At 62.1% G+C, this 56423-nt stretch carries 58 protein-coding genes, 1 tRNA gene and 1 pseudogene (2 of these 60 only partly in view); 37 read left to right on the plus strand and 23 right to left on the minus strand.

Annotated features, from left to right (window positions below):
- Window positions 1-110, plus strand: the end of a protein-coding gene (locus X735_RS152985; RefSeq protein WP_023810957.1) for a DUF1013 domain-containing protein. It extends 586 nt beyond the left edge of the window; 110 of the gene's 696 nt are visible here — the last part of the coding sequence; the start codon falls outside the window, past its left edge; the stop codon is at window positions 108-110.
- Window positions 111-169: 59 nt separating this feature from the next.
- Here the strand turns inward: X735_RS152985 and X735_RS152980 are convergent, their stop codons facing one another.
- From X735_RS152980 to X735_RS1000000167465, 4 genes are all read right to left on the minus strand, one after another.
- Window positions 170-889 (minus strand): YafY family protein, encoded by a 720-nt coding sequence (locus X735_RS152980; RefSeq protein WP_013529238.1) that lies wholly within the window; start codon window positions 887-889, stop codon window positions 170-172.
- Between the two features lie 125 nt (window positions 890-1014).
- Window positions 1015-1422 (minus strand): hypothetical protein, encoded by a 408-nt coding sequence (locus X735_RS152975; protein WP_023810958.1) that lies wholly within the window; start codon window positions 1420-1422, stop codon window positions 1015-1017.
- A 72-nt stretch (window positions 1423-1494) separates the two neighbouring features.
- Entirely contained in the window at window positions 1495-2085 is a 591-nt protein-coding gene (locus X735_RS152970) for a DJ-1/PfpI family protein (RefSeq protein ID WP_023810959.1), read from the minus strand.
- A gap of 88 nt (window positions 2086-2173) precedes the next feature.
- Window positions 2174-2341 carry a hypothetical protein gene (locus X735_RS1000000167465; protein ID WP_023810960.1) on the minus strand — a complete coding sequence of 56 codons (168 nt, stop codon included), beginning with the start codon at window positions 2339-2341 and terminating at the stop codon, window positions 2174-2176.
- Window positions 2342-2654: 313 nt separating this feature from the next.
- Between X735_RS1000000167465 and X735_RS01000000165795 the strand changes: the two are divergent.
- Both X735_RS01000000165795 and X735_RS17315 read left to right on the plus strand, forming a co-directional pair.
- Window positions 2655-3601 (plus strand): annotated as a pseudogene (locus tag X735_RS01000000165795) (ring-cleaving dioxygenase).
- Between the two features lie 117 nt (window positions 3602-3718).
- Window positions 3719-3880, plus strand: coding sequence for a hypothetical protein (locus X735_RS17315; RefSeq protein WP_023810961.1), 162 nt, complete (start codon window positions 3719-3721; stop codon window positions 3878-3880).
- Here the strand turns inward: X735_RS17315 and X735_RS152965 are convergent.
- From X735_RS152965 to tkt, 7 genes are all read right to left on the minus strand, one after another.
- The gene (locus X735_RS152965) at window positions 3848-4615 is read right to left on the minus strand and encodes an SGNH/GDSL hydrolase family protein (RefSeq protein WP_023810962.1); all 768 of its coding nucleotides are present in this window, start codon (window positions 4613-4615) and stop codon (window positions 3848-3850) included. The genes X735_RS17315 and X735_RS152965 overlap by 33 nt on opposite strands.
- A 62-nt stretch (window positions 4616-4677) precedes the next feature.
- Window positions 4678-5421, minus strand: a complete 744-nt coding sequence (locus X735_RS152960) for a thioredoxin family protein (protein WP_023810963.1) — start codon at window positions 5419-5421, stop codon at window positions 4678-4680.
- Between the two features lie 165 nt (window positions 5422-5586).
- Window positions 5587-6612: a class I fructose-bisphosphate aldolase gene (locus tag X735_RS152955; protein ID WP_023810964.1), complete on the minus strand. Its 1026-nt coding sequence runs from the start codon at window positions 6610-6612 to the stop codon at window positions 5587-5589.
- 134 nt (window positions 6613-6746) lie between these two features.
- Window positions 6747-7943 carry a phosphoglycerate kinase gene (locus tag X735_RS152950; RefSeq protein ID WP_023810965.1) on the minus strand — a complete coding sequence of 399 codons (1197 nt, stop codon included), beginning with the start codon at window positions 7941-7943 and terminating at the stop codon, window positions 6747-6749.
- A 146-nt stretch (window positions 7944-8089) separates the two neighbouring features.
- Complete coding sequence (locus X735_RS152945; RefSeq protein WP_023810966.1) at window positions 8090-9979, minus strand: potassium/proton antiporter; 1890 nt, start codon at window positions 9977-9979, stop codon at window positions 8090-8092.
- Window positions 9980-10197: 218 nt separating this feature from the next.
- Complete coding sequence (gene gap / locus X735_RS152940) at window positions 10198-11208, minus strand: type I glyceraldehyde-3-phosphate dehydrogenase (protein ID WP_023810967.1); 1011 nt, start codon at window positions 11206-11208, stop codon at window positions 10198-10200.
- A 153-nt stretch (window positions 11209-11361) separates the two neighbouring features.
- Window positions 11362-13353 carry a transketolase gene (gene tkt, locus X735_RS152935; protein WP_023810968.1) on the minus strand — a complete coding sequence of 664 codons (1992 nt, stop codon included), beginning with the start codon at window positions 13351-13353 and terminating at the stop codon, window positions 11362-11364.
- A 263-nt stretch (window positions 13354-13616) separates the two neighbouring features.
- On the opposite strand from tkt, the gene X735_RS152930 reads away from it, so the two are divergent.
- From X735_RS152930 to X735_RS152915, 4 genes are all read left to right on the plus strand, one after another.
- Window positions 13617-13889, plus strand: a complete 273-nt coding sequence (locus X735_RS152930) for a DUF4164 domain-containing protein (RefSeq protein WP_013529251.1) — start codon at window positions 13617-13619, stop codon at window positions 13887-13889.
- An 11-nt stretch (window positions 13890-13900) separates the two neighbouring features.
- Window positions 13901-14266 carry a cell division protein ZapA gene (locus X735_RS152925; RefSeq protein WP_023810969.1) on the plus strand — a complete coding sequence of 122 codons (366 nt, stop codon included), beginning with the start codon at window positions 13901-13903 and terminating at the stop codon, window positions 14264-14266.
- Window positions 14267-14487: 221 nt separating this feature from the next.
- Window positions 14488-15147, plus strand: a complete 660-nt coding sequence (locus X735_RS152920; RefSeq protein ID WP_023810970.1) for a peroxiredoxin — start codon at window positions 14488-14490, stop codon at window positions 15145-15147.
- A 147-nt stretch (window positions 15148-15294) separates the two neighbouring features.
- The gene (locus tag X735_RS152915; RefSeq protein WP_031213173.1) at window positions 15295-16167 is read left to right on the plus strand and encodes an MBL fold metallo-hydrolase; all 873 of its coding nucleotides are present in this window, start codon (window positions 15295-15297) and stop codon (window positions 16165-16167) included.
- 301 nt (window positions 16168-16468) lie between these two features.
- Here the strand turns inward: X735_RS152915 and rpoH are convergent, their stop codons facing one another.
- Both rpoH and X735_RS152905 read right to left on the minus strand, forming a co-directional pair.
- Window positions 16469-17380 carry an RNA polymerase sigma factor RpoH gene (gene rpoH / locus X735_RS152910; protein WP_013529255.1) on the minus strand — a complete coding sequence of 304 codons (912 nt, stop codon included), beginning with the start codon at window positions 17378-17380 and terminating at the stop codon, window positions 16469-16471.
- Window positions 17381-17570: 190 nt separating this feature from the next.
- Entirely contained in the window at window positions 17571-18620 is a 1050-nt protein-coding gene (locus tag X735_RS152905; protein ID WP_023810972.1) for an RluA family pseudouridine synthase, read from the minus strand.
- A gap of 26 nt (window positions 18621-18646) precedes the next feature.
- On the opposite strand from X735_RS152905, the gene X735_RS152900 reads away from it, so the two are divergent.
- The 8 genes from X735_RS152900 (at window position 18647) to X735_RS1000000170405 (ending at window position 22561) form a co-directional block, all read left to right on the plus strand.
- Window positions 18647-19030: a fimbrial protein gene (locus X735_RS152900; protein ID WP_023810973.1), complete on the plus strand. Its 384-nt coding sequence runs from the start codon at window positions 18647-18649 to the stop codon at window positions 19028-19030.
- 48 nt (window positions 19031-19078) lie between these two features.
- Entirely contained in the window at window positions 19079-19486 is a 408-nt protein-coding gene (locus tag X735_RS152895; protein ID WP_023810974.1) for a VOC family protein, read from the plus strand.
- Window positions 19487-19576: 90 nt separating this feature from the next.
- Window positions 19577-19651: transfer RNA gene (locus tag X735_RS152890), tRNA-Glu, on the plus strand.
- Between the two features lie 247 nt (window positions 19652-19898).
- Window positions 19899-20075 carry a Flp family type IVb pilin gene (locus X735_RS152885; RefSeq protein ID WP_023810975.1) on the plus strand — a complete coding sequence of 59 codons (177 nt, stop codon included), beginning with the start codon at window positions 19899-19901 and terminating at the stop codon, window positions 20073-20075.
- A gap of 272 nt (window positions 20076-20347) precedes the next feature.
- Window positions 20348-20929: a VOC family protein gene (locus X735_RS152880; RefSeq protein ID WP_023810976.1), complete on the plus strand. Its 582-nt coding sequence runs from the start codon at window positions 20348-20350 to the stop codon at window positions 20927-20929.
- 22 nt (window positions 20930-20951) lie between these two features.
- Window positions 20952-21809 carry a glutathione S-transferase family protein gene (locus tag X735_RS152875; protein ID WP_023810977.1) on the plus strand — a complete coding sequence of 286 codons (858 nt, stop codon included), beginning with the start codon at window positions 20952-20954 and terminating at the stop codon, window positions 21807-21809.
- A 390-nt stretch (window positions 21810-22199) separates the two neighbouring features.
- Complete coding sequence (locus X735_RS1000000170400; protein ID WP_348625582.1) at window positions 22200-22355, plus strand: hypothetical protein; 156 nt, start codon at window positions 22200-22202, stop codon at window positions 22353-22355.
- Window positions 22352-22561 (plus strand): hypothetical protein, encoded by a 210-nt coding sequence (locus X735_RS1000000170405; RefSeq protein ID WP_348625583.1) that lies wholly within the window; start codon window positions 22352-22354, stop codon window positions 22559-22561. The genes X735_RS1000000170400 and X735_RS1000000170405 overlap by 4 nt, the downstream gene beginning before the upstream one ends.
- A 10-nt stretch (window positions 22562-22571) precedes the next feature.
- Here X735_RS1000000170405 and X735_RS152870 read toward each other — a convergent pair whose 3' ends face one another.
- Window positions 22572-22784 (minus strand): hypothetical protein, encoded by a 213-nt coding sequence (locus X735_RS152870; protein WP_023810978.1) that lies wholly within the window; start codon window positions 22782-22784, stop codon window positions 22572-22574.
- Window positions 22785-23102: 318 nt separating this feature from the next.
- On the opposite strand from X735_RS152870, the gene X735_RS152865 reads away from it, so the two are divergent.
- Both X735_RS152865 and X735_RS152860 read left to right on the plus strand, forming a co-directional pair.
- Window positions 23103-24017, plus strand: a complete 915-nt coding sequence (locus X735_RS152865; RefSeq protein ID WP_023810979.1) for a DUF2865 domain-containing protein — start codon at window positions 23103-23105, stop codon at window positions 24015-24017.
- Window positions 24018-24141: 124 nt separating this feature from the next.
- A complete protein-coding gene (locus X735_RS152860) occupies window positions 24142-24378 on the plus strand; it encodes a hypothetical protein (protein ID WP_013529265.1) in 237 nt (78 codons plus the stop codon).
- A 73-nt stretch (window positions 24379-24451) separates the two neighbouring features.
- On the opposite strand, the gene X735_RS152855 is transcribed toward X735_RS152860, so the two are convergent.
- The gene (locus X735_RS152855; RefSeq protein WP_023810980.1) at window positions 24452-24802 is read right to left on the minus strand and encodes a hypothetical protein; all 351 of its coding nucleotides are present in this window, start codon (window positions 24800-24802) and stop codon (window positions 24452-24454) included.
- Between the two features lie 190 nt (window positions 24803-24992).
- On the opposite strand from X735_RS152855, the gene X735_RS152850 reads away from it, so the two are divergent.
- The 10 genes from X735_RS152850 to X735_RS152805 all read left to right on the plus strand — a co-directional run bounded on the left by X735_RS152850 (window position 24993) and on the right by X735_RS152805 (window position 41325).
- Window positions 24993-29552, plus strand: a complete 4560-nt coding sequence (locus X735_RS152850) for a PAS domain-containing protein (protein ID WP_023810981.1) — start codon at window positions 24993-24995, stop codon at window positions 29550-29552.
- A gap of 509 nt (window positions 29553-30061) precedes the next feature.
- A complete protein-coding gene (locus X735_RS152845; protein ID WP_023810982.1) occupies window positions 30062-31090 on the plus strand; it encodes a substrate-binding domain-containing protein in 1029 nt (342 codons plus the stop codon).
- Window positions 31091-31185: 95 nt separating this feature from the next.
- The gene (gene pstC, locus X735_RS152840; RefSeq protein ID WP_023810983.1) at window positions 31186-32652 is read left to right on the plus strand and encodes a phosphate ABC transporter permease subunit PstC; all 1467 of its coding nucleotides are present in this window, start codon (window positions 31186-31188) and stop codon (window positions 32650-32652) included.
- Complete coding sequence (gene pstA, locus X735_RS152835) at window positions 32649-33965, plus strand: phosphate ABC transporter permease PstA (protein ID WP_023810984.1); 1317 nt, start codon at window positions 32649-32651, stop codon at window positions 33963-33965. The genes pstC and pstA overlap by 4 nt, the downstream gene beginning before the upstream one ends.
- A gap of 17 nt (window positions 33966-33982) precedes the next feature.
- Window positions 33983-34801, plus strand: coding sequence for a phosphate ABC transporter ATP-binding protein PstB (gene pstB, locus X735_RS152830; protein ID WP_013529271.1), 819 nt, complete (start codon window positions 33983-33985; stop codon window positions 34799-34801).
- A gap of 26 nt (window positions 34802-34827) precedes the next feature.
- Complete coding sequence (phoU, locus tag X735_RS152825; protein WP_023810985.1) at window positions 34828-35535, plus strand: phosphate signaling complex protein PhoU; 708 nt, start codon at window positions 34828-34830, stop codon at window positions 35533-35535.
- A gap of 16 nt (window positions 35536-35551) precedes the next feature.
- Window positions 35552-36241, plus strand: coding sequence for a phosphate regulon transcriptional regulator PhoB (phoB, locus tag X735_RS152820; RefSeq protein WP_010911896.1), 690 nt, complete (start codon window positions 35552-35554; stop codon window positions 36239-36241).
- Between the two features lie 534 nt (window positions 36242-36775).
- Entirely contained in the window at window positions 36776-38200 is a 1425-nt protein-coding gene (locus X735_RS152815; RefSeq protein ID WP_023810986.1) for a family 16 glycosylhydrolase, read from the plus strand.
- A 74-nt stretch (window positions 38201-38274) separates the two neighbouring features.
- A complete protein-coding gene (locus X735_RS152810) occupies window positions 38275-40002 on the plus strand; it encodes a type I secretion system permease/ATPase (RefSeq protein WP_245273207.1) in 1728 nt (575 codons plus the stop codon).
- 3 nt (window positions 40003-40005) lie between these two features.
- A complete protein-coding gene (locus X735_RS152805; protein ID WP_023810988.1) occupies window positions 40006-41325 on the plus strand; it encodes an HlyD family type I secretion periplasmic adaptor subunit in 1320 nt (439 codons plus the stop codon).
- 33 nt (window positions 41326-41358) lie between these two features.
- On the opposite strand, the gene X735_RS152800 is transcribed toward X735_RS152805, so the two are convergent.
- The gene (locus X735_RS152800; RefSeq protein ID WP_023810989.1) at window positions 41359-42603 is read right to left on the minus strand and encodes an ROK family protein; all 1245 of its coding nucleotides are present in this window, start codon (window positions 42601-42603) and stop codon (window positions 41359-41361) included.
- A gap of 269 nt (window positions 42604-42872) precedes the next feature.
- On the opposite strand from X735_RS152800, the gene xylF reads away from it, so the two are divergent.
- From xylF to X735_RS152780, 4 genes are all read left to right on the plus strand, one after another.
- The gene (gene xylF / locus X735_RS152795) at window positions 42873-43913 is read left to right on the plus strand and encodes a D-xylose ABC transporter substrate-binding protein (protein ID WP_023810990.1); all 1041 of its coding nucleotides are present in this window, start codon (window positions 42873-42875) and stop codon (window positions 43911-43913) included.
- Window positions 43914-44058: 145 nt separating this feature from the next.
- Window positions 44059-45411 carry a sugar ABC transporter permease gene (locus X735_RS152790; protein WP_023810991.1) on the plus strand — a complete coding sequence of 451 codons (1353 nt, stop codon included), beginning with the start codon at window positions 44059-44061 and terminating at the stop codon, window positions 45409-45411.
- Window positions 45412-45422: 11 nt separating this feature from the next.
- Window positions 45423-46223, plus strand: a complete 801-nt coding sequence (locus X735_RS152785) for an ATP-binding cassette domain-containing protein (protein WP_023810992.1) — start codon at window positions 45423-45425, stop codon at window positions 46221-46223.
- 127 nt (window positions 46224-46350) lie between these two features.
- A complete protein-coding gene (locus tag X735_RS152780) occupies window positions 46351-47979 on the plus strand; it encodes a CHASE domain-containing protein (RefSeq protein ID WP_023810993.1) in 1629 nt (542 codons plus the stop codon).
- A 96-nt stretch (window positions 47980-48075) separates the two neighbouring features.
- Here the strand turns inward: X735_RS152780 and X735_RS152775 are convergent, their stop codons facing one another.
- The 5 genes from X735_RS152775 to X735_RS152755 all read right to left on the minus strand — a co-directional run bounded on the left by X735_RS152775 (window position 48076) and on the right by X735_RS152755 (window position 51497).
- The gene (locus X735_RS152775) at window positions 48076-48321 is read right to left on the minus strand and encodes a membrane lipoprotein lipid attachment site-containing protein (RefSeq protein WP_023810994.1); all 246 of its coding nucleotides are present in this window, start codon (window positions 48319-48321) and stop codon (window positions 48076-48078) included.
- Between the two features lie 83 nt (window positions 48322-48404).
- Complete coding sequence (locus X735_RS152770) at window positions 48405-48731, minus strand: hypothetical protein (RefSeq protein WP_023810995.1); 327 nt, start codon at window positions 48729-48731, stop codon at window positions 48405-48407.
- 424 nt (window positions 48732-49155) lie between these two features.
- The gene (locus X735_RS152765; protein ID WP_023810996.1) at window positions 49156-50187 is read right to left on the minus strand and encodes a sensor histidine kinase; all 1032 of its coding nucleotides are present in this window, start codon (window positions 50185-50187) and stop codon (window positions 49156-49158) included.
- Window positions 50188-50363: 176 nt separating this feature from the next.
- Window positions 50364-50531: a DUF1328 domain-containing protein gene (locus X735_RS1000000167475; RefSeq protein ID WP_013529282.1), complete on the minus strand. Its 168-nt coding sequence runs from the start codon at window positions 50529-50531 to the stop codon at window positions 50364-50366.
- Between the two features lie 171 nt (window positions 50532-50702).
- The gene (locus X735_RS152755; protein WP_023810997.1) at window positions 50703-51497 is read right to left on the minus strand and encodes a response regulator; all 795 of its coding nucleotides are present in this window, start codon (window positions 51495-51497) and stop codon (window positions 50703-50705) included.
- A gap of 213 nt (window positions 51498-51710) precedes the next feature.
- Here X735_RS152755 and X735_RS152750 point away from each other — a divergent pair, with 213 nt between their 5' ends.
- Both X735_RS152750 and X735_RS152745 read left to right on the plus strand, forming a co-directional pair.
- Window positions 51711-51914, plus strand: coding sequence for a NepR family anti-sigma factor (locus X735_RS152750; protein WP_023810998.1), 204 nt, complete (start codon window positions 51711-51713; stop codon window positions 51912-51914).
- A 3-nt stretch (window positions 51915-51917) separates the two neighbouring features.
- On the plus strand, window positions 51918-52469 hold the full coding sequence (locus X735_RS152745; RefSeq protein ID WP_013529285.1) for an RNA polymerase sigma factor: 552 nt from the start codon (window positions 51918-51920) through the stop codon (window positions 52467-52469).
- A 13-nt stretch (window positions 52470-52482) separates the two neighbouring features.
- Here the strand turns inward: X735_RS152745 and X735_RS152740 are convergent, their stop codons facing one another.
- Window positions 52483-52854: a response regulator gene (locus X735_RS152740; RefSeq protein ID WP_023810999.1), complete on the minus strand. Its 372-nt coding sequence runs from the start codon at window positions 52852-52854 to the stop codon at window positions 52483-52485.
- 145 nt (window positions 52855-52999) lie between these two features.
- Between X735_RS152740 and X735_RS152735 the strand changes: the two genes are divergently transcribed.
- From X735_RS152735 to X735_RS152725, 3 genes are all read left to right on the plus strand, one after another.
- Window positions 53000-53746, plus strand: coding sequence for a Crp/Fnr family transcriptional regulator (locus X735_RS152735; RefSeq protein WP_023811000.1), 747 nt, complete (start codon window positions 53000-53002; stop codon window positions 53744-53746).
- Between the two features lie 126 nt (window positions 53747-53872).
- Window positions 53873-54199 carry a DUF883 family protein gene (locus tag X735_RS152730; protein WP_023811001.1) on the plus strand — a complete coding sequence of 109 codons (327 nt, stop codon included), beginning with the start codon at window positions 53873-53875 and terminating at the stop codon, window positions 54197-54199.
- Between the two features lie 9 nt (window positions 54200-54208).
- A complete protein-coding gene (locus X735_RS152725) occupies window positions 54209-54667 on the plus strand; it encodes a hypothetical protein (protein ID WP_023811002.1) in 459 nt (152 codons plus the stop codon).
- Window positions 54668-54680: 13 nt separating this feature from the next.
- Here X735_RS152725 and X735_RS152720 read toward each other — a convergent pair whose 3' ends face one another.
- Entirely contained in the window at window positions 54681-56213 is a 1533-nt protein-coding gene (locus X735_RS152720; RefSeq protein ID WP_023811003.1) for an HWE histidine kinase domain-containing protein, read from the minus strand.
- Window positions 56214-56362: 149 nt separating this feature from the next.
- On the opposite strand from X735_RS152720, the gene X735_RS152715 reads away from it, so the two are divergent.
- Window positions 56363-56423 carry the beginning of a hypothetical protein gene (locus X735_RS152715; protein ID WP_023811004.1) on the plus strand. It continues 143 nt past the right edge of the window, so the window shows 61 of its 204 coding nt (coding positions 1-61); it begins with the start codon at window positions 56363-56365; the stop codon falls past the right edge of the window.

A 56423-nucleotide genomic window follows, 5' to 3' on the forward strand; every position in this document is an offset into this window, starting at 1 on the left:
CGGCTCCCGAGAAGCCCAAGGACGAGGATGCCGAACTCGACGCCAACGCCGTGTTCGCCAAGCTTTCGGCCTTGAAGTCGAAGAACACGGACAATGACGACGACGAGTGAGGTTGTCTGACATTCTAATAAAAGCCCGCTTCGAGCGGGCTTTTTATTGGGTCAACAACTCAGCTGCGCGCCGCGCGATCCGGCGCCATGCCATAATCTTCGCTGCGCTCCACCGCGCGGTAGAAGTCGGCAAGCTGCTTGCCGCGCTCGGGCTTGAAGATGCGGCCAGCGATGACCACGGAGGCGATGCGATCGATGCGGAAGGCGCGAAAATCGTCGCGCATCTCGCACCAGGCGACCAGCGTCCACACCTTGCCCCAAAACCACAGGCCGAGCGGGCGGATATCGCGGGCGGTGCCGCGGCCGGCCTCGTCGGAATAGTCGATGGTCAGCACCTGCCGTTTTTCGACCGCGCGCTCGATCAGGTCAATCGCCTCGCGAGCAGCGTCGCTGACCACCCACATCGGTGTGTGGATCTCAGTGCGGGCGATGCGGTCTTTCTCGGCATCGGGCAATACGGCGCCGATCTTGACCAGCGCCTCGTCGGCGGCCCTCGCCATGGCGGCACCGCCAAAGGCGCGCACCATGCGGGCGCCGGCGACCAGCGCGACGATCTCGTCACGCGTGAACATCAGCGGCGGAAGGTCGAAACCCTCCCTCATCATATAGCCAACGCCGGCCTCGCCGTCGATCGGCACTCCGGTCGACTGCAAATCGGCAATGTCGCGATAGATGGTTCGCTCGGAAACTTCGAGCCACGTGCCGAGCTTCTGGGCAGTGACCAGTCGGCCACCGCGCAGATGCTGCACGATCTGGAAGAGCCTGTCGGCGCGGCGCATCGTATGGTCCCTCGGCGTTGTCTCTATGCATGTCGCCCGAAACCGGTCCACCTCTGGGTGGCATGCATCGTGTTTTCGCGCATGCCGCTATCCCAAAACCGCAGAACACTTTTGGGCGGCATGTATCATGGCTTCAGCCCTTCGCGCTTGCGCTGCGCGGCGACGAACTCCGCGCCGAAGGACAGTTTCTTCGTCGTCGGTGTTTTCGCATCGAGCACGCGCCAGAATGGTGCCACGCCACTCAGCGTCATACCGCGCTGGAGGTCCTCGTTGGCGGCTTCGGCAACAGTGCGCAGATGATAGCCTATGGTGACCGGGCATGTCACTTCGGCGCCATGCTCTATGGCAAGTGCTGTACGCAGCGCACGCATATCCATCTCGACGCCTTCGGGAATCGAGCGGATGAAATCATCGACCTGGCGCGCCGTCGGCACCAGCATAGGCTGGCCTTCGACGACATCGGCCATCGTGCGCGGCGTCGGCCTCACGCCGTTGATGCCTGGTGTGCTCAGTCTGTCGTTCCAACTCTTCATCGATCGTCCTTTAACGCCAATGCGCAGTGTCCGAAGCTGGCACCATTGCACGCCCCTCCTGACAGCATACTGTCAGGAGGCTTCAGCGTACTCCTTGGCGAACAGCGTCCGCATCTGTGCGAGATCGCTGCCTCTTTCGGGGTAGAGCGCCTTCAGAAAGGCGAGTGCGAAGGTGCCTGGTGCCGAGCCCGGTGCGGAAACGATGTTGCCGTCGGCTACGGCATGCGGCACATCCTCGTAGTTCTCGGCACCGGCATAACCGGCTTCATGACCCTTGATCCACTCGCGGCCATTGCTGGTATGCCTGGCCTTCTCGAAAAGGCCGGCTCGGGCCAGCGCCAGCGTGCCGGCGCAGATGCCGCCGACCACGCCGCCGCGCGATGCAATGGCGGCAAGCAGGTCGCCTACATCAGGCGGTGCCTTGCCCGTCCACCGGTCGGAACCAATGACGGCAATGGCATAGAGATCGGCATTCTCGCCGGCGCCTGTTGCGCGATCGGGGATCAGCCGAAAGCCGCTAATGCCCGTCACCTGCTTGCCATCAGGCGTCAGCGACACGGCACGGGCGCCGAACCATTCGACCGCCGAGGCCGCCAGCAGCCCATACTCCCAGTCAGCGAAGCCTTCGATGAAAAGGAAACCGATTGTCTTTTGTTCGGGCATAAGCGCGCTCCGCGTGTCGACCTGTTACCCTGCTTGTTATCTGGGCGTTGACGCGCCCACATCCAATCGCCGGGTCGAAAAATTGGCTTCAATTGCCGCGAGAGCCACGGTCGGCGTACATGTCGGGCCAGCCGATATCCTTGCGAATGTCCGCCGGCAGCGAGTTCATGAACCGCTGGGTGCGGATCTCGTTGCGCATCGTCCGGATCTTGCCGACATAGTGCTGCATGCCGCGCAGAATGGTGTAACCGTTCATGGCTAAGTCTCCTCTCTCTGTGTAGAGGCACTATCGCATACCCCTCCTGACAGCAGTCTGTCAGGAGGATGTCAGGGCGCGAGACAATAGTTGCGGCCGGTGCGCGCGCCGCAGGCAAGGCATCGCTTCTCGCCGCATCGAGCGGTGCCTCAAGGCAGGTTTGCGACGTCCGATTGTTCATGGCGACGACGTTGTTTTCGGCGCCGCTGTTCAGCGTCCGGCGACGGACTGTCGGAATACGAGGCCTTCAGCGAGGTGACCGCAGGTCTGATATGAAGGGAGAAAATTCTTCCCCAACAGCAGGGAGACGACGATGAGCTTGCAACTGACAGGTATCCACCATCTGACCGCCATCACCGCCAATGCGCCTGGCAATCTTCATTTCTACACCAAGGTGCTGGGTCTGCGGCTGGTCAAGAAGACCGTAAACCAGGACGACACCTCGGCCTACCACCTCTTCTATGCCGACGGCGAAGCGACGCCGGGCACCGACCTTACCTTCTTCGACTGGCCGGTCGGCCGCGAGCGGCGCGGCACGCACAGCATCGTGCGGACCAGCCTCAGGGTCGGCAGCCGGGAGAGCCTTGCCTGGTGGAAGCAAACTTGACCGATGAAGGCCTGGCAACAGGAGAGGTCGCCGACATCGGCGGTTATGCGTCGTTGGACTTCGAAGATCCCGAGGGCCAGCGTCTGCGCCTGGTCCGCGATGGCGGCAAGGGCGGCAGCCATCCCTGGGCGCAAAGCCCGGTACCGGTCGAGCACCAGATACGCGGGCTCGGGCCGATCGTCATCAGCGTTCCCGACATCACCAACACCGAAGCGGTGGTGACCAAAGTGATGAACATGCGCAAGGCGCGCGACTATGTCTCGCCGGAGGGGCAGGTTCACGTCTTCGAAATGGGAGAGGGCGGGCCGGCGGCGGAGTTGCATGTCCTGGTGCAGCCGGGACTGGCGCCGGCGCGGCAAGGCGCGGGTGCGGTTCACCATGTCGCCTTCAGGGCGCCGGACCAGGAGACGCTGCATCAATGGACGGCGCGGCTGGCCGAGTTCCGGCTGCCGTCGAGCGGCGAGGTCGAGCGCTATTATTTCCGTTCGCTCTACTTCCGCGAGCCGAATGGCATCCTGTTCGAGATCGCAACCGACGGGCCGGGGTTCACCGCCGACGAGCCGCTGGAAACACTGGGGGAAAGCCTCGCCTTGCCGCCATTCCTCGAACCGAAGCGGGCTTCGATCGAGGCTGGCCTCAAGCCGCTGAAGTAGATCGTTTTCCCAGTCGCAGACGGGCGCCGCGTTCCGACCTAGGATCGCGGCGTCGTTCTTTCTCAGGCAATGAACGACGTGCTTTGACAGCCGGGCGCGTTGCTGGTCAAAGGCGGCATGACGAAATTCCTCGCCCTTGTCATCGTCGGTTTCATGGTCATTCAACTGATCAAGCCGCTCGGCTGGCCAGGCCTCAAGCGACGCGGCGATTTCTGGAAGCTGGCACTGCTCGCCATGGCCGCGATTTCACTGGCGGCCGTGCTCGGGCATTTGACGTAGGACGGCACTTGTCGTCGGTGCCCAATTGCCAAGCACCGGGCCAACCAGATGCTCGGCCCAAGCCCGGTAGCCTGCTTCCGAGGCGTGAAAGCCGTCCGAGGCAAAGCCGGCTTCCGGATTGGTGATCGGCAGGCGCGGCGCCGGCACCGCGCCGCGCTCCAGGCAAAGGCGTTCGCCCATCCGGTTCATGTCGGTGGCGCGAATCTCAAGAATTTTTCCGAGCAGCGGCGGCATGGCCGGCGCCCGCGTGAACTCCAGCACCGGCGACCACACCACGCGTGCTTCCGGCCACTTGGCACGCATCGCGTAGAGCAGGCCGCCGAACTCCTTCTTGAAGCGCGGCACGGAGTGAAAATTCTTGGTGTCGTTGGTGCCGATGGCCAGCACGATATGCGTCCATGGATCGGCCGACAGATTGGGCAGGACATGGTCACGGATCTGGCCAGACGTTGCCGAATTGAAGCCGGCAGCGCGCCAGCGCACGGCGCGGCCTGTACTCTGTGAAATCAGCACGGCGAGTTGCGCGGCAAGCCCGTCTTCCGAATTGCCGATGCCGACCGACGCGGCGGAGGAATCGCCCAGCACCAGAAGCGAGATATCAGGCGCCTTGCCTGGTATTTCGTGCATGACCGGCCCTTGCGCCGGCAGCATGCGCGTGGTGCGGCGTCGCACGCCGAGGCCTTGCCAAATATAGACCGGGAAGGCGAGCCAGGTGAGTAAGGCCGGGAAGCGCATAGCAGTACCGTTAAACGATCAGCGGCAGCCTTAGCGCATGTTTTGGTCGACGGGAACGCTCTTCAATCGCAGCAACTCGCCTGCCCCGCTTGCTTGCCCTGATGATATTCATCGTGCAGCCGCACCCAATCCATCAGTCCGTGATAGGGGCCGTTCTCGTTGCGGCCCTTCGGCGTCATGTCGAGATAGTCGTAGGCGCCGATCTGCGCCTCGCCGCCGCGGGCGCGCGACATGAAGGTGAGCAAGATGTCGCCGGTCTCGTCCCGGTAGAAAACGCTGGTGCCGGGAAGCTCCTTCGATGTCCGTGGACGGGTCTCGAAATTGTAGGTGGTGTCGCCGGCGGCGATCTGCTTGTCGGTGAAGGAGACCTGCATGTCGAAGTTGAAATCCGAGGCATAGGACGACACCCAGTCGAACTTCCAGCCCATGCGCTGCTTGTAAGGCAGAAGTTCCGCCAGTGGGGCGCGCGAAACCACGACCAGCGACACGTCGTGATGCCGCAGATGCTGATTGGCGCCGTCGATATGGTCGGCAAGGAATGAGCAGCCCTCGCAATGATTGACGCAGCCCGGCCCGAACATGAAGTGATAGACGATCAGCTGGCTGTTGCCGGCAAGCAGGTCGGCCAGTCTCTTCGGCCCTTGCCCGGTCTCGAAGACATCGTCCTTCCGGATCTTCAGCCAGGGCAATTCACGCCGCTCAGCCGCGATCCGCTCGCGGAGCCGCGTCAGTTCCTTCTCGCGCGCCAGATGCGCCTTGTGCGCCTGGAACCGGTCTTCGCGCGAAACGACCTTGTTGCGATGCATGAACCTCTCCCTGAAGTGTCATTCCAAGGACGTTCGGGATGAGCACAACCCGACATCGCCCGAGAGGAAATAAGGACGGAGAGGCTCCGCCCCAAGCCCGGCAAGTCACAAACAAAAAACCCGGGCGCATCGGCCCGGGTTCGAAGGAGGAAGAAAGGACTGTGGTCAGGCGGCCTGTTCCAGGCTCGCCTTCCATTTTCCGAGCGCTGCCAGATGGTTCATGTGGGCGCGATGGGTGAAGGCAGCCTGACCGGCGGCGACGTTCGAGGCCTTGCCGCTCCAGGCTTTCTGTGGCGCGGCCTGCAGCGCGCGACCATAGGAGAAGGTCAGCTTCCACGGGTGCGGCCCGATGGCGTTGATGGCGTTGAGGTTGGCGGTCGCTTCCTCGTCCTCCTGGCCGCCGGACAGGAAGGCGATGCCCGGCACGGCTGCCGGTACGGTTTCGCGGAACAGCTTTATAGTCTTTTCCGCGACTTCTTCAGGGCCACTCACCTTGCCTGATTTCCTGCCGGCCAGCACCATGTTCGGTTTCAGGATAGTACCTTCCAGCACGACGCGCGCCGCGTAGAGTTCGCTATAGAGCTTGAGCAAAATCACCTTGCTGATCTCGTAGCATGTGTCGATGTCGTGGGCGCCATCCATCAGCACCTCCGGTTCGACGATCGGCACGATGCCGGCTTCCTGGCAAAGAGCGGCATAGCGGGCGAGCGCATGGGCGTTGGAGCCGATCGAGGTCCCCGAAGGCACGCCTTTGGCGACATCGATGTCGATCACCGCGCGCCATTTGGCGAAGCGGGCGCCGAGCTTGTAGTAGTCGGCAAGGCGCTCGCGCAGGCCATCGAGGCCTTCGGTGATGGTGTCGCCGGGAAACCTGGCCAGCGGCTTGGCGCCTGCATCGACCTTGATGCCGGGGATGGCGCCGGCCGCCTTGATGATGTCGACCAGCGGCGTGCCGTCGGCGGCCTTCTGGCGGATCGTCTCGTCATAGAGGATGACGCCGGAGATGTAGCGGGTCATTGCCTCCCTGGTGCGGAACATCATCTCGCGGTAATCGCGGCGGCTGTCGGCTGTCGATTCGACGCCAATGACGTCGAAGCGCTTCTTGATGGTGCCCGAACTTTCGTCGGCGGCCAGCAGGCCCTTGCCATCGGCGACGATCGCAGCGGCAATGTCTTCGAGACGTTCGCTCATTGTGGCTTCTCCTGAAACGGTTGTTCCGCGCTTAACGGAAGTCTACCGCCAAAGGAATGGCATCGGAAAGCTCGAATCGATTGAAAGCCTCGGGCGGCCTTGTTCGCTCTCCGAGTGTTGATCGCCTCGGAGCCTCAGCGCTTCAAGACGTCGACGCCGGGCAGCGGCTTGCCTTCCATCCATTCCAGGAAAGCGCCGCCGGCGGTCGAGACATAGGTGAAGTCGTCGGCGACGCCGGCATGGTTGAGCGCCGCCACCGTATCGCCACCGCCGGCGACCGAGACCAGCTTGCCGGCCTTGGTGCGCGACGCCGCGTGCTTGGCAGCTGCCACCGTCGCATGATCGAAGGGCGCGATCTCGAAGGCGCCGAGCGGGCCGTTCCAGACCAGTGTCGCGGCGCGGTCGATCCATTCGCCGATGGCCGTCACGGTTTTGGCGCCGACATCGAGGATCATGCCGTCGGCCGGCACATCCGATATAGCGACGGTCCCGCAGGCCGCGCCCGCCTTGAACTCCCTGGCGACGACGCCGTCGACCGGCAGGATGATGGCGCAGCCGGCCTCGGCCGCCTCGATCATGATCTGCTTGGCGGTCGCGGCGAGATCATGCTCGCACAGCGATTTGCCGACATTGGTGCCACGCGCGGCAAGAAAGGTGTTGGCCATCCCGCCACCGATGACGAGGGCATCAACCTTCTTCACCAGGTTCATCAACAGATCGATCTTGGTCGAGACCTTGGCGCCGCCGACAATGGCGACGACCGGACGAACCGGTTTTCCCAAGCCCTTCTCCAGCGCCTCAAGCTCGGCTTGCATGGTGCGGCCGGCAAAAGCCGGCAACAGATGCGCCAGCCCCTCGGTCGACGAATGGGCGCGGTGCGCGGCGGAAAAGGCGTCGTTGACGAAGATGTCGCCATTGGCGGCAAGCTTTTCGGTGAAGGCCGGATCGTTCTTTTCCTCGGCCTTGTAGAAGCGGGTGTTTTCAAGCAGCAGCACATCGCCCTTGTTCATGGCGGCGACGGCGCTTCCGGCCGTGTCGCCGACGCAATCCGAGGCGAAACCGACGGGACGGCCGAGCACGTCGGCTGTCGCCCTGGCGATAGGCTCCAGCGAGAATTCGGGCGAGGGGCCATCCTTGGGCCGGCCGAAATGGGCGAGCAGGATGACCTTGGCGCCCTTGGCCGATAGCTCGGCGATAGTCGGTGCGATGCGTTCGATGCGGGTGGCATCGGTGACTTTGCCCTCAGTGACAGGCACGTTGAGGTCGACGCGCACCAGCACGCGCTTGCCGCTGATGTTGCCGATATCGTCGAGTGTCTTGAAGGCGGCCATGCGGGTTCCTTTCGCGAAAAACCGGGGGACCATACCCCGCATCGGTGACGATGCAAGGCTTAGGGCGCGCTCGAACCGAAATTTTGAACTGGGTACGATCTTGCGCCGGCAGGGCGGATGAATGGCAGCGCTCAATAGCGGTTTTGTCAGCTTTCGGTTGCTGCCTTTTCCGGCGCCGGCTCCGGGGCCGGCTTTTCGTCCGCCCGCGCCTCGGTCTCCTGCGTCTCGGTCGGCTTGCGCCAGTTGCGGATGAAGGCGGAAAGACGGTCGCCGATTTCGCCGGCGCTGAGGAAGACCGGCACCCGCGCCACCGGCGCGGTCGGCTCGAAAGACAGACCGAGGCCTATGATCTTGCCCTTGTCGTCGACGTCGCGGACGATCAGTTCTATCGGGCCGAGCAGGACGCGGTCGGCATATTCGGCATGGCCGCCGAGCCGCGCCGTGACCAGCGCGCCAACGGTGAGCTTTTGCTCCGCTTCGGTCAGGCCTGGCGTATAGGCCGCTTCCAGTTCAGCGGCGGAGCGCGCGGGGTCGACCGCGAAGGCACCGAAGAAATCGGCATCCTCGGGATCGACCACGGCACGGCTCGCGAACAGCTTGTCGAGCAGGCGCGGATAGCGGTCCGGCACGAAAATATAGACCTGGTCGCCGGCGGCGAGCCGGCCCATGTCCTGGAAGCGCATCGAGCGGCCGTCGCGCAGCACCAGCGAGGGCCGCGCCCAGCGTGGGATCCGCTCGCCGCGCGCCACCGGGCTGCCGTGTGCAACGCGATAGGCAAGAAGCTCGTGATGGGCCGAGCCCGGCAATTCAAGCTCGACCTTGTCCAGCGGTCCGAGCCGTGCCGGCACGATCAGACCGAGGCGGCGCGCCAGCGGTCCGACCGTCCAGCCCTGGATGACCAGCGACACGAGCACGATGATGAAGGCGGTGTTGAAGATGACACGGCCGTTTTCCAGGCCGCCGAGCAGCGGGGTGATGGCGAGCAGGATCGACACCGCGCCGCGCAGGCCGACCCACGAGATGAAGGCGACTTCGGGGCGCGGCAGACGGAACGGGATCAGGCAGAGCCAGACGGCGACTGGCCGCGCCACGAACATCAGGAATAGGCCGAGCAGCACCGCCGGCACCATGATCGCCGGAAACTGCGACGGCGTCGCGAACAGGCCGAGGATGAGGAACATGATGATCTGCGCCAGCCACGACATGCCGTCCTGGAAACGCTTGAGGATGGTGACGGCTCGGATGTCGGAATTGCCGGCGATAAGGCCGGCGATATACACCGCCAGGAAGCCTGAGCCGCCAATGGCGCCGGCTGCTGCAAACACCATCAGCGACAAGGTCAGCACGAAGATCGGCAGCAGGCCGTGGTCGAGATTGAGCCGGTCGACGAGGCGCACGATGGCGAGACCGCCCAGCACGCCTACGATTGCACCGAGGCCCATGTTGAGGAGGAAGCCGAGAAACAGGCTGGTGACCAGAACATTGGTCTCGGGGTTGGCGTGGGCGGCGATGATCTCTACCAGCGTGATGGTCAGGAAGATGGCGATCGGGTCGTTGGTGCCGGATTCCACCTCCAGCGTCGAGCGCACGCGTTCGCGCAGATTGATCTCGCCGGCTCGCAACAGGAAGAACACGGCCGCCGCATCTGTGGAGGCGACGGCAGCCCCGAGCAGGAAGGATTCCAGCCAGGTGAGATCGAGCAGATAATGGGCGGCGACGCCGAACAGGCCGGTGGTGACAAGCACGCCGAAGGTCGCCAGCGACAAAGCCGGGCCTGCAGCCTGCCGCAAGGCGTTGAGCGGCGTGCCGAAACCGGAATCGAACAGGATGACCGCCAGCGCCAGTGAGCCGGCAAAATAAGCGATGCGGGCGTTGTCGAACTGGATGCCGAGACCATCAGTGCCGGTGGCGAGGCCAATGCAGAGAAACAGGAGCAGAAGAGGGGCGCCGAAGCGGAAGGCGATCAGGCTCGAAAACGCGGCGGCGACGACAAGCGCTGTGCCGACCAGCGTGACGAGATAGATCGCATGCTCCATCCTGAAATCAGCCCCTCAAATTCGTCTGTCTCCTGCTTTGCGAGAGAGTGGGGCGAAGACGTGACCAGTGCAAGGCGGCAGGGTGGCTTTTTGGCCTATGCCGCTGATTTTTGGATGTTTTGGCGTCCAGGACACAATTTGGAAAGGCGCAAGCTGCGCTCATGAAAAACGCCCGGGCAAAGCCGGGCGTTCCAAGTCTCGAAAAGAGAGTTTTGTGATCAGGCGATGGTCTTGCCGAAGGCGACCGATGTGTCGCCCATGCGGTTGGAGAAACCCCATTCATTGTCGTACCAGGACAGCACCGACACGAAGTTGCCGTCCATCACCTTGGTCTGGTCGAGCGCCATGATCGAGGAGCGCGGATCGTGGTTGAAGTCGATCGACACGTTCGGGTGATGGGTGACGCCGAGAATGCCCTTGAGCTTGCCGTTGGAGGCGGCGATCACCGCGTCGTTGATCTCCTGCACCGTGGTCGACCGCTTGGCGATGAACTTGAAATCGACGACCGAGACGTTCGGGGTCGGCACGCGGATCGAGATGCCGTCGAGCTTGCCCTTGAGGTCGGGCAGCACCAGTCCGATCGCCTTGGCGGCACCGGTCGAGGTCGGGATCTGCGACAGGGCAGCGGCGCGGGCGCGGTAGAGATCCTTGTGCATGGTGTCCAGCGTCGGCTGGTCGCCGGTGTAGGAATGGATCGTCGTCATCATGCCCTTTTCGATGCCGACCGTCTCGTGCAGCACGGCTGCCAGCGGCGCCAGGCAGTTGGTGGTGCAAGAGGCATTCGAGATGACGATATGGTCCTTGGTCAACTGGTCGTGGTTGATGCCGTAGACCACGGTGAGGTCGGCGCCTTCGGCCGGGGCCGAAACGATGACGCGCTTGGCGCCGGCGGTCAGGTGTGCCGCTGCCTTGTCACGGGCGGTGAAGATGCCGGTGCATTCGAGCGCGATGTCGATGCCGAGTTCCTTCCACGGCAGCTGGGTCGGATCCTTGATCGCGGTGACCTTGAACGTTTCCTTGCCGACGGTGATCTGGTCGCCGGAAACTGAAACTTCATGCGGGAAGCGGCCATGCACGCTGTCATAGCGCAACAGGTGCGCATTGGTCTCGACCGGGCCGAGGTCGTTGACGGCGACGACGTCGATGTCCTTGCGGCCGGATTCATGGATGGCGCGCAGGATGTTGCGGCCGATGCGGCCGAATCCGTTGATGGCAACTCTGACGGTCATAATTCTCTCCCTGGGAGTTGGAGGGCGGATGAGGGTCCGCAGTTTCATAGCTGTGGAAGCAGAAAGAATCCAGCCGCAGTGGCGTGGATTTAAATCGATTAAGTTGGGCCGGCCCGGCGAGACCGCCTTACGCGATTTCGCCGAACCTTGAACCTATTTGGTAAGCAGGCGGGCTTCCGCCGCCTTGGCCGCGGCTTCGGCGGTAATGCCGAAATGCGGATAGAGTTGCTCGATCGTGCCCGAGGCGCCGAAGCCTGTCATGCCGACGAAGATGCCGTCGGAGCCGATCAGATGATCCCAGCCCTGGCGTATGCCGGCTTCGATCGCCATCTTGATTGGCGCGTTGCCGATCGTTTTCTTGCGGTAGTCGTCGCTCTGCTGGTCGAACAGTTCGAAGCAGGGCACCGAGACGACGCGGGTGGGATGGCCGTGCTTTTCCAGCAGGTCGCGGGCGCCGAGTGCGATCTCGACCTCGGAGCCGGTGGCGAAGATCGTCACCGTTGCCTCGCCGCTGGCGGCAGCCAGCTCATAGGCACCCTGGCTGCTCAAGTTGTTGGCAACGAATTCGTTGCGTACCGTCGGCAGGTTCTGGCGGGTAAGCGCCAACGTCGACGGCGTCTTTTCCGACTCCAGGGCGATCTGCCAGCATTCAGCGGTTTCCACGGCGTCGGCCGGGCGGAAGACATTGTGATTGGGAATGGCGCGCAATGCGGCCAGATGCTCGACCGGCTGGTGGGTCGGGCCGTCTTCGCCCAGACCGATGGAATCATGGGTCATGACGAAGATCGAGCGGATGCCCATCAGCGAGGCGAGCCGCATCGACGGACGGGCATAGTCGGAGAAGCACATGAAGGTGCCGCCATAGGCGATGAGGCCGCCATGCAGCGTCAGGCCGTTGATCGCGGCGGCCATGCCGTGCTCGCGGATGCCGTAGTGGACATAGCGCTGGCCATAGTCGTCCGACGTGATGTTCTTGGTCTGGCTGGTCTTGGTGTTGTTGGAGCCGGTCAGGTCGGCGGAGCCGCCGATGCTCTCGGGCACGGCGCCGTTGATGACCTCCAGCGCCATCTCGGAAGACTTGCGGGTGGCGACCTTCGGCTTGTCGGCCGACAGCTTCTTCTTGTAGTCGGCGATGACGGCGTCGAAATTGGACGGCAGCTTGCCGCTGATGCGGCGCTCGAACTCGGCCTTCAGCTTGGCGTCGGCCTTGGCCAGGCGGCCTTCCCAGTCTGTACGCGCCTTGACGCCGGCCTTGCCGGCGGTGCGCCAGGCGTCGAGAATGTCGGCTGGAATCTCGAAGGGCGGCGAATCCCAGTTGAAGAACTTGCGCGCGCCGGCGATTTCGTCGGCGCCCAGAGGGGAGCCGTGCGCCTTGTTGGTGCCGGCCTTGGTTGGTGCGCCGAAGCCGATGGTCGTCTTGCAGGCGATCATCGTCGGCTTGTCGGAATGGCGGGCAGCTTCGATGGCATAAGCGATGGCTTCCGGATCGGTGCCGTCGATGTGGATGGCATTCCAGCCGGAGGCCTGGAAGCGGGCGACCTGATCGGTGTTGTCGGACAGCGAGACCGGGCCGTCGATCGAGATGTCGTTGTTGTCCCAGAAGACGATCAGCTTGTTGAGCTTGAGATGGCCGGCAAGCGCGATGGCTTCCTGGGAAACACCTTCCATCAGGCAGCCGTCGCCGGCCAGCACATAGGTGTAATGATCGACGAGATCGTTGCCGAAGGCGGCGTTCATGATGCGCTCGCCGAGCGCGAAGCCGACCGAATTGGCGAGACCCTGGCCGAGCGGGCCCGTCGTCGTCTCTATGCCGGTGGCATGGCCATATTCGGGATGGCCGGCGGTCTTCGAGCCCAACTGACGGAAGTGCTTGATCTGGTCGAGGGTCATGTCTTCGTAGCCGGTCAGATGCAGCAGCGAATAGAGCAGCATTGAGCCATGGCCGGCCGACAGGATGAAACGGTCGCGATCGGCCCAGTGCGGGGCCTTGGGATCATATTTCAGGAAGCGCGTGAACAGCACCGTGGCGATATCGGCGCAGCCCATGGGCAGGCCTGGATGGCCGGAATTTGCCTTCTCGACGGCGTCCATGGAGAGAAAGCGGATCGCATTGGCCATCCGGTCATGTTGTTCACGCGACGTCATGGTTCCTCCAGAAGTGGGGGTTTGGGGGCTTGGGAGAGCCCTTGAAAAGGGTGCGCGACACATAGCAGGCGCGGGCTTTTAGTCAACAAATCGGGTGCACATTTGCCGGTCTTGTGATGCCGGCGGCGGGTCTACATTAGCGTTAGCAGGGGACAGTCGCGAGAGCTTTATTGACGTTGCCTTCACCCGGTGCCTAATGTTTCAGGGATAACGCGTTCTGAACGTGAACGATTCGGTGATGGGCAGGGCACAGGACGAAGGCCATGACCGGGGAAGCCACACTCAAGGAAGTCATCGCGAGGCTGGGCAAGGCCATCGAGGGGCTGGAAAACGCCGTCGCGGCCAAGCTTGAGCATGAACGCGACTACTCCGAAGCCGAGGCCGAGGTGCAGCGGATGAATGCCGACCGCTCGCGGCTGGCGCAGGAACTCGATAATTCCGAAGCGCGCGCCGAACGGCTGGAAGATGCCAACAAGGAAGTCTCGCGACGTTTGGTGACTGCCATGGAAACCATCCGCGCCGTGTTGGACAGATAGGAGCTGGCCCGATGGCACAGGTCACGGTTTCAATCGACGGCAAGCAGTATCGCATGGCCTGCGACGAGGGCCAGGAAGAGCATCTGATCGACCTTGCCGAACGCTTCGACCGCTATGTTTCACACCTGAAGGACTCGTTCGGCGAGATCGGCGATCAGCGGCTGACCGTGATGGCCGGCATCATGGTGATGGATGAACTCTCGGAGTTGCAGAAACGCGTCAAGGGCATGGAAAGCGAAGTGCTGACCCTGCGCAAGACCCGCGACGAGGCTCTGACCAAGGCCGACAAAAGCGATAGCGTGCTGACCAACGCGCTCGGCGCGCTGGCACAGCGCATGGAAGACCTGACTGTGACGCTGGCGGTCAACAAATCCTGAGGCAGAACCTTTCCTGTCCAGCCCAACAGGCTCTCATATGCGCGCCGCGTATTCGGCAGCATAAAAATGCTCGCCTGCCGCCGACAAGAGTTTCATATTATCTTGCAGCCACGATTTTTGCGCTAAGATGCAACGATGCCGGGCGGGACAGCTTGATGTCGGCGTGATTGCCGCGTGCTGTTCCTCGCTGCCGACGGTTCCGTTTACAGGGGAGATGTACCATGAGCCTTCGTATCAACGACATTGCGCCGGATTTTACCGCCGAGACCACGCAAGGGACGATCAAATTCCATGACTGGATCGGTGACGGTTGGGCGATCCTGTTCAGTCACCCGAAGAATTTCACGCCGGTCTGCACGACCGAGCTTGGCACGATGGCCGGGCTCGAAGGCGAGTTCAAGAAGCGCAATGTCAAGATCATCGGCATTTCGGTCGATCCGGTCGAAAGTCACGGCAAGTGGCAGGACGACATCAAGACGGCGACCGGTCATTCGGTGAGCTACCCGCTGATCGGCGACAAGGACCTCAAGGTCGCCAAGCTCTACGACATGCTGCCGGGCGGTGCCGGCGAGACGTCGGAGGGCCGTACGCCGGCCGACAATGCCACGGTGCGCTCGGTCTACGTCATCGGATCTGACAAGAAGATCAAGCTGGTGCTGACCTACCCGATGACCACGGGGCGCAATTTCGATGAGATCCTGCGCGCGGTCGATTCCATGCAGCTCACCGCCAAGCACCAGGTGGCGACACCGGCGAATTGGAAGCAGGGCGAGGACGTTATCATCACCGCTGCTGTCTCCAACGAAGACGCGATCAAGCGCTTCGGCGCCTACGAGACCATTTTGCCCTATCTGCGGAAGACCAAGCAGCCATCGGCCTGATCCCAGGCGCTTCGGAGCGATCTTTGGCCTTCTCGCCCTTGCGAGCCAAGTGATACTTGACTGCCGCACCCGAGCGGACAACCATGCTCCTCTCGGGTGTCGTCAGAGCAAATCATTCCTGGCGACCGAGAGTTGGGGAAGCCGGAATTGGACGTAGCTTTGGCCAAGCCGCAGGTCAGCGGCTTCTATGACAAGCCGACCGGGGCCATCCAGTATGTCGTCGCCGACCAGGCGGCGAAGCGATGCGCCATCATCGATCCGATCCTTGATTTCGACGAGAAATCCGGTGCTACGGCAACGACGAATGCCGATGTCCTGCTCGACTTCATCAGCGAGCAGGGACTGAGCGTCGAATGGATCCTCGACACCCATCCGCATGCCGACCATTTCTCGGCGGCACACTATCTGAGGGAGAAGACCGGCGCGCCGACGGCGATCGGCGACAGGGTCGTCGACGTTCAGAATTTGTGGAAAGCGATCTACAACTGGCCGGATTTTCCCGCCGACGGTTCGCAGTGGGACAGGCTGTTTGGTGAAGGCGAAACCTTCCAGGTGGGTACCCTTCCGGTCAAGGTGCTGTTCTCGCCCGGCCATACGCTGGCCTCGATCACCTATCTGATCGGCGATGCCGCCTTCATCCACGACACGCTGTTCATGCCCGACAGCGGCACGGCGCGGACGGACTTTCCCGGCGGCAGTGCCGCGCGGCTCTGGCGCTCGATCCAGGACATTCTGGCGTTGCCGGACGAGACGCGGGTGTTCGTCGGCCATGACTATCAGGCCGGCGGCCGCGAGCCTTTGTGGGAGAGCACGGTCGCCATACAGAAGGCTACCAACATCCATCTCGTCGCCGCGCGCAGCGAGGCCGAGTTCGTCGCCTTGCGCGAGGCGCGCGACAGGACGCTGCCGATGCCAAGGCTGATCCTGCATGCGCTGCAGGTCAACATGAATGGCGGACGGCTGCCGGAACCGGAAGCCAATGGCCGGCGGTACCTGAAGTTTCCGCTGGATGGGCTTTGAGGGGCTGTTGGCGAAGTTGCCAATCTCCCCCCTTGCGGGGGAGATGCCCGGCAGGGCAGAGGGGGGTGCTGTCCCGCCAACCTGTCAGCTAATTGTGGTTGTGCCTTCAGTCTTTCGGTTGGGTGACTGACGCCGAAAAGTAGCGATCCTTCACACCCCCCTCTGTCCTGCTGGACATCTCCCCCGCAAGGGGGGAGATCGGATGTCGCCTCCGCTTTCGCCAACCACCATTGCAGTCCGCTACAAAAAAGGCGGCGCCAGTTTTCTGACGCCGCCTTGATTTTTGTAACCGAAGCTAACCTTACGCCGCCGGCTGTGCCTCGATGGTGCGCAGCGCCTGGGTCTGGCGCTTGGCGGCGGCCTTGACCGCGTCCTGCACCTTCTCGAAGGCGCGCACCTCGATCTGGCGCACGCGCTCGCGGCTGATGTCGAACTCGGACGACAGCTCTTCCAGCGTCAGCGGCTCCTCGGCGAGGCGACGGGCCTCGAAGATGCGCCGCTCGCGCTCGTTAAGCACGGCAAGAGCGCCCGACAGCATGCCGCGCCGGTTTTCCAGCTCGTCCTGCTCGATTAGCATCTCTTCCTGGCTTTCGTGGTCGTCGACCAGCCAGTCCTGCCATTCGCCGGATTCGCCTTCGCTCGCCCGGATCGGGGCGTTGAGCGAGGCGTCGCCGGACAGGCGGCGGTTCATCGACACCACTTCGGCTTCGGAAACGTTCAGCCTGGTGGCGATCTCGGCGATCTGGTCGGGCTTCAAGTCGCCATCGTCGAGCGCCTGGATCTTGCCCTTCACCTTGCGCAGGTTGAAGAACAGGCGCTTCTGGTTGGCGGTCGTGCCCATCTTGACCAGGCTCCACGAGCGCAGGATGTACTCCTGGATCGAGGCCTTGATCCACCACATGGCGTAGGTCGCGAGGCGGAAGCCCCGCTCGGGTTCGAATTTCTTGACGGCCTGCATCAGGCCGACATTGCCTTCCGAGATCACTTCGCCGATCGGCAGGCCATAGCCGCGATAGCCCATGGCGATCTTGGCGACGAGCCTGAGGTGGCTGGTGACGAGCTTGTGCGCAGCGGAGGTGTCTTCATGCTCGGCGTAACGCTTGGCGAGCATGTACTCTTCCTGCGGCTGCAGCATGGGAAAGCGACGGATTTCTTCCAGGTAGCGGCTGAGGCCGCCTTCGCCGGAAACGATACTGGGTAATGACTGGGCCATGATAGCGCCCCCTCTCTATTGGAGTGATGCCCCCGAAACGCGGCGGGCATGTGACGCGAGCACCAAAAGGCTCGCCCGCGACATCAGATCTTATACAGGAACAAAACCAGAAAAGACAGGCATTTGTTCAACACGAAACAGTGTGTCACGTTGAAGTGAACAATGCCGCTCAGGTTTTTCTGTGGCAGGTTCAGAGCTTGCGGAAACCGCTTACGAGTTCCTCCATGTCCCCCGGTATAGGCGCTTCGAACCTCACCGTTAGATGGGTAGTGGGATGGCGAAATGCAAGGAGCCAGGCATGCAAAGCCTGCCGGGGAAATGCCTTGACCTGGCTTTTCAGCGGTTCGGGCAGCCGGTTGGCCTTGGTGCGAAAGGCCATCCCGTAGTCGGGATCGCCGACCACGGGATGGCCGATATGCGCCATGTGGACGCGGATCTGGTGGGTGCGGCCAGTTTCCAGCCGGCATTCGACCAGGCTGGCCGTGGCGAACTCCTGTTGGTTCTCGCCGAAGCGCTCCTGCACGGCGAAGTGGGTGACCGCATGGCGGGCGTCGTCGCGTCCTTCCGGCACCACGGCACGGCGCACGCGGTCGGCGGCGCGGCCGAGCGGCGCGTCGACCCTTCCGGTCGGCCTCTGCGGTATGCCCCAGACCAGCGCCAGATAGGCGCGCTCCAAGTCGCCGGTCAGGCCGTGATCGGCGAAGGCTTCGGACAGCGACTTGTGGGCGCGGTCGGTCTTGGCCACCACCATGACGCCACTGGTCTCCTTGTCGAGACGGTGGACGATGCCCGGCCGGCGCACGCCGCCGATGCCGGAAAGACTGTCGCCGCAGTGATGGATCAGCGCGTTGACCAGCGTGCCGGTCCAGTTGCCGGCACCGGGATGAACGACAAGCCCCGCCGGCTTGTTGATGACGATCAGCTCATCGTCCTCATAGAGCACATCGAGCGCGATGTTCTCGCCTTGTGGCGCCGCCGGCTCGGGCTCCGGCATGACAACCGACACGCTTTCGCCTGGCGTCATCTTGCGCTTGGTCTCGTCGATCGGCTTGCCGTCGACTGAGACCGCGCCCTGCCTGATCAGCATCTGCACGCGGCTGCGCGACATGTCCGGACCGAGGCTCGCCGCAAGCCACTGATCGAGGCGCAGGCCGGCCGCATCCGCGCCCGCCACCAGCACAGTGGGCTGCATGAATTGGTGCTCTATCAATTCAGGGGTCTCTTCGCTATGAGCGCTCATTGAAAAACCGTTCCGGATTGTTTGTCATGGCCACCCCAATTGCCGAGGAAGACCAGGAAAAGCCGCTCGACCCCGAGGTCGAAAAGGTGCGCAAGAAACTCGTCCGGTTCGTCGGGATCAATCTCGGCCTGCTGTTCCTCGCCCTTATGGTGGTGATCGGCGCCCTTGTCTACAAAGCGCGCAATGCGCCGCCGACGAACCCGCCGTTGGCCGGCGACATCCAGACACCTGCTGGCGAACCGGTCAGCGGCGATATCGTGCTGCCGGTCGGCGCCAAGGTGGTCAGCCAGTCGCTGTCCGGCAATCGGGTCTCGATCGACGCCGAGCTTGCCGACGGCAGCCGCACGATCTTCGTCTACGACATCACGGAGCGACGCCTGATCGGCCGCTTTGCGATCCGCAACAAGTGACCGAGCTGCAACGATGAACGGCAGCAGGCCAATGAGCAAGCCTCAGGGATGAGCGGGTTCGCCGAGCATCGTCGCGTCGCCACGGTCGCCCTGGTCGTCGCCAACTATGACGAGGCGATCGCCTGGTATGTCGAGAGGCTGGGGTTCCTGCTCGTCGAAAATGTCGATCTCGGCGGCGGCAAGCGCTGGGTCACAGTGGCGCCGGCCAACGGGCAGGGCGCCAGGCTGCTTCTGGCCGAGGCTTCCGACGAGGCACAGAGCAAAAGCATCGGCAACCAGACCGGCGGGCGTGTCTTCCTGTTCCTGGAAACCGACGACTTCGCCCGCGACCACGCGGCGATGCTGGAGAAGGGCGTCGAATTCCGCGAAGCACCGCGCTTCGAGCCCTATGGCACGGTGGCTGTTTTCGCCGATCTGCATGGCAATCTCTGGGATCTGATCGAGCCGAAACGATAGGCTGACGGCCGGCTTTTCCTCGGCAAGGGAAAGCGGCCTAACCCCAGTTGCTTTTTCCCAGCGCTCAGCCTATATCGCCGGTTCTTGAACGCGCCCATCGTCTAGCGGTCAGGACACCGCCCTCTCACGGCGGGAACAGGGGTTCGATTCCCCTTGGGCGTACCAAGTTTTCCGACAAATTACAGGATGCCGTCGATTTCGTTTCTGAAGTCGGCGACCGTCGATACTGCGGCGTTCGGAAAACCCGCTCTGCACAGGTAGCCGCAATCTTGAAGATCCCAGTGGCACCAACCACTCCGGCCTTCATTTCAGTCGTCTGGCAAATGTTAACGGACCCGAAACCGAGAACCTTAACGCCCCGCAGCTCACGGCGATATATTAGTTGTCGCTTTGGTATCTGCAGGAGGTTGAGATGCAGAAAATAGCCTATCGTTTCGCTTGGGACGAGCCTGGCGCGACCGCGATCGAGTATGGCTTGATCGCGGCTCTTATCGCGCTGGCAATCATCACCGGCGCCGGGGCGCTTGGCAATTCGCTCAACGGGATATTCACGAACGTCGGCACTACGGTCAACAGCAGCGGCTCGTAAGTCGGTACATCAATTCGGTCGCCACCGGCCGGATTCGTCGATCTCAGCCTCCAAGAGCGTAGCGCGTACGTGCTTCCGATGTCGGGCATCGGGAGTGCGGACGGCGCTCTCAATCAGTCGGCTTTTTCCCGTTGCGTCGCCGCGTCGTCGCTTCTGGCGCCGCGAGGCTGTTTGCATTAGCATCACGTCACGGATCCTGAGATACGGCTCCAGCGGCGCGCAGAACGCCGCGCTGCCCGGACGGCCAGTTGATGCCGTGGGGAGGAAGGCCAATGCAGAAGCTGCAATCGCAGGGCGTCCATCACATCACGCTGGTCGGCGCCGGGCGCCAGACCTCTATCGATTTCTGGGAAGGCGTGCTCGGCATGCCGTTCATCTTCGAACAGCCCAATCTCGACAAGCCGAGGGAAAGCCACCTCTATTTCGATCCTGGCGACGGCCGGCTGGTCACCATCTTCACCGACGAGAGCCGCACACCAGAGAAGCGGCGCACGCCGACCGATCCGGGCTGTGTCCACCACATTGCCTTTTCGGTGTCGCGCGTCACCTTCCTGCAGGCGGTCGCCCGGCTTGACGAGCGCGGCATCAAGCACAGCGGCGTGAAGGATCGCGGTTTCATGGATTCGATCTATTTCGAGGATCCGCTCGGCCTGCTGGTCGAGTTGGCGTCCTACCGCTTCGAACCGCCAGCGGGCTTCACCCATGCCGATGTGCTGATGGAAGCGCACAGGCTGCGGGTCGTGCGCGGCGACTACAACATCGCCGAAGTGCATCTCGCCGATGCGATCCAGGCGCTTGTCGAGCGTTTCCGCGCAACCTTGTCGGAGGACCGGGCAGCGAAGAACCCATACTGAACAGACCAGAGGGAGGAATAAGATGGCCAAGACAGCGACGAAGACTGCCGGGGAATCCGCGGCCAAAGCTGCCGCCAAGCCGGCGGCGAAAGCTGCGGCAAAGCCAAAAGCCAAGGCGGCCGCCAGGCCTGCGGTGAAGGCGACGGGAAAAGCCGCGCCCGGGGCCAAGGCCAAGTCGGCCAAGAAGCCGGCGCTGAAGCTCAGCATGCTGAAGCCCAGCGTCAACAACATGACCGTGCGAGTGTTTGCGCGCGCGGCCGGTTTCGACCATGCCGAGACCGATGCCTGGGGCCACACCCGTTCGCCGGAGTTCATGGCGCGAAACCCGGCCCATTTGACACCGATGATCGAGGACAACAGCCTCCCCAGAGGCGTGCTGTGGGAAAGCTGCGCCATCATGCAGTATCTCGCCAACAAGCACGGGCTGGAGAAATTCTATCCGAAGGCGCCGGCCAAGCGGGCGATGGTCGACAGTGCCATGTTCTACCTGATCGGTACGCTCTACCCCTATGTGGCGCGCGCCACCTATCCGGCGCTCGGCTTCCCTCATTATGCCGGCGAGGTCGGCCACAGCGACGCGCACCCCGACAGGAAGTCGGAGGCCCAGAAGGCGGCGATGGCCGCGATCGCCGAGCCGCTGGAGGTCTTCCACAGCTTCTTCAGGGACGGCAAGCCGTTCATCGGCGGCAAGCATCCTTCGATCGCCGATATCCGGCTGGCGGCGACGCTCGAATTCCTGGCCGTCGTCGACTATTCCCTGCCCCGATGGGCGAAGGACTATGTGGCGGCGATCGAGAAGACGCTCGGCAAGGCCTATAGCGAGCCGGCCGGCGACGTGCGCGGCTATATCGCGCATGTGAAGTCGCAGGCCAAGGCCTGAGGTTAAGGATGCGTTAACCAAAGCCCTGTCTACTGCGGGGCAATTCGCTTTCGGCCCGCGACCACGGATGTACTGGCGCAGAACGTCGTAGCGATAGGAAAGGTCGGCGCAATGCCGGCCTTTTTGCTTTCGCACGCGGTCTCTTTGTTCAACGCAATTCCGAAGGGAAGCGCCATGCGCTTTCCCCGGGAAAACCGTTTCACACTTTTCCTGGAATTGCTCTATCGCCGGGCGCGATCGAGCAGTGATCAGGCCACGCAAGCCTCGGCCGCTGTCGCTTTTTTGGCGTCAACTTTTGCGGAGAGATATTGTCATCGCCGGCGTTGACCCTACCATCCATTTCGGCAGTCCGGCATGGATTGTCGGTCAGGCGCGAAATGAGGGCTGGCGATGAAAAGCGTTGCGAAGCGGGTTGCGGTTGTGGGTGTGATGCTGGCGAGTGCTGTTCATCCTTCAAATGCGGCTGAACTGAACACAATGAACGATGTCGGCACCGCCATTCAGGCATGCTGGACACCGCCGGCGGATGCCGGAACCGCCACTTGAGCTTCAGCTTCAAGCGGGACGGCACGCTAATCGGCCCACCGAGGCCGACAGCCATCAAGGTGGAAGGCGATGCCAAGGCGAAGAAATTGTTTGTCGACGCCGCAACAACCGCCTTGCAGAATTGTCTGCCCCTGACCTTCTCAGCGAAGCTGGCGCAAGGGATCGCCGGCAACGTGTTCACATTGCAATTCGCTTCTCCAAAATAGGCGCTGCCGCTCAGTGGTGACTGCGCCTTGCCTCGGCATGCCGGGCAAGATCGGGCGTCTCGAAGACGTAGTCGCTCCAGGCTGATTCAGGAACCTGGCCGGCCAGATAGCATTCCAGCAACAGGCTCTGCTCGGGATTGAGTGGCCTTGGCGCGCGCTGGTCCAGCCCCAGCGAGTGAAACAGGTTTCTTGTCAGGTCCGAGACGGTGAAGTGGATCGACATCTGCAATCTCCCTTTGGTCCTTCAACGCGGAAGGCCCGGCAAAGGTTTCGAACGCCTGGCGATAATGGCGCATTGATCTCGGTCCGTTGCGTTGCAAATCCTCGGCCACGGTCAGGCTTGCGCTTTCTTTCGAGGTTCGTCTCAATCTTGAAATAAAAATGTAATATCGAATTTACATGAGGTAACGTAGTACAATAGACAATAGGTTCTTCAGGTTGAAACTCTTTAGATTATTAGAAATTACTCATGTAGCTGAAGCTTGCTGAAGTCATGGGCTCTAAATTCCAGGTTCTCCGCAAAAAGGACCAAGTTGTCCCGATGATCCGTTTCTGGCCTTCCATGGTGATCGCATTTATTTCGCTGGCGGCAGTTTTGTTCGGTACGCTTTCGTCCTACGCGGACAGCTGCGGCGCGATCAGAAGCCAGTTGCTTTCGGCTGGCCGCAGCGGCGGGGCGAGCCCGGAGCTTGCCCAGTTGCGCCGGCAACTTGCAGCCATCCAGACTATCGAGAGACAGCGCCAGTGCACGGCGAAAAGTTCGCTTGGTGGTCTCTTCAACGCCTGCGCCGATCTCGCCAGGAGCCGCTCGGATGTGCAGCGCCGGATCGCTGCCGCCGGGAATTCGGGCCGCGACACAGCGGGCCTGCAGGCGCGCCTCGTCGCGCTTGGCTGTGCGCCTTCGGCAAAGCAACGGCCTGTGCGCGCCGCGCCCAGCACCCAATCGGCGACCACCACGTTCGCCGGCAATGCGATGCTGTTTTGCGTGCGTCTGTCGGACGGGTATTTCTTCCCGGCGCCAAAGTCGCAGTTCGCCGCCAGTGGCGATTTTAAGGAGACGGTCGATCAATGCCGTTACATCTGCGATGACCCCGGCGTCGACCTCTACACGTTGAGCGACGCCAGCCTCGAAACCGACCAGATGACCGCACTCGACACGCGCAAACCCTATACCGAGCTGCCGGCAGCCTTCAGATATCGCGATGATGCGAATTTCAAGGCATGCGACGTCAAGCGCTACTACCAGCGGGTCACCGAACTGCGAGCCAGGACCGTGACGCCCGCCAACATGCGCAACGCCATTATTCCGCTGCCGACGGCGAAGCCGGATCTCGGCACGGTTGCGGCCGTCGCCGGGATCGATGCCGAAGCCCCAGGTGCGGCCCAGCACCTTTCGATCGAGGCCGGCGAGCGGCCGGTGCGCGTGGTCGGCCCGGCATTTTTCCCGGCCGAATGATCGCCGGTCTTCCCCGATCGGCGATCACCGGTGGCGGCGTGCGTGCTGCGATGCGGTTGCGTGATCCGTCTGGAACAGAGGGGCACTCACGGCGTTGTGATCGATATCAGCCGGGAGGAACGCCGTGGCTACGTTCAGGGAAATGCGGGTGCTGGAGATCGTGGAAGACGACTCGCTGACCACCGAACAGAAAATCGCCGAACTGCGCGAGATCGAATCCGAGGCGCGTGGGTTGCAGCGGGCTGCCTCGGAGGGTCCAATGGACGACGATGACGGTTGGCAGGAAGATCTGCGTCAGGTTCGTCTTGCACTCGACAAGCTCGGAGCGAAGGAGCCGAAAAAAGGCGCTGCTTCCCTGTGAAGGCCGGGTCACCGAGCTATCCGCGGATCGCGTTTTGTTTGATCGAAACCCGCTTTTAGGACCAAGCTCCAATCTAATCGCAGACCATGCGAGCTCTCTTGCCAGGCTCGCTGACGTTCCTGCAGGTCAGCGATTTCGCCGGCGCCGATAGGGACGCCGACGCAGGCAACCTCGTCTGGTGCCGTCTCGGTGCGGCATGGCTGACCTTGCGCTCGGAAAAACGCCGGGGCGGCTGCGGCGCCACCGGAAAAGCGCCGTTTTCGACCTCGGCTTGCCCATAGTCGACATTCGGTGGCGGCCGATCCCAGAAGCGCCGGACATCGAGCGGCCTCGGGATGACGACCGTGCCGTCATAACTGCGCGAGCAACCGCCGCCGAAAAGCAGCGCCAGCCCCATGAAAAAAGGCACAATCCGTCCAAGCATCAGCAATACCCCTGCCGTTGCTTATATAGCGGGTTCGACCCTGCCGACAACCGGGCGGATGAAGCAGACCCTGCCGCCCAATCCTGTCTAACCAACCGTTAAGGTTAGCGGATCCTTAATGCTTCTCGGGCACATTCCGCCGACGAACCGCGGAGGAGGGTTCGGCCTTGGTTTTCGGGGTGGGGACGGCATGGCGGAAGCGAACGAAACAATCGGCGCGCGCGGCAAGCGCGAGCCTCGCAGATCCACTGCGCATGGCGATGATGCATCGTCGTCCGCCTCTTGCATGGATTCGAACGATGCGCTTCGCCAACTCGTTGAAGCCGGTTCCGACTGGATCTGGGAGACCGACGCCGAACTGCGCTTCTCCTGGCTTTCGCAAAACTACCAGGCAGCCACTGGCATCGATCCGGCAAACGTGCTCGGCCGGTTCCGCTTCGACTTCCTCAACCAGGTCCTTAACGGCGATCGCAGTGGCGCCGCGCATCTGGAGGATCTGCAGGCGCACCGGCCTTTTCGCGACTTCGTCTACGAACTCAAGGGTGGCAACGCCGACTGTCGCTGGGTCTTGACGTCAGGCTTTCCGAAGTTCGACGACGAAGGAAGATTTGCCGGTTATCGCGGCAGCGGCCGCAACGTCACGGCACTGGCGGGCGCCTTCAAAGATCCGGGGCCGGGACCATCGGCCTACGGCGAGCCCGACCAGCATCTGGCCGACCTCGAGCGGACCATGGACGCCATGCATATGGGCGTCGTGCTTCTCGATGCCAGGCTCGACACGCTGATCATCAACAAGGCCTATCGCGACCTCTCGAGGATTCCGGACGGCGCTGTTAGCGTCGGCGCTCCGTTCAGCCTGTTGATGGAGCTCAACCGCCGCAGCGGCATCTATGGCGACATCGACGAACGGCAATGGCAGCGCTACCTCGCCACCCGCCTCGACGAGATTCGCGCCGGATCCGTCGCGCCGCGCGAATTTGTCCATGCCAACGGCAGGACGATGATGTTCTCGGTGACGGCGTTGTCCGGGGGCAGGCGGCTGCTGACCTATTATGAGGTTACCGAGATCAAGCAGCGCGATGCGGAGATCAAAAGCGCCAATGCCAAGATCGCAGAGACCTTCGCCAGTCTCCGCAGTATGGTCGACCAGATGCCGATCGGTGTCCTCGTCCTCGACGCCGATATGCGCGCCGAGATCATCAACCGTGCTTTCTATGATTTCTGGCAGATCGACGTCCGGCGCGCCGAGATCGGCTGCAGCTTCCGCGATCTGATGGACGCCAGCCGCGACATCGATCCGTTTGGTGCCGACGATGCATCATGGCAGCGGCATGTCGCAGAGCGCGAGGCGGAAATCAGGGCCGGGATCGCCGCCTCGCGGCAGTTCCCGCGCAATGACGGCCGCACCCTGATCTCGTCGATGGCGCCGCTGGCCGGCGGCAGGCGGCTGATCTCCTATGTCGACGTCACCGACATGAAGGACCGGGAGGCCGAACTTGCCGACGCGCTGGAGAAGGCGCGGCTGGCGGAGGCGGTGATCAACGCCGTCAAGGATCCGATCTTCGTCAAGGACGACCATCTGCGTTTCGTCTTCGTCAACGAGGCGTTCGCCGCTCTGTTTGGCCAGACGCCGCAAGCCATGCTCGGCAAGCCCGGCGGCGATTTCCTTACCACAAAGGACACCGCGCTTTTCGAGCATAGCGAACGTGACGTCCTTGCGACCGGGCGGCCGTACGAAGTGGAAGAGAATTTCGAGGCCGATGGCGCCAGCCGATCGCGCATCGTCAGGAAGAGCCGCGTCGGCATGGCCAGCGGCCGCAACTATGTTGCCGGCTTCCTGTTCGACATTTCCGACATGAAGCGCCGCGAGACCGAGGCGCAGGATGCGCGCAAGCATCTCGCCAGCGTGCTGGAATCCTTGCCGGCCGCCGTGATCATCTACGATAGCGACGACAGGTTCGTGTTCGCCAACCGCAAGATCCAGGATACGCTGCCGGCCTTGAAGCCGGCATGGCAGCCCGGCTGCACATTCCGCGAGGCACTCGTTCTGGGCCATGCGAACGGCTATTTCCGCAACAGCGGCGATCCACAAGTCGACCAGCTCTACGACAGCGACCATGACCGCTGGCTGGATGCGATCCTCGCCCGCTACCGCTTGCCCAATTCCTGCTACGAGCGTCATAACCCCGACGGCCGCTGGTACCAAGTCTACGACATGCGGACCGATGATGGCACCTTCATTGGTGTTCGCGTCGACATCTCCGAGATCAAGAGCCGCGAGGCGGCATTGCGCGATTCGATGCGCCAGATCGACCTGTTCCGGCACGTGATGGACGAGTTGCCGGTGGCCGCCTTCATCAAGGCGCAGGACCTGAGCATCGAATTCGTCAACAAGGCCTGGTGCGCGATCACCGGCTTGGCCAAGGAGGATGTCATCGGCCGCACCGACCGGCAGTTGTTCGGTGCGCAGGACGCCGATGGCTACAGCCATGACGACACGCAAGTCGTCGTGACGGGCGCCGTCAAGGAGGTCGAGGAACCCGTCACCCATCGCGACGGTACGGTTCGGCAGTTGATGACGCGCAAGAGCCGCCTGGTGACGCTGGACGGGTCGGTGCATCTGGTCGGTTCGAGCACCGACATCACCGACGTCAAGGCGCGCGAGCGTGCGCTGGAAGAAAGCATGCGCGAGAACGAGGTGTTCCGCAGCCTGATCGACAACGTGCCGGTATCGATCTACGCCAAGCGCTCCGATCTCCGGCAGTTCTATGTCAACAAGGGCTGGTGCGATCTCACGGGCTTCCGCAAGGAAGAGGCTATCGGCAAGACCGACATCGAGATTTTCGGGCCGGATGGCGAGGCTTTCGTCAATGGCGACCTCGCCGTGCTGCGCACCGGCGAAACCCAGGAGGTCGAAGAGACGGTGACGTTGGCCGACGGCAGCGTCAGGCATCAATTCGCCCGCAAGGGCGCGATGATCGCCTCCGATGGCTCGCTCTATTTGATCGGCTCGACCACCGACATAACCGAGCTGAAGATGCGAGAGGCCGAACTGCGCGAGGCGCGTCAGCGCGCCGTGCTCGCCGACCGCGCCAAGTCGGAATTCCTCGCCAATATGAGCCACGAGATCCGCACGCCGATGAACGGCGTGCTCGGCATGGCCGAACTGCTGGCCAAATCGGACCTCGACCCGAAGCAGAAGACGTTTACCGACATCATCGTGAAATCGGGCAATGCGCTGCTCACCATCATCAACGACATCCTGGACTTCTCCAAGATCGATGCCGGTCAGCTGGTGCTCGATCCGGCGCCCTTCAATCTGGCCGAGGCGATCGAGGACGTGGCGACGCTGGTGTCCACACGGGCCAAGGAGAAGGATCTCGAGCTGATCGTTCGTGTCGAGCCTCGGCTCGAGAGCCTGTTCGTCGGCGATGTCGGCCGTATCAGGCAGATCGTCACCAACCTGCTCGGCAACGCGGTGAAATTCACCGATGAAGGCCATGTGCTGGTCGACGTCACCGGCGAGAGTGTTCCAACCGGAACGAAGCTGACGATCTCGGTCACCGATACCGGTATCGGTATCCCCGAGGAAAAACTGAAACTGGTGTTCGAGAAATTCAGCCAGGTCGACACCTCTTCGACGAGGCGACACGAGGGGACCGGTCTCGGCCTCGCCATCACCTCGCGGCTCGTCGAGCTGATGGGCGGCGATATCGGGGTCGAAAGTGCGGAAGGCAAGGGCTCGACTTTCTGGTTCTCGGTGACGCTGCCGAGGGCCGGACAGCAGAACGGACAGCGCATCATGCCGATCGACGTGACCGGTGCGCGTGTGCTGATCGTCGACGACAATGCCGTCAATCGGGCCATCCTGACCGAACAGATGACATCGTGGACGTTCGATTCCTGCGCGGCCGAAAGCGGCGCCGAAGGCCTCAAGGTGCTGATCGCCGCCGCGGCCTATGGCGTGCCGGTCGACTGCGTCGTGCTCGACTACCAGATGCCTGAAATGAGCGGCGCCGAAATGGCGCGGATCGTGCGCAACACCGCCGGTCTTGCCGGCACGCCGATCATCATGCTGACCTCGGTCGACCAGTCGCTCGCCAACACCAGCTATCGCGATCTCGGCATCGATGCCCAGCTGATCAAGCCGGCGCGCTCTTCGGTGCTGCTGGAAACGCTGGTCGCCACCATCCAGCGGCATCGCCACAATACTGGCGACACGCAGCCGCTCGCGGCCGACGCCACTCCAGGCAATGTTGCGCGGCCGCAGCCCTCGGCACCGTCCGAACAGCGGGCGCTGCTGCAGCCGCCTTCGATTCGCCCCCGGCCACCGGTGGCGGCTGGCGGCGACAGGCTGGATATCCTGGTGGCCGAGGACAATGAGGTGAACCAGATGGTGTTCACCCAGATCCTCGGCGAGACCGGTTATGGTTTCGAGATCGTCGGCAATGGCCGCAAGGCGCTCGACGCCTTTGGCCGGCTCAACCCGTGCATGATCCTGATGGATGTCTCCATGCCGGAGATGAACGGTCTCGAAGCAACCGCCGCCATTCGCCGGCTGGAGGAAGAAACCGGCACGCATGTGCCGATCGTCGGCGTCACCGCGCATGCGCTGAAGGGCGACCGCGAGCGCTGCCTGGAGGCAGGCATGGACGACTATCTGCCCAAGCCGATCAGTCCCCGGGCGTTGCTCGAGAAGGTCGAGCGCTGGGTCGGCGCCAGCCGGCAGGCGCAGCGCAACGCCGGATAAGGCCGGCTCTGCCCGAGTGCCGGGAATACGGCGAAGATTCGCGCCCCTGTCAGCGGCCAAGACTATGGTGCGATCGCACCATATGAAAGGCGGCATCCAGCCGAGACAATGGCGACATACGAATTCCGCTCTTCCCAGTTACGGGCGGGAGCAGCGACCGCCGGCATGAGACAGCGTCAACCTACCCCAACGGACCTGTTTTCGGCGATGGCCCGGCCACGACACCGTCTGGCTGAGAGCAACGCGCTCCCGTCCGGCTTTTCTTCATAAAGGCCGGCTGATCTCCAAATCGCCGGCCAGCCTCGACCGAATCGAGCAAGTCCCTGATTCCGGTGACAAAGCCGGGCTGCGTCGGGAGTGCCGGCCAGGCGGCATTCTGCTCATCCCGATGACGCGTTACCGGGGTGACATCAAACTGTCATGCGACTGTTATAATCGAAGGCTATTGGCCTCAGCGGGTGCCGACTGACGAGCGCCGAGAGACCATCTTCCGAACAGGAGCAGGCCACATGAAGAAATTCCTCTATACGGCGTCGGCCGCTGCGCTTGCGCTCGCCGCGACGTCCGGCTTCGCCGCTGCGCGCGACCAGATCCAGGTCGCCGGGTCATCGACCGTGTTACCTTATGCCAAGATTGTCGCCGAGCAGTTCGGCGAAACATTCACCAACTTCAAGACCCCGGTCGTCGAATCCGGCGGCAGCGGCGCGGGCATCAAGGAATTCTGCAAGGGCGTCGGCGAAGACACAATCGACATCGCCAACTCGTCGCGTCCGATCAAGGCGGACGAACTCAAGTCCTGCGCCGACGCCGGCGTGAAAGAAGTCCAGGAAGTCCGGATCGGCTATGACGGCATCGTCTTCGCCACCGACATCAAGGGCCCGGATTGGGCGCTGGTTCCCGCCGACATCTACAAGGCGCTCGCGGCCAAGCTGGTCGTCGACGGCAAGCTGGTCGACAATCCGAACACCAAGTGGAGCCAGGTCAATCCGAAGCTGCCCGACTGGGACATCGCCGCCTACATTCCGGGCGAAAAGCACGGCACGCGCGAAGTGTTCGAGACCAAGCTCCTCGATGCCGGCTGTGACAAGGCTGCTCTCAAGGCTGCCGGCATTGCCGACGACAAGGAAATCGGCAAAACCTGCATCGCCATCCGCAAGGACGGCAAGGCCGTCGACATCGATGGCGACTATACCGAGACGCTCGCCCGCATCGACTCCAACAAGACCGGCGTCGGCGTGTTTGGCCTCGCCTTCTATGAAAACAATGCCGACAAGCTGAAGGTCGCCACCGTGGAAGGCATCGTGCCTTCGACCGAGACGATCGCCAGCGGCAAGTATCCCGTCTCGCGCCCGCTGTTCTTCTACGTCAAGAAGGCGCATCTGGGCGTCGTTCCCGGCCTCAAGGAATATGTCGAGTTCTTCCTTGACGACCAGATGGTTGGCCCGGAAAGCCCGCTCGCCGAATACGGCCTCGTTGCTGCTCCGGATGCCGAGCGTCAGGCCCAGCGTGACGCTTTCGCCGCCGGAAAGTCGATGTAATCAGCTGCCGCACCGGGGTGCGGGCCAATCCCGCGCCCCGGTTTCATCGCAGGCCGCAATGGCGGCTGCGTAAGAATTTCTCTTGGGGTGGGTCCATGTCGTCCTTGCTCGTACTGGCCATCGTCGTTGCCGTCGGCCTGGTTGCCTTTTTCATCGGCCGGCAACGTGCCGCGGCCCAGGACAATGGCAAGGTCAAGCCGCATTCGCGCGCCCACTATCATGGCTGGTGGGCCTTCCTGCTCGCCGTTCTGCCTGCTCTTTTGCTGCTTGCCGTCTGGACCGTCGGGTCTTCCATCTATCTGGACCGACACATTCACGCTGCCTTGCCCGAGCGCACCGTCGACAGCAAGGTTGCCAGTGAGGCACTGGATGTCAGCCTGGTAAAGAGCCTCGCCAGGGGCCTGCGCAAACTCGATGCAGGCACACTGGCCGCAATGCCTGCCAGCTTTGCCGAGCTGCAGCCGCTCCTCGCCGCCAAGGGTGTGGCACTGGCGAGCGACACGCAGGATTACATGATCCCGATCGCCGTCGAGGCGAACAAGGTCCAGGACCGGCTCGGCCTGTTCGGCGCCATTGTCATTCTCGTTTCCTCGATCGCCGGCGCCTTCTATGCGCTCAGGCAGATCGAGCCGCGCGCCAGGGCACGCAACAATGTCGAGAGGCTGATGCTGTGGGGGCTGCTTGCCGCCTCCACCATCGCTATCCTGACCACCATCGGCATCGTGCTTTCGATGCTGTTCCAGACGATCACCTTCTTCGAAAGCGTCTCGCCGATGAGGTTCTTCTTCGGCACCGTCTGGGATCCGCGTTTTTCCGCTGCCGGTTCGGGCGGCAGCCAGGGCCAGTTCGGCCTGATCCCGCTTCTTGCGGGCACGCTCTACATCGCCGCCGTCGCACTGCTGGTTGCGGTGCCGGTGGGGCTGATGTCGGCTGTCTACATGGCCGAATATGCAACGCCCAGGGTGCGCTCGGTGGTCAAGCCGGCGCTTGAACTGCTGGCCGGCATACCGACCATCGTCTATGGCATCTTCGCCGTCGTCACGCTTGGGCCATTCCTGCGCGATCTGTCCGCGGCACTGACCGGCGGTTCGCCCTTCATCCAGGGCCAGAGCATCTTCACCGCCGGCCTGGTCATGGGCGTCATGCTGATCCCGGTCGTGTCCTCTCTTTCGGACGACATCATAACCGCGGTGCCGCGCGCCATGCGCGACGGGTCGCTTGGCCTCGGCGCGACCCGCTCCGAGACGATCAAGCGGGTGATCCTGCCGGCTGCACTGCCCGGCATCGTCGGCGCCATCCTGCTGACTGCCTCGCGCGCCATCGGCGAAACGATGATTGTCGTGCTGGCGGCGGGCGTCGCCGCTAACCTCACCATCAACCCGTTCGAGGCGATGACGACCATCACCGTCAAGATCGTCAACCAGCTCACCGGCGACCTCGAGTTCAATTCGCCGCAGACGCTGGTCGCCTTCGCGCTCGGCCTGACGCTGTTCGCGCTGACGTTGGTGATGAACATCGTCGCGCTCTACATCGTGCGCAAATATCGGGAGCAGTACGAATGACCGACATTTCCATGGATACGATGGTCAGGGCGGCGGCCCATCCGCGCCGCGACATCGGCCTGAAGGCCCGTTACGCTGCCGAGCGCCGATTCCGCATCTATGGCGTCGTGGCGATTTCCGTAGGCCTGGCGTTCCTGGCAATCATGCTGATCACCATCGTCTCGAAAGGCTACACCGCCTTCTGGCAGACGACGGTATCACTGCCGATCTCGTTCGACGAGAAGGTGATCGATCCTTCCGGCAAGCGCGCAACCGATCCGAGCGTTCTGATCAAGGCGAATTATCCCAAGCTCGCCGAAAACGCGCTGGTGGCCAAGCTCGGCATCAATCCCGACGACAAGCCGGCGATCAAGCAGCTCAAGGGCTTCCTGTCGGAAGGCGCCCGCGTCCAGTTGCGCGACATCGTTGCCGCCGATCCGTCCGTGATCGGCACGACGCGCGACGTCAACATCCTCGCCGCCGCCAATCTCGACTCGGCTTTCAAGGGTCAGATCGACCTCAGCGTCGAGGAAGCGCGACGCAAGGTCTCGGACCAGCAGATCACCTGGATGAACAAGCTCAAGGCCGAGGGCGCGATGGCCGAGCACTTCAACAGCGGCCTGTTCACCTACGGCGCCTCCAGCCGCCCGGAAACCTCGGGCATGGGCGTGGCGATCATCGGCTCGTTCTATATGATGGTGATCGTGTTGCTCCTGGCGCTGCCGATCGGCGTCGCCGCCTCCATCTATCTGGAGGAGTTCGCCAAGAAGAACCGTTTCACCGACCTTATCGAGGTCAACATCAACAATCTGGCCGCGGTGCCGTCAATCGTCTTCGGCTTGCTCGGCCTCGCGGTGTTCATCAATTTCCTGGGCATGCCGCGCTCCGCCGCTTTCGTCGGCGGCCTGGTGCTGACACTGATGACGCTGCCGACGATCATCATCGCCACGCGCGCCGCACTTGCCGCGGTGCCGCCGTCGATCCGCTCGGCGGCTCTCGGTCTTGGCGCCTCCAAGATGCAGATGGTGTTCCAGCACATCCTGCCGCTTGCCGCGCCCGGCATCCTCACCGGCACCATCATCGGTCTGGCGCGTGCGCTCGGCGAAACCGCGCCTCTGCTGCTGATCGGCATGGTCGCCTTCGTCGCCGATCCACCGACGACGCCTTTCGATCCGGCCACCGCGCTGCCGGTGCAGATCTATATGTGGGCGAACGAGGCCGAACGCGCCTTCGTCGAGCGCATGTCGGGCGCCATCATCATCCTGCTCGTCTTCCTCATGGCCATGAACATCACCGCGATCGTGCTTCGGCGTCGGTTCGAGCGGCGCTGGTAGAAAAAAGGCATCTTGGTATGAACATCATGACCGAACAGTCCCTTGAAAACGCAGTGGGCGACAAGATGAAGTCGAACGAAGTAATCAAAATGCGCGGCGACAAGGTCGGCGTGTTCTATGGCGAGAAGCAGGCGCTGTTCGACGTCGATCTCGACGTCCGCCTGAACCAGGTGACGGCGCTGATCGGCCCCTCCGGCTGCGGCAAGTCCACCTTCCTGCGCTGCCTCAACCGCATGAACGACACCATCGATTCAGCACGGGTAACCGGCAAGATAACGCTCGACGAAGAAGACATCTACGACAAGAACATCGATGTCGTCGAACTCAGGGCGCGCGTCGGCATGGTGTTCCAGAAACCCAATCCGTTCCCCAAATCGATCTACGAGAACGTTGCCTATGGTCCGCGCATCCACGGATTGGCCAAGCGCAAGGCCGACATGGATCAGATCGTAGAGTCGAGCCTGAAGAAGGCGGCGATCTGGAACGAGGTCAAGGACCGTTTGCAAGAACCTGGCACGGGTCTTTCCGGTGGCCAGCAGCAGCGTCTGTGCATTGCACGCGCCATCGCCGTGTCACCCGAGGTGATCCTGATGGACGAACCGTGTTCGGCGCTCGACCCGATCGCCACTGCTCGCGTCGAGGAACTGATCGACGAACTGCGTCAGAACTATACCATCGTCATCGTCACCCATTCGATGCAGCAGGCAGCACGCGTGTCGCAGCGCACCGCGATGTTCCATCTAGGCTATCTGGTCGAGGAGGGCGCCACCGACAAGATGTTCACCACCCCCGACGACAAACGCACCCAGGACTACATCACCGGCCGGTTCGGCTGAGCTCAGGCATACGAGGGACGAAGATCATGGGTGAACATACCGTCGCATCTTTCGATGAGGATCTGGAGCAGATCAGCCAGCTGATCCGCGACATGGGCGATCTCGCCTGCTCGATGGTCAGTGGCTCGACCAGGGCTTTGCTCAATTCGGACAATGCGCTGGCGCAGCGCGTGGTTTCCGATGATGCCATCATGGATGCACGCCAGCGCGAGCTGGACGATCGCGCCATCACGCTGATCGCCAAGCGCCAGCCAATGGCCAACGATCTGCGTGCGGTGGTCGGTTCGATCCGCATGGCCGGCGACCTTGAGCGCATCGGCGACCTTGCCAAGAACATCGCCAAGCGCGTCGGCACTGTCGGGCTGAGTGTCACGCCGCACGACCTTTCGCATTCGATCGACGCGATGGCGCAACTGGTGCTGATCCAGGTGCAGGGGGTCGTCGACGAGTATGCCGCCGCCGACCCGGCAGCGCTTGCCACGCTCAGAAACAATGACGAACGCATCGACGTCAAATACACCTCGGTGTTCCGTGAGCTGCTGACCTACATGATGGAAGATCCCCGCAACATCACGGCGTGCACGCACCTGTTGTTCTGCGCCAAGAACCTCGAGCGGATCGGCGACCACGTGACCAACATCGCCGAAAATGCCTACTATGTTTTGACCGGCACGCAGCTGCCAGCCAATCGTCCGAAGCAGGACGAGACGGCAATGTCCGCGCCAGCGGCATAACAGGGGTGACCAGCCGATGATCGCACCACGCATCATGGTGGTGGAGGATGAGGAGCCGCTAGGCGTGCTGCTCCGCTACAATCTTGAATCCGAAGGTTACCAGGTCGAGGTGGTGACGCGCGGCGACGAGGCCGAAATCCGGCTGCAGGAGAACGTTCCCGATCTTCTGGTGCTCGACTGGATGGTGCCTGCGGTTTCCGGTATCGAACTCTGCCGGCGCCTGCGAATGCGTCCCGAGACCGAGCGGCTGCCGATCATCATGCTGACCGCGCGAGGCGAGGAAAGCGACCGCGTGCGCGGCCTGTCGACCGGCGCCGACGACTATCTGGTCAAGCCCTTCTCGACGCCGGAGTTCATGGCCAGGGTCAAGGCGCTGCTGCGCCGGGCCAAGCCGGAAGTGCTGTCCAGCGTGCTAAAGGTCGGCGACATCGTGCTCGATCGCGAGTCGCACCGGGTCTATCGCAAGAAGAGCGAGATCCGGCTCGGGCCGACCGAGTTCCGCCTGCTCGAATTCATGATGCGCCATCCAGGCCGCGTGTTCTCGCGCAGCCAGCTGCTCGACAATGTCTGGGGCGAAACGATCTACATCGACGAGCGCACGGTCGACGTGCATGTCGGCCGGCTGCGCAAGGCGGTCAACAATGGCCGGATGCCGGACGTCATCCGCACGATCCGCGGGGCGGGCTACGCGATCAGGGAAGACTAGGTGCTGTTTCGTCCCGATAGATCGGGAAAACTCGATTAGCACGCGGTCGCCAACAGCCGGTGGAATGTTGCACTCGTCTCATCAATGGGGAGCGAGCACGTGACGCCAGGAGCGGTCATCCTCATCAGGTTTCGAATGACTGCATTTGGGCCAAAGCGACAGGCAGCTTCTCGCGTCCCTCGATCTCCCAAACTCTCTATTGGGCCCCGGCTGGCCAAGAGGCACGGCGAATTACTTGATAGGTCGCCATCTTTCCCGCAGACTCCAACCAGAAAGCCACGCAAGAATGCATTTGAGTTAATTTAGATATACGTTCGTCGAATGACGCGCATTCTGCAGAAATATACAATTTTAATAAATTTACTTCAAATTATTGCGAGTCCTCTCCTCTTTATTCATCGCTTGTCCGTCGATTGTTCAATGCGATCTCGGATCTAATGACGATTCCGTGGAACGATCTCGTTCTTTGCAGCGTTGCTTGGAAGCGGTCGCCGGACCTTTGACCAGGTCGGACACCATGAGGAAGGATTTCTGATGAGCACGGTCTTAAACGCCAAGGGCATCCCTCTTGCCTACACCGGCGCTTCCACTCATTGGTTCTCGGCCACCGGGTCTGGACCGGAACTGCATGGCACCTCCGGCAACGACTCCTTCTGGGGAGATACCGGCGTCAATGTCACGATCTACGGTGGCGCCGGCGACGACTACTATCATCTCTATTCCACCAACAATAAGGTGGTCGAGGATCCTGGGGCAGGGATCGACACGATCGACACATGGATGAGCTACAAGCTCCCCGACAATTTCGAGAACCTCGTCGTTACCGGCGCCAATCGATTTGCGTTCGGAAATGCGTTGGACAACATCATCAAGGGCGGGTCGGGTCACCAGACGCTGGATGGCGGCAAGGGAAATGATGTCCTGATCGGCGGTGATGGCGCCGATACTTTCGCCATTTCCAAAGGTAATGGAAGTGATCTTATCTTCGATTTCGGTGCGACCGATGCGGTCCGCCTTGACGGTTACGACTTCACTTCCTTCGATGCCGTCCGTTCACAGATGGTCCAGGTGGAATCGAACGTGATGCTGAACCTCGGATCCGACGAGATCCTGGTGTTCAAGAATACGACCATCGACAAGTTGCAGCCCACCCAGTTCGAACTTCCGATCGACAAGTCCGCAATGACGCTGTCCTTCTCCGACGATTTCAACACGCTGAGCCTTCGGGACGGGCAGGACGGCACCTGGAATTCCAATTTCTGGTGGGGAGCGCCGAACGGCAGCACGTTGAGCAGCAATGGTGAGTTGCAGTGGTATATCGACGCCAATTATGGCCCGACGAGTTCGGTCCATCCGTTCAGCGTTGAGAACGGCGTCCTCACCATCACCGCCGCGCAGGCGCCGGAGGACATCAAGCCTCTGATCAACAACTACGAATACACCTCGGGGATCCTGACGACCCACGACACCTTCTCGCAAACCTACGGCTATTTCGAAATGCGGGCGGATCTCCCTGAAACAGCCGGAGCCTGGCCGGCGTTCTGGCTGCTTCCGGAGGACGGCTCGTGGCCGCCGGAGCTGGACGTTGTCGAAACGCGTGGCCAGGACCCGAACACGCTCTACATGACGGCGCATTCCAATGAGACGGGAGCGCACACGAAGGTTTCGTCAACGGTGAACGTTGCGGATACCGACGGTTTCCACACCTATGGCCTACTCTGGACGAAGGATGAGCTTGTCTGGACCTATGATGGTGTAAAGGTCGCTCAAGCAGCGACGCCGGCCGACATGCACGATCCCATGTATATGCTGGCCAATCTCGCGGTGGGCGGCATTGCCGGCCAGCCTCCTGACCATCTGGCTACGCCAGCGGAGATGAAGATCGACTACATCCGCGCCTATACGCTGGACGACCTGCAGCACCACCCCTTGGACATCGCCGGCGACCATTCGGTCTAAGCGACGCCCTAATGTTGGGGCCATGAGCCGTTAGGAGCGCGGGAATGATTGCACGGTCTGATCTGCGGGCAGTCTTGAGGCGCGCCCTCGCCGATGTCGGCGTTTTTTCGTTCCTCATCAACATCCTGCTATTGGTGATCCCCCTTTATCTCTTGCAGGTCTATGACCGCGTCCTGCCTTCCTCCAGCGTCGAGACGCTTCTTTACCTCTCTGCTATCGCGGTTCTCGCACTCGCCTTTCTCGGTCTCCTTGATGCGGTCCGCTCCGTTTACACGCAGCGCGTTGCAGCCATTGTCGACAACAGACTGGGCGCGAGGACATTCGCCGTCTCGCTGGAGGCTAAGTACGCTGCGGGAGCGGCCCTGTCTCCACTGCGCGACCTTGCCTCGGTATGCGCCTTCATCAGGTCACGTGGCGCGGCGGTCTTGTTCGACCTGCCGTTTGCTCCGTTCTTCCTCGCCCTGCTGTACCTCATCCATCCTTTGCTGTTCTGGCTTACGCTGGCGGGATCTGGTCTGTTGCTTGCGCTGGTCGTGGCAAATCAGTTTGCCATCGGCAAGAATGATGCCTTGTCGGCGGAACGCTCGGCTGTTGCCAGCCTGTCGGAGCAGGCCTTTGCCCGGAATGCAGAGACGCTGCGCGCCATGGGCATGATCCAAAACGCCGCGCGAGTGTGGGGAAGGCACGTGGCGGAGGCGCTAGTCCTGCATGACCGTTCGTCGATGGCCAACGCGATTTTCAGTGGAACGTCGCGAGCCGTACGCATGATGCTTCAGCTGGCAATACTGGGTGTCGGAGCATGGCTCGTGCTGCAAGGGAAGATGACGGCCGGCATGATCTTCGCGTCTTCCCTGGTGTCGTCCCGCGCGCTGCAGCCGCTCGACCAACTGATCGGGTCATGGCGGCAGATCGTCGACGCCAGACGATCGTGGAAGCGGTTGGACAAGGCGTTTTCCGCCCATCCGGCGCTTGCGCAAAAACTGACCTTGCCGGACCCGTCCGGCGAAATTGTCGTGCAGGGCCTCATCTTTGTCGCGCCGAACGCCACACCCGGCACCGAACCCATCATCAAGAGACTGAATTTCCGCATCGGCGCAGGCGAAGCGGTGGCGATAATAGGTCCGAGCGGAGCCGGCAAGTCCACCCTGGCAAGATTGCTTGTCGGTGCGATTCAGGCAACCAGCGGCTGCGTCAGGATTGATGGCGCCGATCTCAGAACCTGGGACGAGAAGCAGCTTGGCCGGCATATCGGATATCTCGCTCAGGAGGTGGAGCTCTTTCCCGGATCGATCGCGGAAAATGTCGCCCGCTTTGAACCCGATGCGAATGACGCCTCTATCGTCGAGGCAGCAAAGAATGCCCGGGCGCATGAGCTGATACTGGAGCAGCGAGACGGCTATCAGACCAGAATAGGTTCGTCGGACAGAACACTGTCGGGCGGCGAACGCCAAAGGATCGGGCTGGCGCGCGCTTTTTACGGCAATCCGCATGTTCTCGTTCTGGATGAGCCCAGTACCCATCTCGACGGCAGCGGCGAAGCCGCGCTCGAAGAAGTGCTTGCCGCCGCGAAAGCGGCGGGCGTTACGACAATCGTGATAACGCACCGCCCTTCGGTCGCCGCAGCCTGCGACCGCGTGATGCTTCTACGCAGCGGAGTGATCGCAGCCTTCGGTCCAAGCGGCGACGTGATGCGGCAGCCAATCGCCGGCATCGGCCTTGCCCCACAGCGCAGCATGGCGGTGACAGGGTCTTTTGCAACGACGAACCGCGGCACCCCTCATAGTGTCCGCTTTGGATCGTAGAAGATGACAGCACAGAGCCTCGTCCGGGAAGGCACAGCACGCACCGACATTCGCCGGGTGGCATTCGCCGGATACGCGGCAATGGCGATATTGATGGGTTGCTTTGGCTATTGGGCAGTCAGTGCACCGTTGTCCGGCGCGGTCATCACGCAAGGCATAATCTCGGCGACAGGCGGGAACATCCTCATCCAGCATCCCGAGGGCGGCATCATCCAAGAGTTGCTCGTCCATGAGGGTGATCGGGTGCAACAGGCCCAGGAACTGATCCTGCTGGATCGAACAGCCGCGCAAGCCGAACTCAACCGGCTGACGAGACAGTCGATCGCGTTGAAGGCCAGCGCCTCGCGGCTGGAGGCGGAACGCGACGGGTTGGATCGGCTTGCGCCAATCACAGAGGCTGCGCCGGCACCGTTCCAGCACAATTTCGAGGTCCTGGTTCAAGAACAGCAGAAGGAATTCAACGCCAGGCTCGCCCGATTTCGATCGGAACAATCGATCCTCAGGCAACGGGTTGCCATGCATCGCCAATCGGTCGTCGGGTTGCAGGCCCAGAAACAGGCCATTGAGCAACAGGCCGAAGTCGTGAAGAAAGAACTGGGCATCAAGACCAGCCTTTTGGACAAGGGCCTCACCAATCGCACTGAATATTCACAGCTTTTGCGTAGCGAGGCCGATCTCGTCGGGCAGGCAGGGGCGCTGGAGGCAAATCTTGCATCGGCCAACACCCAGATCGTCGAAGCGCAGCAGCAGATAGAGCGCCTGACCACGCAACGCGTGGAGGAAGCCCTGACGAAACTCGACGAGGTACGTTCTTCGCTGGCTGACATTGACGAACAGATGCGGGCATCCGAGGCAGTGCTGCGGCGGACGACGATCAAGGCGCCGGCGGCGGGCATCGTGGTATCGTCCACCTACAATTCCAAGGGCAGCGTGATTGCCCCCGGCGAGAAGATCATGGAGATTCTGCCTACGGCATCGGGCTTGATCGTCGATGCACGGCTGCCGCCGAAAGACATTGACCAGGTTCGTGTCGGCCAGCCGGCAAGACTGCGACTATCAGCGTTGAACATGCGGCTCACCCCCGAGATTTCAGCCATGGTGACACAGGTTTCCGCAGATCGGCTCATCGATCAGGCTACGCATGAACCCTATTTCCGCGCCAAGCTGAAGATTGCCGCCAACTTGCCGCCCGGCGTGAAAGCGGAGCAGCTTTACCCTGGAATGCCGGTAGAAGCGTTCATCGGCACCGGCGAACGGACTTTCTTCGAGTATCTCGTACGGCCGATGCGCGATTCCTTCGCGCGCGCTTTCACGGAGCGGTAGATGTTGCGGACCGCGCAATTTTGACCCTGGCCCTCACGCCACGCTCTTTCCGGCGCTCCCTCTCGCCTGCACGCCCGGCGCAAAAATCTCCTGATCGACGAAGATCAATGCCCGCATGGCGCAGCCTTCGCGGATCAGCGGCAGTTCGTTCGGCTCGGTGTCGAAGGAAATCGATTTGGAATGCTGGCCGCCGGCGGTCTGGGCAATCGCTTGCCGCAATGCCGGCTCGATCAGGTCGAAGGCGGCGGCGCTGACACCGACCATGGCGACCGGCGCCGGATCGATCAGCGCGAACAGGCTGCCGAGGCCGTAGCCGAGCGCTTCGCCGGCCTTGCGATAGGCTTCCCGTTCGGGTCCGTCACCTTCGCGGGCCGCGGCAGCCAGGGCGCGCATGTCGGCGTCGCTGACATCGGCGACGGGTTCTGCATCCTCGCCCATCTGCCTGGCGTTGCGCCAGATGGCGTAATTGCCCGCATAGGCTTCGACGCAGCCGCGCCGTCCGCAGCGGCAGAGCGCGCCGTTCGGCCGATGGATCATGTGGCCGAATTCGCCGCCCGAGGAATGGGTGCCGGTGAACAATTCGCCCTTCAGCACCAGGCCCATGCCGATGCCGTGCGACAAAAGGATAGCGATGAAATCGTCGCGGTAACGATCGGGGTCGCGCCACCGCAGCGCCACCGCCATCATGTTGCAGTCGTTCTCCATTATGGCGGGGATGCCGAACGCGTCTTCGAATATGTCAGCGAAGGCGATATCGGTGTGCGGCGTGATCGGCGACCACAGCATGGCGCGGGCACGGGTGTCGGTAATGCCCTGGATCGCCAGCGCGATGCGGGCGATGCTGCGCACGTCCAGGTCGGGATCTGCCAGGCGGCGCCGCACGATTGCCGTGCATTCACCGATCAGCGACTCGCGCGACATCGTCAGCGTGTCCAGCCGGCGCTGTTCCTCGGATACTACCTGGCCGGCATAGTCGATGACGGCGACGGAGAGGAAGTTCAGCGACAGCACCACGGTCATTACCGCGGCCGCTTCCGGATTGAGGCTGAGGCCGACCTGCGGCCGGCCGCGTTTGAGCGAGCCGGCCTCGCTCGGCTTGCTTTCGGTCAGGATGCCTTCGACGATCAAGTCGGAGGAAATCGCCGAGATGGTCGAATGGCTGAGGCTTGTGGTCGCGGCGATTTCGGTGCGGGACGGTTGTCCGGCCTGGCGCACGGCCGCAATTACCATCGCCCGGTTGCGGCGACGCAGATCGTCGTGGCGGATTCCGACCGACATGTTCTTTCACGTCCTCCCGGTCGCCGCGGTTCTTCCTGCCCTGGAACGCTGTCGGTGACGCAGGTAAATACTGGCAGAAGCTGCACGCCCTGTCATTTATTTATTCCGAGACTCGAAAAAAACTCGAAATGACATCAAAATCCATCAGAATCGATGTTGACAGCGTTCGGACGTTGGCCCAGTGTTTTTTCGAGGCTCGAAAAAATAGGGCTTCTGTGCCGGCCCTCGGGTCAGTTTGGTCGCGCCATACGCGGCGCAGGGAGGATAATATGAAAAGATTCACAGCCGCCATCCTGGCGGGTGCCGCCATGTCGCTGACGCTCGCGTCTGTCGCGCAGGCGAAGGACAAGGTCGTCGGCGTTTCGTGGTCCAATTTCCAGGAAGAGCGTTGGAAGACCGACGAGGCCGCCATGAAGACGGCGATCGAGGCCGCCGGCGACAAGTACATCTCCGCCGATGCGCAGTCCAATCCCGGCAAGCAGCTCACCGATGTCGAAAGCCTGATTTCGCAGGGCGCCAATTCGCTGATCATCCTGGCGCAGGACGCCTCGGCCATCGGCCCTGCGGTGCAGAAGGCGCTGGACGAAGGCATTCCGGTCGTCGGCTATGACCGGTTGATCGAAAACAAGGACGTCTTCTATCTGACCTTCGACAACAAGGAAGTCGGCCGCATGCAGGCCCGCGAAGTGTTCAAGGTCAAGCCGGAAGGCAACTACGTCTTCATCAAGGGCTCCGGTGCCGATCCCAATGCCGACTTCCTGTTCTCGGGCTCGATGGAAGTGCTCAAGGAAGCCATCGACAGCGGCAAGATCAAGAATGTCGGCGAAGCCTACACGGATGGCTGGCTGCCCGCCAACGCCCAGAAGAACATGGAACAGTTCCTGACCGCCAACGACAACAAGGTCGACGCGGTGGTCGCGGCCAATGACGGCACCGCCGGTGGCGTCGTCGCGGCGCTGACGGCGCAAGGCCTTGCCGGCACAGTGCCGGTCTCGGGTCAGGACGGCGACCACGCCGCGCTGAACCGTATCGCGCTCGGCACGCAGACCGTTTCGGTATGGAAGGACGCGCGTGAGCTCGGCAAGACCGCCGCCGAGATCGCTTCGCAGCTCGCAGACGGCAAGAAGACCGGCGACATTGCCGGCGCCAAGGACTTCACGACGCCGGGCGGCAACACCGTCAAGTCGCTGTTCCTGACCCCGATTGCCATCACCAAGGACAATCTCAACCTCGTCATCGACGCTGGCTGGATCAAGAAGGAAGAAGTCTGCACGGGCGTCGCTGCCGGCACCGTCGCGGCCTGCAACTAAAAGCTGGCTTGTGCCTGCATTCTCAACGCCGCGGCCCAAAAGCCGCGGCGTTTTCTCAAAAACTTTTGTGTTTCCGCATCATGCGGATAGCTTCTAGGCTGGGCTCCGGCATGCGCGTCAGACGGCCAGTCGGTGGGAGGAAATCATGACCGATACGACGTCCAACCCACAGGCCGATACGGCGCGCGCGTCGGAACTCGGGGCCGTCGCCCGGTTCCTGAAGGCGACCGAGATCGACACCCGCATGCTCGGCATGATCGGTGCGCTGCTGGTCATCTGGATTGGGCTGCATGTCATTTCCAGCCTGCGCCTGGGCGTCAACCCGCTCGATTTCGACAGCCGCACCTTTCTCACGCCGCGCAATCTGTGGAACCTGTCGGTGCAGACATCCGCGGTTGCCATCATGGCCTGCGGCATGGTGCTGGTCATCGTCATGCGCAACATCGACCTGTCGGTCGGTTCCGCCGAGGGCCTGATCGGCATGGTAATGGGATTTGCTCAGGTTCATTTCCTGGTGCGCTTTGTCGGGCTCGAACTCGGCAATCCGTGGATCTGGGTCCTGGCGCTGGTCATCGGCCTGGCGCTTGGCCTGTTGATCGGCGCCTTTCAAGGCTTCGTCATCGCCTATCTCGAAGTGCCCGCCTTTATCGTGACGCTGGGTGGCCTGCTGGTCTGGCGCGGTGCGGCCTGGTGGGTCACGTCAGGCCAGACCGTGGCGCCGCTCGACGCCACCTTTCAGCTGATGGGCGGCGGGCCGGCGGGATCGATCGGCGCGACCTGGAGCTGGGTCGTCGGGATCGTCGCCTGCCTCGCCGTGGTGTTTGGGCTGTTCAACGGCCGGGTGCAGCGCAAGCGTTTCCGGTTTCCGCTACGTCCGATCTGGGCCGAGACGCTGCTCGGAGTCGTCACCTGCGGCGCCATCATGGGCGCGGTCTGGCTCGCCAATTCCTATCCCTGGCCGATCGGCATCGTGAACAGATATGCGGCCGCCAACAACATCACCCTTCCCGAAGGCGGCCTGTTCATCGCCCACGGTATCGCCATACCGGTGCTGATGGCGGTCGCCGTCGGGCTGGTCATGACCTTCATCACCAACCGCACCCGCTTCGGCCGCTATGTCTTTGCCATCGGCGGCAATCCCGAGGCGGCCAATCTCGCCGGCATCAACACGCGCTGGATCACCATGAAGGTGTTCATGATCATGGGCGTGCTGGCCACGATCGCCGCGGCAATCTCCTCGGCCCGGCAGAATTCGGCCACCAACGTGCTTGGAACGCTCGACGAACTGCTGGTCATTGCAGCCGCCGTAATCGGCGGCACGTCGCTTGCCGGCGGATCGGGAACGATCATCGGCGCCATGCTGGGCGCGCTGCTGATGCAGTCGCTGCAGTCCGGCATGGTGCTGCTCGGCGTCGACTCGCCGCTGCAGAGCATCGTCGTCGGGGCCGTACTGGTCATCGCCGTGTGGCTCGACACCGTCTATCGCAAGCGCGTCTAGGAGGGCATGCCATGATTGACAAGACTGCTCCTGCAGCCACCGCGCTGATCGACATGAGGAACATCTCGATCGCGTTTGGCGGCATCCGCGCCGTCGACGACGCCTCGATCGATCTTTTCCCCGGCGAGGTCGTGGCGCTGCTCGGCCATAATGGCGCCGGCAAGTCGACATTGATCAAGATCCTGTCCGGCGCCTACAAGCGCGATTCGGGCCAGATCTTCGTCAACGGCGAGGAGGCATCGATCTCCAATCCACGCGACGCCAAGAAATATGGCATCGAGACGATCTACCAGACGCTGGCGTTGGCCGACAATGTCGATGCCGCCGCCAATCTGTTCCTCGGCCGCGAGCTGATGACCGCCTGGGGCACGCTCGACGACGTTGCCATGGAGGCCGAGGCGCGCAAGGTGATGGGTCGGCTCAATCCCCGGTTCCAGCGCTTCAAGGAGCCGGTGATCAAGCTGTCGGGCGGCCAGCGGCAATCGGTGGCGATCGCGCGTGCGATCCTGTTCAACGCCCGCATCCTGATCATGGACGAGCCGACGGCGGCGCTTGGTCCGCAGGAAACGGCGCAGGTCGGCGAACTGGTCAAGCAGCTCAAGTCCGACGGCATCGGCATCTTCCTGATCAGCCACGACATCCACGATGTGTTCGAGCTTGCCGACCGGGTCTGCGTCATGAAGAACGGCCAGGTCGTCGGCACCGCCCGCACCACCGATGTCACCCAGGACGAGGTGCTGGGGATGATCATTCTGGGCAAATGCCCGCCGGGCGCCATTCCCGGACCGGGCGCGCTGAAGATAGCGGCCTGAGATCGAGCCAGATCGCGGTTGCCGGACAAGTGATATGCCAGCCGTAAGGATGGCTTGGCCTTGGCATTGTGTTGGCACGGCGACTTGCCCATAAAGGTCCGACATTGCTCAGGGACCGCACGATCCGTTGAAGAAGCTTTTTCCGATCATCGCCTTTATCGCCGTCGCGCTGATCAGCATGGTGATGGCAGGTTTTGCCTATTTCGCCACGCAGGAAGCCGCGCGCATCAAGTTCGAGGCGACTGCCGACGATGCGCTCAACCGGATCGAGAGCCGCATCGACCTGCATCTGTCGCTGCTGCGCTCAACGCAGGCCCTGTTCGACGCCCGCAATGGCGATATTTCTCGCAATGAGTTCAAGGCGTTCTTCAACGCGCTCGATGTCGACAAGAATTTCGCCGGCTTGCGCGGTATCGGCTTCCTCAGGCTGGCAAAGGCGGGCGACGAGGCGACGGTCGAACGCGATATGCTGCACGATTATGGCGACAGTCATCCAATCTATCCGGATACCACTCAACCCTGGCGCACCCCTATCGTGCTGTTCGAACCGCTGGATCCATCCAATCAAGCCGGCATCGGCTATGACATGTTCAGCGAACCGGCGCGGCGTGTGGCGATCGAAAAGGCGATGTCCAACGACCAGCAGCACGCCAGCGGGCTGGTGCAATTGGGCCAGGACACGGGCGCCGCGCAGACGTTCACCGGCTTCTTCGTTTTCGTGCGGCTCAATGTCGAAACCGCTCCCGACGTCATCAATGCTTCGAGATCCTCGACGGCCGGTTTTCTCTATGCGGCCTTTCGGGCTCGCGATCTGTTCCAGACCGCGCTCAGCCGGTCGCCGTTGCTGCCGGTCAACACCGAAATCTATGATGGCGATGGTGCCGTGAACGGCGATAATCTGCTGTTCCGGTCGGAGACGCCGCCGGCGTCGACTTTCGGCGACAGGCTGCTGGTCACCCGAAAGATCATCGTCGCCGGACGGCCGTGGACTGTCCTGTTCCGGCCGACAAGCGCCTTCTCGCAGCCGTCGTCGCGCGCCATTCCGGTGATGCTGGGGCTGTTCGGCCTGCTGTTGGCGGGCGCCATCGCGCTGGTGGCGCGCTATCAGGAGCGGGCCTATGAGGCAGCGTCGCGATTGCACGAAACGACGGAAAAGAGCCTGATCGAAAAAGACCTGATGCTGCAGGAGATGAAGCATCGCATCAAGAATTCGATTACCAGGGTGCTGGCTATCGCGCGCCAGACGGCGTCGCGGGCTACCGACGTCAACGAGTTTTCCGCATCCTTCTCGGCCAGGCTGCAGGCGATGGCGGCGTCCCAGGATATGCTGACGCGCTCGCGCTGGCAGAAGGCCGATCTTGGCGATCTCCTGCGCATCGAGCTGGGTCAGGTGTTCGGCAAGGAGCTACCCGATGAGCTGTTGTCGGGACCACAGGTGCTGCTCGACGAAACCACGACGCAAGCGCTCGGCCTGACCTTCCACGAACTGGCGACGAATGCGCTGAAATACGGCGAAGCCGGCAATTCCGTCGGCGCGCTGAAAGTGGACTGGTCGGTCGAAGGGCGCGGGCGCGACAGGACGCTGGCTCTCAATTGGCGCGAAAACGGGCAGACCAAACTCGAAGCGCCAGCCAAGACCGGATTCGGCACCAAGCTGATCGATCTCAACGTGACGCGCGAACTGCGCGGTACGATTAAACGCGATTACCAGGCCAATGGGCTGAACGTGGAAATCAAAATTCCACTCGCCAACTGAGCGCGACCTTCACCCGAAAAGGATCAAGCGTCCAGACATGAAAAATCCGAAGGCCAGCGGACCGGCCTCCGGATCGACGTTTCGATGATCGCCGAATTAGTTGCAGCGAGCCGTGTAGATCCGGCCGCGATGATCGCGATATTGGCAATAGCCGTTGCGCAGATTGCGCACCAGCAGGCCGGAACCGGCACCAACGGCCGCGCCGATCAGCGCACCCTTGCCGCCGCCGACCAAGCCGCCGACACCGGCGCCGATCAAGCCGCCGCCAACCACGTCCTGCTCGGTCGAGGTGCAGCCGCTGACGGCAACCACCGCAACCAGTGCAATAATCATCTTCCGCATAGAGTCACTCCTCACTTTTTGTCCTCACTTGGTAAAGCTCCAGCTGCCATTTAGCATGAAATGACGGCCTTTGCTGCTGCAATCTATTGTTGGTGAAGATAGTCTTTTTCTGGGCGTGCCGCGTTCGACGCCATTACGAGGCTGGAAATTGCCAAAGACGCGTCAAGCGTACCATCGGCGCGCACATTCCAGACGATCTTATCATAGTCGTCTTCAAGCGCCGGATCGACGGCAAGGCATTTGGCGACGATGTTGTCAGCCTGCCCTTGCACGTCGCCCAAGGCGAACGGGCGTTCGGCCACGCATTGCTCGGCGCTCGCGAAAACGCTTCTGGGCACCTGGAGTTCACGGCAGTCGGCCATCGTGTTCGAGCAACCGATGACCAGCAGCAATGCAGCGATATGTTCCATGGCGGGAAGTCCTCTCGCCATAGTAACGGTCTACATTCGCCAAAGTTCCTGGCTCGCTGGGCCGGGCAGGGAAGTAAGAGGGCGACAATCGATTCTGTCACCGGCCGAAACGAGCTGGCCTCAGACCAATTGGTACAGGGCGACCACCGCGATCACGGCCAGCAGGCCCAGCGACAAGGCGCAAGGCCCCATTGGGAACAGGGGCCAGCGGTGGCGCGGATGCCTCGGAGTCCTCAAACTCGCCCATGGAAATCCGGGCGGCCTGCTCCAGTCTGTTCATGTCGGCAACCGTCAAGGCATTCCTCCCGCACCATGCTGCAATCCTGCTGCGGAAATGTTCGGTGATGCAACAAGTTCCAGCGGTATCTGGGAAAAACAGCATCTGCTTTTATGGTGAACAGCTGGTTAAGGAAGCTCGGGTCGCTCAATCCGTCTCGAAATTGCCGTGCGGAACGACAAGGCGGTACTCGAGACGGCCAGCCGCGATTTCGAGCGTCGCCGTTCCGTTCAGCGACGTCGGCACGACCCGTTCGAGTGCGACGCTGCCGAAGCGCTTCTCGCTACGCCTAACATCACTGGCTCCGATTGCCTCGGCCCATGTCAGGGACAGGGAGGTTCCCGTGTCGGCGGCGGTCAGGTTAGCTGTAACATCGACGAATCCATCGCGCCGCGACAGGGCGCCATAGCTCACCGAATTGACGGCGAGTTCATGCATCGCAAGGCCGATATGCAGGGCAGCGTTGGGATTGAGATAGGGGTTTGCCCCCTGAAATCTCAGGCTGCGAACCGGATCGCCGCCGTAGCGGCCCACCTGGCCCGATACGAGTTCGCGAAGTGCTGCACCCCGCCAGTTGGAAGAGGTCACGAGATCTTGGGACGAAGCCAGCGATTGCAGCCGGCCGCGAAAGCGTGTCAGGAAATCGCCGATGCTGTCGGAGTAGCGACCGGTTTGGGTGGCTATGCTCTGGATGATCGCCAGCAGGTTTTTGGAGCGATGGCTTACCTCCCGCAACAGCGTCGTCAGGGTCTGCTCGCGGCGCTTTTGCTCGGTCGTCTCGACCATTGTGGTGACGACGCCTTGCACCGTGCCGCCGTCGCCGTGGTCGGCATCGATCCAGACCTCAAACCAGCGGCTGCCATCCTCGACGGGAACGCTGATCTCGAGACGTTGGGGGTTGCCGGATGCAATGACGTCGCGCTTGGCCGCGCCGATGCGGTCGGCCTGCGCCTCCGGCAGAATACCGATGCTGTCGGTGGTGTCCGAAACCCAGGGCGCACGCATGTTGCGCGCCCATACGGTTTTCATCTCGCGATCCTGGTAGAGAACGGAAATGCCGGCATTGTGCAACGCGTGAAGAAGGGCGCGGCCGAGCTGCATGCCGCTTTCGGCAGGATGGAGGGCGATGACTTCATCGCTTTGCACGTCGTCCTTCCTGTTTCTGGTCCTGGAACCCATCGGCCAAACTGTCCACCCAATTCAGGCTGAACGGCTCACCGGTGAATGGGTTCCAAACAGGTTTCCCGAACCCGCCGCCAAAAAACGGTCCGCCGGACGGCGTCCTTTAGGACACCGCCCGGCGGTGGCTGGAAACCGTTTGAGGGGTGCGGCTTCCAGTGTTCGGCCGTTCGTTGTTATGAAGCCCGTTTGAACAGGCCCGCAAGAAGCGAAATGACCAGGAAAGCGAGGAAGATGAAAAACAATATCTGCGCTATGCCGGCAGATGTACCGGCGATGCCGCCGAAACCAAGCGCGCCGGCGATGATCGCAACGACGAGAAATACGAGCGCCCAGTAAAGCATGATGCATCTCCTTCGAATGGTGCGATAAAAACGTGGGTGGCTGCGGTTTGTTCCCACCCTTTGCCGAAAAAGACCGAGCTTGCAAATCGTTCAAGCAGGAAGCGCGCAGGAATTTCACCGTCGCCGCCCGCGTGCATCAGGCGGCACGATTACCACTTCCCCAATTCACGACTATGCGGCGGCTTTCGCCTGGCGGTCAAAGAACAGTGCCTGGCTGATCAGCGCCTTGACCATGTCGGGATTGAACGGCTTGGTGACCAGAAAGGCCGGTTCCGGCCGTTCGCCAGTCAAGAGGCGCTCGGGGAAGGCGGTGATGAAGATGACCGGCACCGACGTCGATGACAGGATCTCGTTCACGGCCTCGATGCCGGAACTGCCGTCGGCAAGCTGGATGTCGGCCAGCACCATCTTCGGCCGTGTCTTGCCGAACATCATCACTGCCTCGGCATGGGTGCGCGCCGTTCCAACGACGCGGTGCCCGAGGCTCTCTACCATTTCTTCGATATCCATGGCGATCAGTGGTTCATCCTCGATGATCAGAACGTCGGTTGCCACCTGACGGGATATCTCGTTGCTCGCCTGGGCAAGCAGCTCTGAAAACTCCTGGTCGCCGACGTCGAGGATCTCAGCCGCTTCGTCCTCGCTGAAGCCTTCGACAGCCACGAGCAGAAAGGCCTGACGAGGCCGCGGCGCGATCGCATTCAGATTGGCGGCGGTGCGCTGTTCCCACGCCGATTGCGCCTGCTCCTGCGGGACGCGGATGGCGACGGATGTGAACAGCTTGGCGAAAACCTTGTACAGCGCGATGCGGTCGCTCGATGCTTCGGGAAATATCTCGATATCGGCGATGATGGCCTCGAGCATCGCGGCTACCAGCGCATCACCACTCTCTTGCGACCCGGAAACAGCCCGCGAGAAGCGGCGCAGGAAGGGCAGATGTGGTGCGATGGTGGCGGATAAGCTCATGGTAAGACGTCTCCCTCAGAATGACGTGATTGCATAGGTCAAGCTGACTGCAAGCCCTGACGTTAACGCGGATTTTTTGAAAAAGTTCCGCCTCGACGGAACAAAAGCCGGGGAGTGGCGTTTGTGGTCGGGATGGGCAACCAGACGAGGGCGCCGCTTGCGTTGTGTTGAGTATGATAAGAGCGGCTTGAGCGCTGGGAATACAAGGGCAAAATGAAGGATATGACGAAAGATATTCTGGCTGGCGCCGAGAGCAGGCGCCGGAACGGTTCTGGTGATGCTCTTGGACCGAACTCCGAAATCGGACGCAAACTCAAACAATATTACGACGCGCTGGTCTCCGACGATGTGCCGGATCGCTTTTCCCAGTTGCTTAGCCAGCTGGAACAGGCTGAACCCGCACAGAAGAAGGACTGAGGCATGGCCGCGGTCTCCCAAGGCTTCAAGACCGATCTGCTTGGGGCAATCCCAAGTCTGCGCGCGTTCGCCGTGTCGCTGACTCAAAATGCCGATAAAGCCGACGACCTCGTCCAGGAAACGCTCGTCAAGGCTTGGGACAAGCATGAGAGCTTCCAGCCCGGCACCAACCTCAAGGCCTGGCTTTTCACCATCCTGCGCAACGAGTTCTATTCGCAGATGCGCAAGCGCGGGCGCGAAGTGCAGGACAGCGACGGTATCATGACGGCCAGGCTTGCCGTTCATCCGGCTCAGCACGGCCAGCTTGACCTGAAGGATTTTCGTGGGGCGCTGGAACAATTGCCGGAGGACCAACGCGAAGCCATCATCCTCATCGGCGCGTCTGGTTTCTCCTACGAGGAGGCCGCCGAGATCTGCGGTTGCGCGGTGGGGACGATCAAGAGCCGCGTCAGCCGAGCCCGTACGCGCTTGCAGGAGATCCTGAAAATATCAGGCGAGGACGAGTATGGTCCGGACGCAATTTCGGCCCAGGTAACGAGCTCGCCGGCAAGCTGACCGCGATCGTGTCTCAAGCGCGTCCGCAGGCCGCGGCGACCGCTTGCACGAGGTCTTCACCCGAATAGGGTTTGCCAATCAGCCTGACGCCCGGAAACGATGCCTTGATCTCCTCTGCATCCGAATAGCCCGACGCAAACACGAAAGGTATGCCTGCCGCGCGCAGGCCGGAGGCGAAATCGATCGTCGAGACACCGCCCAGCATCAAGTCGACAATGGCTGCATCGAATCGCGTGGCGACCTCGCGGCCATCGACCTCGGTCAGGTCACGGGCGATCACCACCTCATCGGCGCCATGGTCGCGGCAAAGCTGCTCGACATCCATGGCGATCAGAAATTCGTCCTCCAGGACCAGAATCCGCAATCCGTCAAGCAATGTGGGCACAGGCAAAGACTCCTTGAAACGCCGGAGTCATGATCGCTAATTCGCTTGCTGTCATTTAAAAAAGACATGTGGCAAGCGGGCGGAATCTCAATCCTTGCAACGGGAAACGCGCTCCTCCAAGAGCGGGCTTTCGAAGGGGGTCGAAATGTCAGTCCAGAACAATAGCCAATATCCTTGCGAGAACTGCCCATTGCGGCCGTTGCCGATTTTCCGCGATTTCGAAAAACAGGAACTGGCCTTCATCAGCAAATTCAAGAAGGGCGAACTCGCAGTCGAAAAGGGTGGCACGGTGCTGGTGGAGGGAAGCCATAGCGCCCATCTCTACACCGTGCTCTCCGGCTGGGCGTTTCGCTACAAGTTGTTGCGGGACGGCCGCCGCCAAATCCTCAACTATCTCATGCCCGGCGATCTGATCGGCCTGCAAGGCAGTGTGATGGGCGAGATGCAGCATTCCGTAGAGGCACTGTCGCCGATGCTGCTGTGTGTTTTCGAGCGCGAATATCTGCATGAGCTGTACCGCAATCATCCCGGGCTGGCCTATGACATCACCTGGATCGCATCGCGTGAAGAGCGGATGCTGGACGAGAACCTGCTCAGCCTCGGGCGCCGCAGTGCGATCGAGCGCGCTGCCTATCTCATCGCCTTCATCGGCAGCCGCGCCAAGGTCGTTGGACTGAATGGCAACCAAACTGTCCAGATACCGATCACGCAGCAGCACATTGCCGATACGCTCGGCCTGTCGCTGGTTCACACCAACAAGACGATCCGCAAGCTGATGGATCGCAAGCTGATCGTCTGGCGCGACGGCGGCTGCGTGGTCTCCGACAATGAAGGCCTCAAGCGGCTCGCCGGCTGGGAAGGGCTGGGTGAAGCGCGCCGGCCATTAATCTGAGGAAGCGTCTCTTGCCGGAGCCGACGGACCGGTGCGCGCCGATGCGTTTTCGGCTACTTTGTCCCAATGCCGGAACCTTGAGGCGGGCAGCGCGTTTGAAACCAAGCAATCACAAGGAGTTAAGCCATGGCCACTGCCGCAGGAAAGACCGCAAACGACGCCCGTGCAAATGCGGACCTGGAAGCCGACATCAGGCAGTTGAAGGCCGACATCGACAAGCTCACCAAACAACTGGCCAAGACCGGCGAGCATGGTTATGGCACCGCGCGCCGCGCAGCCACGGAAGGGGTCGAGCAGTTGCGTGCGCAGGGCGAAGCAGCCTTTGACAGCCTGCGCAGCAATGCCAAGGACATCGAAGCGCAGATGATGGCAAGTGTACGCGAAAAGCCGGTGACGTCACTGGCGATCGCCGCCGGCGTCGGCTTCCTTTTCGCACTCATCGCGCGTCGCTAGTCGCTTCGGATGGGAATGCTGGCAACCCTGATCTCGGGTCTCGCCTCGGGGGAGACCGTGGCCGCCATATACCGGGCGCGCACGGCGGCAATCGTCTATGTGATCGCCATGGCCGCCGCACTTTGCGGTCTCGGCTTTCTTGTCGGGGCCGCCTATATCTGGGCGGCGATGCGCTATGGGCCGCTTGCCGCGGCACTGGGGTTCGGCGTCGGTTTTCTGGTGCTTGCCGGGCTTGTCCTGCTGGTCTACCGGATATCGGCAGGCTCGCGTGCCCGGCGCCGGGCGCAGCGCCGCAATGCCGACATGAAGGCGATCGGCATCACCGCCGCACTCGCCGTGCTGCCGAGCCTGCTTAAGGGAAAAGGCGGTCTCGGCGTCATTCTGGGGCCGGCCGTGGCCCTCGCGGCCTACGCCATCTACCGCGAGAATGTGAAATCCGACGATCCGGACGAGAGCGAGCGGAGATAGAGCTGTCGGGAGGTCACTTCGACAGATCTTCCAGGGGCATCGATATTTCGGCAAATACGCCTTCCGGCCGGAATTCATGGGTCACTTCGCTGGAAATGACCTTGGCAAGGCTGCGGCGAATGAGGATCGAGCCGAAGCCGTGCCGATCCGGCGGAGCGACTTGCGGGCCGCCGCTTTCACGCCAGGTCAGCACAAGACGCCGGGCATCCCTCCTGCCTTGCGTCCTCCAGCCGAGGTCGACCCTGCCTGACGGCACCGACAGCGAGCCATATTTCAGCGCGTTGCTGGCGAGTTCATGCAGGATCAGGCCAAGCCCGATGGCCTGGTCGGGCGACAGCAGCAGGTCGTCGCCGGAGATCGTCATGCGCGGCTGCTCGGCCGTTTCGAAAGGTTTGACCTCGATTTGGACGAGTTCACTGATGCCGATGCCACGCCACTCGCGGTCCGACAACAGATTGTGGGCGATGCCCAAGGCCTGAAGCCTGGCGCCGAAGGCCTCGAGGAACTGGCTTGGCTGGCGGGCATGGCGCACGGTCTGTGTTGCCAGCGCCTGGACGGTCGCCAAAGTGTTCTTGACGCGATGGTTGAGCTCACGCAGCAGCAGCCGTTGCCGTTCGTCGCCGAGCTTGCGCTCGGAGATGTCGTAGTTGACGCCGAAGATCAATGTCGGCTTGCCGTCGCCGTCACGCTCGATCACACGGCCGCGCGTGGCGAGCCAGCGCGGCGGGTGAAAGCCCTTCACCCGGTATTCGCCGAAATAGTCGTCGCTGCCGGTCAGGGCGTCGCGAAAGCGGGTTTCGGTCTGGTAGACGTCACGCGGATCGATGGCGGTGAGGATGTCGCGTGCGCGCAACCGGTTGGAGCGCGGCAGGTTGAACAGCTCCGACATCAATGTGTCGCATTCGATGATATCGGTACGGATATCCCATGCCCAGCTGGCGAGCGATGCCGCATCGAGTGCGATGGCGCGCCGTTTTTCCTCGCGAACCAGTGCGGCCTCGGCGATCGTGCCGCTGCGGGTTGCGTCCTTGAGGGTGAACAGGCTGGCGGCGAGGCCGGCGAGCGCCTTCAACTGGTCGAGCTCGGCGCGGGATGGAGAACCATGCGGCTCGCGGTCGAGCACGCACAGCGTGCCGATGCGGGCACCTGCCACGATCATCGGTGCGCCGGCATAGAAGCGGACATGGTGCTTTCCGGTGACCAGCGGGTTTGTCTTGAAACGGGGGTCCGTCGTTGCATCCACGACAACCATCGGCTCGTCGCCGGCGGCAATCGCATGGGCGCAGAACGAGACGTCGGTCGTGGTTTCGGTCTCGTCCAGGCCGAAGCAGGATTTGAACCACTGCCGTTCCAGGTCGACGAGTGTGACCAGAGCAATCGGCGCCTGCATCACCGCCGCGGCAAGGCTGCTGACGCGGTCGAAATCCGGGTCGGCCGCCGTATCCAGCATCTCCAACCCGTGCAGCACAGCGAGCCGGTCAACATCCCTGACTGCGCGCGCAACTTCGGCGGGCAGCTCGGGCACTGTTTGCGTCTTGCCAGTCACCCCAATTGCCTCGTCCCGGTCATCGCCGCCGCATGCTTGCGACGGTGCAAGGCCAACGCGCTTTTCCGGAACCATCCTAGCGAGGAACCGTTACCCGACAATGATTTGCCGAGCGCGCCAGTTGGTGCAGAATGAGACAGGGATCGAGCATGGCCAAGATCATTCCAGAAAACAAGGCCCGGCAGGGGCGATGGGGCTGGCATGGATTTC

The organism is Mesorhizobium sp. L2C084A000 (assembly GCF_000502875.1).
Classification (GTDB): Bacteria; Pseudomonadota; Alphaproteobacteria; order Rhizobiales; family Rhizobiaceae; genus Mesorhizobium.

Coding starts and splice junctions, on each gene's coding strand:
- X735_RS152755 (WP_023810997.1), bottom strand. CDS start 51,497: ATGAGCTTATCCGCCACCATCGCACCACATCTGCCCTTCCTGCGCCGC.
- X735_RS152745 (WP_013529285.1), top strand. CDS start 51,918: ATGGCCGCGGTCTCCCAAGGCTTCAAGACCGATCTGCTTGGGGCAATC.
- X735_RS152960 (WP_023810963.1), bottom strand. CDS start 5,421: ATGCATCGCAACAAGGTCGTTTCGCGCGAAGACCGGTTCCAGGCGCAC.
- X735_RS152815 (WP_023810986.1), top strand. CDS start 36,776: ATGAGCACGGTCTTAAACGCCAAGGGCATCCCTCTTGCCTACACCGGC.
- X735_RS152800 (WP_023810989.1), bottom strand. CDS start 42,603: ATGTCGGTCGGAATCCGCCACGACGATCTGCGTCGCCGCAACCGGGCG.
- X735_RS152770 (WP_023810995.1), bottom strand. CDS start 48,731: ATGGAACATATCGCTGCATTGCTGCTGGTCATCGGTTGCTCGAACACG.
- pstA (WP_023810984.1), top strand. CDS start 32,649: ATGACCGACATTTCCATGGATACGATGGTCAGGGCGGCGGCCCATCCG.
- X735_RS152730 (WP_023811001.1), top strand. CDS start 53,873: ATGGCCACTGCCGCAGGAAAGACCGCAAACGACGCCCGTGCAAATGCG.
- X735_RS152965 (WP_023810962.1), bottom strand. CDS start 4,615: ATGCGCTTCCCGGCCTTACTCACCTGGCTCGCCTTCCCGGTCTATATT.
- X735_RS152945 (WP_023810966.1), bottom strand. CDS start 9,979: ATGGAGCATGCGATCTATCTCGTCACGCTGGTCGGCACAGCGCTTGTC.
- X735_RS1000000167465 (WP_023810960.1), bottom strand. CDS start 2,341: ATGAACGGTTACACCATTCTGCGCGGCATGCAGCACTATGTCGGCAAG.
- X735_RS152970 (WP_023810959.1), bottom strand. CDS start 2,085: ATGCCCGAACAAAAGACAATCGGTTTCCTTTTCATCGAAGGCTTCGCT.
- X735_RS152880 (WP_023810976.1), top strand. CDS start 20,348: ATGCAGAAGCTGCAATCGCAGGGCGTCCATCACATCACGCTGGTCGGC.
- X735_RS152805 (WP_023810988.1), top strand. CDS start 40,006: ATGACAGCACAGAGCCTCGTCCGGGAAGGCACAGCACGCACCGACATT.
- rpoH (WP_013529255.1), bottom strand. CDS start 17,380: ATGGCCCAGTCATTACCCAGTATCGTTTCCGGCGAAGGCGGCCTCAGC.
- phoU (WP_023810985.1), top strand. CDS start 34,828: ATGGGTGAACATACCGTCGCATCTTTCGATGAGGATCTGGAGCAGATC.
- X735_RS152955 (WP_023810964.1), bottom strand. CDS start 6,612: ATGAGCGAACGTCTCGAAGACATTGCCGCTGCGATCGTCGCCGATGGC.
- X735_RS1000000170400 (WP_348625582.1), top strand. CDS start 22,200: ATGAAAAGCGTTGCGAAGCGGGTTGCGGTTGTGGGTGTGATGCTGGCG.
- X735_RS152870 (WP_023810978.1), bottom strand. CDS start 22,784: ATGTCGATCCACTTCACCGTCTCGGACCTGACAAGAAACCTGTTTCAC.
- X735_RS17315 (WP_023810961.1), top strand. CDS start 3,719: ATGACGAAATTCCTCGCCCTTGTCATCGTCGGTTTCATGGTCATTCAA.
- X735_RS152905 (WP_023810972.1), bottom strand. CDS start 18,620: ATGAGCGCTCATAGCGAAGAGACCCCTGAATTGATAGAGCACCAATTC.
- pstC (WP_023810983.1), top strand. CDS start 31,186: ATGTCGTCCTTGCTCGTACTGGCCATCGTCGTTGCCGTCGGCCTGGTT.
- X735_RS152790 (WP_023810991.1), top strand. CDS start 44,059: ATGACCGATACGACGTCCAACCCACAGGCCGATACGGCGCGCGCGTCG.
- X735_RS152785 (WP_023810992.1), top strand. CDS start 45,423: ATGATTGACAAGACTGCTCCTGCAGCCACCGCGCTGATCGACATGAGG.
- xylF (WP_023810990.1), top strand. CDS start 42,873: ATGAAAAGATTCACAGCCGCCATCCTGGCGGGTGCCGCCATGTCGCTG.
- X735_RS152885 (WP_023810975.1), top strand. CDS start 19,899: ATGCAGAAAATAGCCTATCGTTTCGCTTGGGACGAGCCTGGCGCGACC.
- X735_RS152900 (WP_023810973.1), top strand. CDS start 18,647: ATGGCCACCCCAATTGCCGAGGAAGACCAGGAAAAGCCGCTCGACCCC.
- X735_RS152735 (WP_023811000.1), top strand. CDS start 53,000: ATGTCAGTCCAGAACAATAGCCAATATCCTTGCGAGAACTGCCCATTG.
- tkt (WP_023810968.1), bottom strand. CDS start 13,353: ATGACGTCGCGTGAACAACATGACCGGATGGCCAATGCGATCCGCTTT.
- X735_RS152750 (WP_023810998.1), top strand. CDS start 51,711: ATGAAGGATATGACGAAAGATATTCTGGCTGGCGCCGAGAGCAGGCGC.
- X735_RS152895 (WP_023810974.1), top strand. CDS start 19,079: ATGAGCGGGTTCGCCGAGCATCGTCGCGTCGCCACGGTCGCCCTGGTC.
- X735_RS152925 (WP_023810969.1), top strand. CDS start 13,901: ATGGCACAGGTCACGGTTTCAATCGACGGCAAGCAGTATCGCATGGCC.
- phoB (WP_010911896.1), top strand. CDS start 35,552: ATGATCGCACCACGCATCATGGTGGTGGAGGATGAGGAGCCGCTAGGC.
- X735_RS1000000167475 (WP_013529282.1), bottom strand. CDS start 50,531: ATGCTTTACTGGGCGCTCGTATTTCTCGTCGTTGCGATCATCGCCGGC.
- X735_RS152975 (WP_023810958.1), bottom strand. CDS start 1,422: ATGAAGAGTTGGAACGACAGACTGAGCACACCAGGCATCAACGGCGTG.
- X735_RS152950 (WP_023810965.1), bottom strand. CDS start 7,943: ATGGCCGCCTTCAAGACACTCGACGATATCGGCAACATCAGCGGCAAG.
- X735_RS152845 (WP_023810982.1), top strand. CDS start 30,062: ATGAAGAAATTCCTCTATACGGCGTCGGCCGCTGCGCTTGCGCTCGCC.
- X735_RS152850 (WP_023810981.1), top strand. CDS start 24,993: ATGGCGGAAGCGAACGAAACAATCGGCGCGCGCGGCAAGCGCGAGCCT.
- X735_RS152930 (WP_013529251.1), top strand. CDS start 13,617: ATGACCGGGGAAGCCACACTCAAGGAAGTCATCGCGAGGCTGGGCAAG.
- pstB (WP_013529271.1), top strand. CDS start 33,983: ATGAACATCATGACCGAACAGTCCCTTGAAAACGCAGTGGGCGACAAG.
- X735_RS152725 (WP_023811002.1), top strand. CDS start 54,209: ATGGGAATGCTGGCAACCCTGATCTCGGGTCTCGCCTCGGGGGAGACC.
- X735_RS152855 (WP_023810980.1), bottom strand. CDS start 24,802: ATGCTTGGACGGATTGTGCCTTTTTTCATGGGGCTGGCGCTGCTTTTC.
- X735_RS152865 (WP_023810979.1), top strand. CDS start 23,103: ATGATCCGTTTCTGGCCTTCCATGGTGATCGCATTTATTTCGCTGGCG.
- X735_RS152765 (WP_023810996.1), bottom strand. CDS start 50,187: ATGGGTTCCAGGACCAGAAACAGGAAGGACGACGTGCAAAGCGATGAA.
- X735_RS152875 (WP_023810977.1), top strand. CDS start 20,952: ATGGCCAAGACAGCGACGAAGACTGCCGGGGAATCCGCGGCCAAAGCT.
- X735_RS152980 (WP_013529238.1), bottom strand. CDS start 889: ATGCGCCGCGCCGACAGGCTCTTCCAGATCGTGCAGCATCTGCGCGGT.
- X735_RS152775 (WP_023810994.1), bottom strand. CDS start 48,321: ATGCGGAAGATGATTATTGCACTGGTTGCGGTGGTTGCCGTCAGCGGC.
- X735_RS152920 (WP_023810970.1), top strand. CDS start 14,488: ATGAGCCTTCGTATCAACGACATTGCGCCGGATTTTACCGCCGAGACC.
- gap (WP_023810967.1), bottom strand. CDS start 11,208: ATGACCGTCAGAGTTGCCATCAACGGATTCGGCCGCATCGGCCGCAAC.